36 protein-coding genes and 3 pseudogenes are annotated in these 47185 nt (G+C 61.7%); 18 read left to right on the forward strand and 21 right to left on the reverse strand.

Features of this window, described 5'->3' with window-relative positions; all coding sequences use genetic code 11:
* Positions 1 to 43: 43 nt before the first annotated feature.
* Positions 44 to 358 (reverse strand): annotated as a pseudogene (locus tag H7C86_RS31620) (C40 family peptidase); the annotation flags it as partial.
* A gap of 299 nt (positions 359 to 657) precedes the next feature.
* On the opposite strand from H7C86_RS31620, the gene H7C86_RS31625 reads away from it, so the two are divergent.
* Both H7C86_RS31625 and H7C86_RS31630 read left to right on the forward strand, forming a co-directional pair.
* A complete protein-coding gene (locus tag H7C86_RS31625; RefSeq protein ID WP_182262945.1) occupies positions 658 to 924 on the forward strand; it encodes an alpha/beta fold hydrolase in 267 nt (88 codons plus the stop codon).
* On the forward strand, positions 925 to 1551 hold the full coding sequence (locus H7C86_RS31630) for an alpha/beta fold hydrolase (protein WP_182262946.1): 627 nt from the start codon (positions 925 to 927) through the stop codon (positions 1549 to 1551).
* On the opposite strand, the gene H7C86_RS31635 is transcribed toward H7C86_RS31630, so the two are convergent.
* On the reverse strand, positions 1490 to 2956 hold the full coding sequence (locus H7C86_RS31635) for an MFS transporter (RefSeq protein WP_259349354.1): 1467 nt from the start codon (positions 2954 to 2956) through the stop codon (positions 1490 to 1492). The genes H7C86_RS31630 and H7C86_RS31635 overlap by 62 nt on opposite strands.
* Before the next feature lie 203 nt (positions 2957 to 3159).
* On the opposite strand from H7C86_RS31635, the gene H7C86_RS31640 reads away from it, so the two are divergent.
* The 4 genes from H7C86_RS31640 (at position 3160) to H7C86_RS31655 (ending at position 6393) form a co-directional block, all read left to right on the forward strand.
* Positions 3160 to 4056: a LysR family transcriptional regulator gene (locus tag H7C86_RS31640; protein ID WP_182262947.1), complete on the forward strand. Its 897-nt coding sequence runs from the start codon at positions 3160 to 3162 to the stop codon at positions 4054 to 4056.
* 34 nt (positions 4057 to 4090) lie between these two features.
* Complete coding sequence (locus H7C86_RS31645; RefSeq protein WP_259349355.1) at positions 4091 to 4396, forward strand: DUF6412 domain-containing protein; 306 nt, start codon at positions 4091 to 4093, stop codon at positions 4394 to 4396.
* A gap of 113 nt (positions 4397 to 4509) precedes the next feature.
* On the forward strand, positions 4510 to 5466 hold the full coding sequence (gene yidC / locus H7C86_RS31650; RefSeq protein WP_046379116.1) for a membrane protein insertase YidC: 957 nt from the start codon (positions 4510 to 4512) through the stop codon (positions 5464 to 5466).
* 51 nt (positions 5467 to 5517) lie between these two features.
* The gene (locus H7C86_RS31655; protein WP_020970568.1) at positions 5518 to 6393 is read left to right on the forward strand and encodes an oxidoreductase; all 876 of its coding nucleotides are present in this window, start codon (positions 5518 to 5520) and stop codon (positions 6391 to 6393) included.
* A gap of 78 nt (positions 6394 to 6471) precedes the next feature.
* Here H7C86_RS31655 and H7C86_RS31660 read toward each other — a convergent pair whose 3' ends face one another.
* From H7C86_RS31660 to H7C86_RS31685, 6 genes are all read right to left on the reverse strand, one after another.
* Complete coding sequence (locus H7C86_RS31660; protein WP_182262949.1) at positions 6472 to 7479, reverse strand: NADP-dependent oxidoreductase; 1008 nt, start codon at positions 7477 to 7479, stop codon at positions 6472 to 6474.
* Positions 7476 to 7904, reverse strand: coding sequence for an organic hydroperoxide resistance protein (locus H7C86_RS31665; protein WP_003939720.1), 429 nt, complete (start codon positions 7902 to 7904; stop codon positions 7476 to 7478). Before H7C86_RS31665 ends, H7C86_RS31660 begins: the two co-directional genes overlap by 4 nt.
* Positions 7901 to 8362 carry a MarR family winged helix-turn-helix transcriptional regulator gene (locus tag H7C86_RS31670; RefSeq protein ID WP_003940568.1) on the reverse strand — a complete coding sequence of 154 codons (462 nt, stop codon included), beginning with the start codon at positions 8360 to 8362 and terminating at the stop codon, positions 7901 to 7903. Before H7C86_RS31670 ends, H7C86_RS31665 begins: the two co-directional genes overlap by 4 nt.
* 78 nt (positions 8363 to 8440) lie before the next feature.
* On the reverse strand, positions 8441 to 9823 hold the full coding sequence (locus H7C86_RS31675) for a condensation domain-containing protein (protein WP_182262950.1): 1383 nt from the start codon (positions 9821 to 9823) through the stop codon (positions 8441 to 8443).
* Positions 9823 to 11295: a condensation domain-containing protein gene (locus tag H7C86_RS31680; RefSeq protein WP_182262951.1), complete on the reverse strand. Its 1473-nt coding sequence runs from the start codon at positions 11293 to 11295 to the stop codon at positions 9823 to 9825. The genes H7C86_RS31675 and H7C86_RS31680 overlap by 1 nt, the downstream gene beginning before the upstream one ends.
* The gene (locus H7C86_RS31685) at positions 11228 to 12742 is read right to left on the reverse strand and encodes a condensation domain-containing protein (RefSeq protein WP_182262952.1); all 1515 of its coding nucleotides are present in this window, start codon (positions 12740 to 12742) and stop codon (positions 11228 to 11230) included. The genes H7C86_RS31680 and H7C86_RS31685 overlap by 68 nt, the downstream gene beginning before the upstream one ends.
* A 471-nt stretch (positions 12743 to 13213) precedes the next feature.
* Here H7C86_RS31685 and sthA point away from each other — a divergent pair, with 471 nt between their 5' ends.
* From sthA to H7C86_RS31700, 3 genes and pseudogenes are all read left to right on the forward strand, one after another.
* Positions 13214 to 14626, forward strand: a complete 1413-nt coding sequence (gene sthA, locus H7C86_RS31690) for a Si-specific NAD(P)(+) transhydrogenase (RefSeq protein WP_182262953.1) — start codon at positions 13214 to 13216, stop codon at positions 14624 to 14626.
* 151 nt (positions 14627 to 14777) lie between these two features.
* A complete protein-coding gene (locus H7C86_RS31695) occupies positions 14778 to 15680 on the forward strand; it encodes a hypothetical protein (RefSeq protein ID WP_182262954.1) in 903 nt (300 codons plus the stop codon).
* Between the two features lie 88 nt (positions 15681 to 15768).
* Positions 15769 to 16636, forward strand: a pseudogene (locus H7C86_RS31700) (class I SAM-dependent methyltransferase).
* Positions 16637 to 17217: 581 nt separating this feature from the next.
* Here H7C86_RS31700 and H7C86_RS31705 read toward each other — a convergent pair.
* Positions 17218 to 17652: a hypothetical protein gene (locus tag H7C86_RS31705; protein WP_041815197.1), complete on the reverse strand. Its 435-nt coding sequence runs from the start codon at positions 17650 to 17652 to the stop codon at positions 17218 to 17220.
* Positions 17653 to 17702: 50 nt separating this feature from the next.
* The gene (locus H7C86_RS31710) at positions 17703 to 18704 is read right to left on the reverse strand and encodes a helix-turn-helix domain-containing protein (protein ID WP_259349357.1); all 1002 of its coding nucleotides are present in this window, start codon (positions 18702 to 18704) and stop codon (positions 17703 to 17705) included.
* A 364-nt stretch (positions 18705 to 19068) separates the two neighbouring features.
* Between H7C86_RS31710 and H7C86_RS31715 the strand changes: the two genes are divergently transcribed.
* On the forward strand, positions 19069 to 21588 hold the full coding sequence (locus H7C86_RS31715; RefSeq protein WP_182262956.1) for a LuxR C-terminal-related transcriptional regulator: 2520 nt from the start codon (positions 19069 to 19071) through the stop codon (positions 21586 to 21588).
* A gap of 6 nt (positions 21589 to 21594) precedes the next feature.
* Here H7C86_RS31715 and H7C86_RS31720 read toward each other — a convergent pair whose 3' ends face one another.
* Positions 21595 to 22350: a MerR family transcriptional regulator gene (locus H7C86_RS31720; RefSeq protein ID WP_182262957.1), complete on the reverse strand. Its 756-nt coding sequence runs from the start codon at positions 22348 to 22350 to the stop codon at positions 21595 to 21597.
* Between the two features lie 321 nt (positions 22351 to 22671).
* On the opposite strand from H7C86_RS31720, the gene H7C86_RS31725 reads away from it, so the two are divergent.
* Positions 22672 to 26127 (forward strand): indolepyruvate ferredoxin oxidoreductase family protein, encoded by a 3456-nt coding sequence (locus H7C86_RS31725; RefSeq protein ID WP_042921773.1) that lies wholly within the window; start codon positions 22672 to 22674, stop codon positions 26125 to 26127.
* 94 nt (positions 26128 to 26221) lie between these two features.
* Here the strand turns inward: H7C86_RS31725 and H7C86_RS31730 are convergent, their stop codons facing one another.
* The 3 genes from H7C86_RS31730 to H7C86_RS31740 form a co-directional block, all read right to left on the reverse strand.
* Positions 26222 to 26881, reverse strand: coding sequence for an LppP/LprE family lipoprotein (locus tag H7C86_RS31730; protein ID WP_041815192.1), 660 nt, complete (start codon positions 26879 to 26881; stop codon positions 26222 to 26224).
* Positions 26882 to 26978: 97 nt separating this feature from the next.
* Positions 26979 to 28643, reverse strand: a complete 1665-nt coding sequence (locus H7C86_RS31735) for an amidohydrolase (protein WP_182262958.1) — start codon at positions 28641 to 28643, stop codon at positions 26979 to 26981.
* A 16-nt stretch (positions 28644 to 28659) separates the two neighbouring features.
* Entirely contained in the window at positions 28660 to 29910 is a 1251-nt protein-coding gene (locus H7C86_RS31740; RefSeq protein WP_182262959.1) for an MFS transporter, read from the reverse strand.
* A 216-nt stretch (positions 29911 to 30126) separates the two neighbouring features.
* Between H7C86_RS31740 and H7C86_RS31745 the strand changes: the two genes are divergently transcribed.
* Entirely contained in the window at positions 30127 to 30756 is a 630-nt protein-coding gene (locus H7C86_RS31745) for a TMEM175 family protein (RefSeq protein WP_019745022.1), read from the forward strand.
* On the opposite strand, the gene H7C86_RS31750 is transcribed toward H7C86_RS31745, so the two are convergent.
* Positions 30753 to 31337, reverse strand: a complete 585-nt coding sequence (locus H7C86_RS31750; RefSeq protein WP_021332152.1) for an ABATE domain-containing protein — start codon at positions 31335 to 31337, stop codon at positions 30753 to 30755. The two genes, H7C86_RS31745 and H7C86_RS31750, sit on opposite strands and share 4 nt — an antisense overlap.
* 102 nt (positions 31338 to 31439) lie before the next feature.
* On the opposite strand from H7C86_RS31750, the gene H7C86_RS31755 reads away from it, so the two are divergent.
* The 4 genes from H7C86_RS31755 to H7C86_RS31770 all read left to right on the forward strand — a co-directional run bounded on the left by H7C86_RS31755 (position 31440) and on the right by H7C86_RS31770 (position 36604).
* Positions 31440 to 32342, forward strand: a complete 903-nt coding sequence (locus H7C86_RS31755) for an NAD(P)-dependent oxidoreductase (protein WP_046379105.1) — start codon at positions 31440 to 31442, stop codon at positions 32340 to 32342.
* Entirely contained in the window at positions 32339 to 33538 is a 1200-nt protein-coding gene (locus tag H7C86_RS31760; protein WP_080945711.1) for an MFS transporter, read from the forward strand. The genes H7C86_RS31755 and H7C86_RS31760 overlap by 4 nt, the downstream gene beginning before the upstream one ends.
* Before the next feature lie 12 nt (positions 33539 to 33550).
* Positions 33551 to 34066 carry a hypothetical protein gene (locus H7C86_RS31765; RefSeq protein ID WP_019745018.1) on the forward strand — a complete coding sequence of 172 codons (516 nt, stop codon included), beginning with the start codon at positions 33551 to 33553 and terminating at the stop codon, positions 34064 to 34066.
* Positions 34067 to 34180: 114 nt separating this feature from the next.
* Complete coding sequence (locus H7C86_RS31770) at positions 34181 to 36604, forward strand: ATP-dependent Clp protease ATP-binding subunit (protein ID WP_029256076.1); 2424 nt, start codon at positions 34181 to 34183, stop codon at positions 36602 to 36604.
* A 52-nt stretch (positions 36605 to 36656) separates the two neighbouring features.
* Here H7C86_RS31770 and H7C86_RS31775 read toward each other — a convergent pair whose 3' ends face one another.
* From H7C86_RS31775 to H7C86_RS31795, 5 genes are all read right to left on the reverse strand, one after another.
* A complete protein-coding gene (locus H7C86_RS31775; protein ID WP_182262963.1) occupies positions 36657 to 38522 on the reverse strand; it encodes an FAD/NAD(P)-binding domain-containing protein in 1866 nt (621 codons plus the stop codon).
* Between the two features lie 203 nt (positions 38523 to 38725).
* The gene (gene fahA / locus H7C86_RS31780) at positions 38726 to 39916 is read right to left on the reverse strand and encodes a fumarylacetoacetase (RefSeq protein ID WP_182262960.1); all 1191 of its coding nucleotides are present in this window, start codon (positions 39914 to 39916) and stop codon (positions 38726 to 38728) included.
* On the reverse strand, positions 39913 to 40782 hold the full coding sequence (locus tag H7C86_RS31785) for a hypothetical protein (protein WP_019745014.1): 870 nt from the start codon (positions 40780 to 40782) through the stop codon (positions 39913 to 39915). The genes fahA and H7C86_RS31785 overlap by 4 nt, the downstream gene beginning before the upstream one ends.
* Positions 40779 to 41978 carry a homogentisate 1,2-dioxygenase gene (locus H7C86_RS31790; protein WP_070795795.1) on the reverse strand — a complete coding sequence of 400 codons (1200 nt, stop codon included), beginning with the start codon at positions 41976 to 41978 and terminating at the stop codon, positions 40779 to 40781. The genes H7C86_RS31785 and H7C86_RS31790 overlap by 4 nt, the downstream gene beginning before the upstream one ends.
* Before the next feature lie 109 nt (positions 41979 to 42087).
* On the reverse strand, positions 42088 to 42639 hold the full coding sequence (locus H7C86_RS31795) for a MarR family winged helix-turn-helix transcriptional regulator (RefSeq protein WP_019745012.1): 552 nt from the start codon (positions 42637 to 42639) through the stop codon (positions 42088 to 42090).
* A 104-nt stretch (positions 42640 to 42743) separates the two neighbouring features.
* Here H7C86_RS31795 and H7C86_RS31800 point away from each other — a divergent pair, with 104 nt between their 5' ends.
* Together H7C86_RS31800 and H7C86_RS31805 are read left to right on the forward strand one after the other, a co-directional pair.
* Positions 42744 to 43358 carry a TetR/AcrR family transcriptional regulator gene (locus H7C86_RS31800; protein WP_024487276.1) on the forward strand — a complete coding sequence of 205 codons (615 nt, stop codon included), beginning with the start codon at positions 42744 to 42746 and terminating at the stop codon, positions 43356 to 43358.
* 174 nt (positions 43359 to 43532) lie between these two features.
* Complete coding sequence (locus H7C86_RS31805) at positions 43533 to 45131, forward strand: ABC transporter substrate-binding protein (protein WP_182262961.1); 1599 nt, start codon at positions 43533 to 43535, stop codon at positions 45129 to 45131.
* A 59-nt stretch (positions 45132 to 45190) separates the two neighbouring features.
* Here the strand turns inward: H7C86_RS31805 and metE are convergent.
* A pseudogene (gene metE / locus H7C86_RS31810) lies at positions 45191 to 47131 on the reverse strand (5-methyltetrahydropteroyltriglutamate--homocysteine S-methyltransferase); the annotation flags it as partial.
* Positions 47132 to 47185 lie beyond the last annotated feature (54 nt).

A 47185-nucleotide genomic window follows, 5' to 3' on the forward strand; every position in this document is an offset into this window, starting at 1 on the left:
TCGGGGCCACGAGCCCCATCAACTACCGGGCACCCCGCTCAAGCGCGAAGAGCCATTGAACGAGGCCGGAGCAGTCGAACGAGTCCGGTCCGGTCGCGCCCCAGACGTACGGTGCGCCGATCTTGGACTCTGCGGCTGCCAATGCGCGGCCTCCATCCGAGGAAGCGAAAGCTGACACTTTCGCCGGATTCGTGACGACGGAAACTCCGGCGGTGTTCCAGTCCGGAAGCAAGGGGGCCTGAGCGTTCGCGGTGTCGATACTGACGGCAAGGGTTGTCAGTGAAAGAGCGCCGATGACAAGCGCCCTTCCGAGTGCGTTCTTCGTCGTGCTGGGGCTGGTGAATCGGTGGTGCGACATTTCTCGTGTTGCCTTCGCGTCGGTGCGTCCCGAAGCAGGTATCCGGCTGGGCGTGATCGGGCTTCGGCTTGTGACACACAGCCTGGTTTCGCCTCGACGTGTTCGCGCCGGTCAGTTGGACGGGATGCATACCTGTTTTCGAGTGGCGTGTCGGCAATCGTGACGTCTCGCGAAGTGGCAGAAGAAAGAAGTAGGTACCGATGCAGGTACTACGGTCGTCGCCGCGCCGGTGCGTGCGCGGCAACATCGAGTTCGATACTTCACCCGGAGAAAAACCTCACCTGAACTGGGATTTGATCATGATTGTCTCCGCAAGTCGAACCGATGCATTCATCGAGTGGCGCACCGCCGTGGTCGATTCTCGACCTGTCGACTTCGGCGTCGGTGGGCACGGCGAGACAGTGCTGTTTCTGCACGGTTGGGGGTTGTCCCCTCGCGCCTATGGATCTGCGCTTGCTGCCGTCGTTCACCGGGGATCCAGGGTGATTGCGCCTGCGCTTCCGGGACTTGGCGGTACGGCTGAACTAGACCGAGCCGATCGCAACTTCGAAGGTTATGCGGCGTGAGTGACGCGGTTTCTCGACGCGGCCGGAGTTACCGGTCCGGTGACCGTCGTCGGGCATTCGTTCGGCGGCGGTGTAGCGACAGCAGTGGCGCGGGACTTCCCCACGCGAGTCTCGCGCTTGGTTCTGGTGAACTCGGTTGGTGGTGGCGTGTGGTCGAGTGCTGGTGGTCAGGAGCGCCCGATTCGTGAACGTCCGTGGTGGAACTGGTGTGGGTCGGCGATGGTCGAGGCTGCCGAGTCGGTACACGCTCGCAGAATCCCGCAGTTTCGACTCGACGAGTTCGCGTTCAACGCGCTTCGCAACGCCCGTGGAGTGTGGCAAACGGGCAACCTCGCGCGGACTGCGGATCTCATCGATGCACTCGAAGAGATCGCAGTCCGCGCGATGCCTGTTGTCGTGTTGTGGGGAGCTGATGATCATGTGATTCCGCGAACGAGTTTTCATGCTGTCTGCGCCGCCTTGGGTGATCCCGAGGTTCGCGAGGTTCCTGGCAATCACAATTGGCTTATCGACGATGCGGAATTGTTCGGCCAGGTGCTGACGGAATCACTGGCCGGACGCGCTGTCAGTGCGCCTGTTCTGTCTCCTTCGTTCGCGTTCTGTTCGACCACGCGGATTGCGCAGTGACCAGGCAGCCGGCGATCAGGGTGATGACCGCGATGACGCGCACGGCGCTGTCCGCGCCGGTGGTGAAGGCACTCAGGACGGCGTCGTGAGCGAGGGGAGTGTCGGCCATCTCGAGTCCGTCTGCGACCGTGCGTGGCGCGGCGCCGTCTCCATCGCGCATCGAGTCGGGCAATGCGCTGATGAAACGGCTGGTCAAGATGGTGCCGATGACGGCGACGCCCAAGGCGCTGCCGAATTCTCGTGCCGTCGCCTGCAGTCCTGAACCGACGCCTGCCTGTTCGAGGGGCAGCGAGTCCGCGATGTCGTGAGTCAATACGGGGAGCGCGGCTGCCGCGCCGATGCCGATGACGACGAGCCACAACGCGTAGGCGAAATAGGGAGTGTGGGCTGTGCTGGTCGACAGCCCGAACATGCCGACCCCGATGAACGCGAACGCTGCCGCCACGGTGATGGTGGAACCCAGACGAGCCGAGATCAGCGGCACGAAGCGAGCACCGAACAGCAGTGGAATGGTCAGCGGTATCACCGCCAGGCCGGTGGTGAGAACGCTGAAACCCTTGGCATACTGCAGAAATGAAGCGTTGACGTAGAACAGTGCGAACAGACCGAAGAACGCGACGGTCATTCCCAGGCATCCCGCGCGAAGCAGAGGAAGGCGGAACAACCGCGGATCCAGCAAGGGTTGCTCGACGCGGAGCTCGACGATGATCCATGCCGCATAAAGCGCCGCCGACGCGACGAATGCTGAGATCACCGTGATGCTGCCCCAACCACTTTCGGGTCCTTCGATGACACCGACCAGCAACCCGAACGTCGCCGCCGTCAGCAAGACGGTTCCGACAGGGTCGAGACCGCGGTGATTTCGAGGGGTGCGAGGAGCGAGATAGGCGACTGCGGCAGCACCTGCCAACGCGATGGGTACGACGGCGACGAACAACCAGCGCCAGGACCCGGTCTGCAGAAGCGCGCCACCACCGACATTCCCTGCCACGCCGCCGAATCCGGTCGACGATGCCCAAATGGCAATTGCGCGAGGACGCTTCTGTGGGGGAGTCGCGTGCATGAGGATTGCGAGGCTGTTCGACAGAACACAGGCGGCTCCGACTCCGGTGACGCAGCGGCCGATCAGCATCACCGCCACTGTGGGGGAACTCGCGGACACGGCGGCGCCTGCTGCGAAGAGGATCAACCCGATGGTCAGCACCCCTTTGCGTCCGAAGCGATCACCGAGTGCCCCGCAGGGGATCACCAGACAGGCGAAGACCGTGACGTAGGAATCGACGATCCATAGAAGCTGCGTCGAGGAAGGATGCAGAGACCCGGACGTCAGGAGCGGAACTGCCAGGTTGATGGCAGCGACGAACGCAATAACGAGGACGGTGACCGCGCACAACGTTGCGAGCACCAATCCTTGTCGCGCGTCCGAGTTCGCCCGACTCTCCGTCGGTATCGAAGTATTTGTGGACAAGACGCACCTCTTTGCGGAAATTTGTTCTATTGCGGGAGTTGTTGATCGACAGCCAATTCGGCTACTGAAACGACAGTAGGGATCTCGGTAACGTGCGTCTACTGCAAAGATTGCAGTGTATAGTTGCGTATGGTGCAACTATGGCGATGGATATGGACCTCAATCTTTTGAGAGTGTTCGACGCTCTGGTGGCGGAGGGCAGTGTCACCGGCGCGGCCGAGCGATTGAACTTGTCGATACCGGCAACCAGTAGGGCTTTGGGGCGTCTCCGGCGTGCGATGGATGACCCGATCTTTGTTCGTGCCGGGCGTGGGTTGGTACCGACGCCCTTTGCGTTGCGTGCAGCACCTCAGGTCCGATCGCTCCTGGAAGGGGCGCAAGGCCTGTTGATCGACCGCAAGAACTTCGAACCAGCAGAGCTCGAGCGGACTTTCGTGATCCGAATCAACGAGGGCACGGCGGCCAGCCTCACCCCGGCTCTGGTCAGGCGTTTCGCGGCGGAAGCGCCGAACGCTGTAATCCGTTGTGTCGGAGAGGGAAACGAGGACGTCGACTCGCTGCGGAACGGTTCGATCGATCTCGATATCGGCGCTGATCCGTTGCCGTCCTCTGATGTGTGCAGTGAGATTCTCTACCGAGAGGGTCATGTGGGCTTGGTATCGAAGTCGTCGCCGTTGGCCCGCACGGCTCAGCCGACATTCGCGCAGTTGTGTGAGCATCCACATGTCTCGACATCCAGACGTGGCCGGACACACGGACCGATCGACGACGCGTTGTCCGCAGTCGGAATGCGCCGGCGGGTGATCGCGGTGGTTGCCTCGCCCGTTGCGGCGGCGCTCATGGCGGCCGACAGCGATCTCGTTGCACTGGTGCCGGAAAGGCTTGCCCGATACTTTGCCGCTCGCCTCGATGTCGCCTGGTTTGCGGTGCCGACCGAACTACCGGCCGTCACCATCCACCAACAGTGGCACGGTCGGCTGGACCACGATCCAGCACACAAATGGCTGCGCGAACAAGTACGTGAGGCAAGCGTCTAGCTGGACTCGGCAGATGTTCTGTACTCTCGCAGTCATGCAACAGCGGAGCACGGGAACGGTGACACGGTCACTGTTGCTGATTCTGCTGCCGTTCATCGCTCTTCTCGCCGTGCCTCCGCTTGGATCGTCGGGTAGCGCCGCGGTGCTGGGAACTGCGATTGCCGTCTTCGTGGTCGCAGCCCTCGCAACGTCGTCGAAGTACGAACTTCTGCAGCTGTGCGCGGTTTCGGCCACTGGCCCCTCTGATGACGAACGCTGCCTGCGTGGCGCTTTCCGCAGGCAGAGCAGCCCGGACGCGCCCGGCCGTCCACAGCCTCGAGCTCCGGGAATCGGTCTGTAGATCGGCCGTCGGCGGGAGTGAACTCGTCGTAGGTCGGTCAGACGTCTTGCGTCCACGACCATTCCCGCGCTCTCATCTCCGGTGAGCGTGCCTCTCGGTGAGGTTCATTCGTCATGCTCGATTTTGTCTACTACCCCGTGTCCGGAATCCTCTGGTTCTGGCACAAGGTCTTTTCACTGATCTCCGGATCACCCGACAACGGCGTCGTATGGGCGTTGTCGGTCGTATTTCTGGTCTTCACGCTCAAGGCTTTGCTGTTCAAACCCTTCGTCAAGCAGGTCCGCACCCAACTGGTGATGCAGAAGCTGCAACCTCAGATCAAGGCGTTGCAGAAGAAGTATTCGGGTGATCGGCAGAAACTCACTGTCGAGATGGCCAAGCTGCAGAAGGAACACAACTACAGTCCGTTGCTCGGCTGTCTGCCGATGCTCGTTCAGGCACCGGTGTTCATCGGCCTTTATCACGTCCTGCGATCGTTCAATCGGACTGGAGCGGCATCGCACGTCCCGTTTCTGAGCCCGACCGAACCGATGTCGGTGGCGGACAACGCGAATACGGCCAACTACTTCTTCAGTGCCTCGGACGTGCAGTCGTTTCTCGACGCCAAACTGTTCGGCGCGCCGTTGTCCGCCATGATTTCGAGTCCGGCAGCGCAACTGGAAGCGTTCGGCGACGTCAGCCGTATCTCCATCATTCTGGTTGCCGTACCGCTGATGATCTTCGCCGCCGTCGCTACACATTTCACGTCGCGGGCGTCCATCGCGCGCCAAGTGGACACCGGAACCGTCAACCCTCAAACAGCGATCATGAACAAGCTCGCATTGTGGGTGTTTCCGGTGGGTGTGATCGCTTTCGGTGCTTTCGCGCCCGTGGCGATCCTGCTGTATTTCGTGAGTAACAACTGCTGGACGCTGGGACAACAGCATTTGGTCTACGGCCGGATCGCGGCGGAGCAGAAGGAAGATGAATCGTCGCCGACACCCGGAGTGACTGCGCCCCCGTCGCCCAGGGTGGCTGCAGCACCGCCGCTGCCGGGTGCAAAGCCGATCCGCGCCAAACGCAAGCGATGACAGAAAAGCGACCCCTCCCTACCGGCGGGTAAGGCACGTACGCTGGAATGCATGACCAAATGGACCGCAGAAGACGTAGTCGATCAGACCGGCCGCACATTTGTCGTCACGGGGGCGAACAGCGGACTGGGTGAGGTAGTCGCACGGGCGCTTGGCAAAGCCGGGGCCGACGTCGTCCTCGCCTGTCGTGACACCACGAAGGCCGACGCCGTAGCCGCCGAGATCGGACCCAACGCGGTTGTCCGTAAATTGGACCTCTCGGATCTGTCGTCGGTACGAGCCTTTGCCGACGCAACGGAGAAGGTCGACGTCCTGGTGAACAACGCCGGCGTGATGGCGGTTCCGTTTCGCCGGACTGTCGACGGATTCGAAATGCAGATCGGCACAAACCATCTCGGGCACTTCGCGTTGACCGGATTGCTGAAGGACAAGCTCACCGACCGTGTCGTGACGATGTCCAGTGCCCTGCATCAGCTCGGAACTGTCGATCTGGACGATCTCAATTTCGAGCGTCGGAAGTACAACCGCTGGTTGGCCTACGGGCAGTCCAAGCTTGCCAATTTGTTGTTCACGTACGAACTTCAACGCAGGCTTGCGGCCTCGGGATCTTCGCTCAAAGCGCTTGCTTCGCATCCGGGATACGCGTCGACGAACCTGCAGGGTCACACCGAGTCGATCCAGGACAAGCTGATGGGAATCGGCAATTCGATCTTCGCGCAGTCCGCGGAGATGGGTGCGCTTCCCGAACTGTGGGCGGCCACTGCGCCGGATGCTTTCGGCGGCAGTTACATCGGACCGGACGGTCCGTTCGAGCAGCGAGGTTATCCGAAGGTCGTGGGGTCGAACAAGAAGTCACACGATTCGAAGACAGCCTCGGGCTTGTGGACGCTGTCGGAGAAGTTGACCGGAGTCTCGTTCGGGATCTGATTCAGATATGAAGGTGGCCGCGAACTTCGAGAAGTTCGCGGCCACCTTGATATTCGTTCGAGCCAGATGTTGTTCGGGTTACAGCGTGACAACCATCTTGCCGGTGTTCGCGCCGCGCATCAGGTCGATGAACGCTTGCGGTGCATTCTCCAGGCCTTCGACGATGGTCTCGTCCCACTCAATCTTGTTGTCGGCGAGCCACCCTGCCATGTGGGTGCGGAATTCGCCACCGAGGTGACGGTAGCCGCCCACAAGGAATCCGCGCAGTGTGAGCTGCTTGCCGATCACCAGTGCCAGGTTGTGGGGAGCGGTGGGCTTCTCGGTGGTGTTGTACTGAGCGATGGCTCCGCACAGGGCAATCCGGCCACCCTGGTTCATGGCATCGATGGCGGCTTCGAGATGCTCGCCACCGACGTTGTCGAAGTACACGTCGATGCCGTCAGGGGCGGCAGCGGCGAGCAGTTCGGTGATCGGGCCGTCGTGGTAGTCGAATGCCGCATCGAATCCGAGTTCGAGAAGTCGGGCAACCTTCGCCGGTGAACCGGCGCTACCGATTACTCGCTTCGCTCCGAGCAACTTGGCGATCTGACCGACGAGCGATCCGACGGCACCGGCTGCGCCGGAGACGAATACGGTATCGCCTTCCTTGAACTCCGCAACCGCAGTGAGGCCGGCATACGCGGTGAGGCCAGTCATGCCGAGGGCACCCAGGTAGGCCGTCGCCGGCGCGATGGACGTGTCGGCCGGAGTCACTGCGGATCCGTCGAGGATGGCGTATTCACGCCATCCGAGGCCGTGGACGACAACGTCGCCCACAGCGCGATCAGCCGACTTGGATTCGACGACCTCGCCGACAGCACCACCGTCGAGCGGCGCACCGACCTGGAACGGCGGAAGGTAGGACTTCACGTCGTTCATTCGGCCGCGCATGTACGGGTCGACGGAGATGGCGATGTTGCGGACCAGGATCTGGCCGTCTTCGAGTTCGGGGAGTTCTACTTCGGCGGTGGCGAAGTTCTCCGAGGTGGGCCAACCGTTCGGGCGTGAAGCGAGACGGATTTCCCGGCTGACAGTGGTGGTGCTCATTCGTCGTCCTTACTTACTTCGAGGGTGACCTCGATGTTGCCGCGAGTTGCATTGGAGTACGGGCACACCTGGTGCGCCTTCTCCGTCAACTCGACGGCCTGATCATGGGGCAGATGGGGGAGTGAAACCTCCAGCGTCACAGCGAGTCCGAAGCCTCCTGCACCGTTTGGGCCGATGCCGACCCGCGCGCCGACTGCGGAATCAGCCACGTTGGCCTTCTCGGCGCGGGCGACCATCTGCAGAGCGGAGTGGAAGCATGCTGCGTATCCGGCGGCAAAGAGCTGCTCGGGGTTGGTGCCTTCGCCACTGCCACCCATTTCCTTGGGAATGGCGAGGCCGAGATCGAGGCGTCCGTCCGAAGTGCGAGCGTGACCGTTGCGGCCTTCGCCGGTGGCAAGTGCTTCTGCGGTGTAGACGATGTTCATGACTTCTTCTTTCCGTCGGAGTGGGCATTGGATGCTTGAAGTGACTCACCGAGACGAGTGAGAACGTCTCGAAGTTCTGTGAGTTCGTCGTTACTCAGACCAGTGGCGCCTGCGAGCTTGGCCGGGATGTCCTCGGCCTTGCTGCGCAAGGTGGAACCCGCCTCGGTCAGGTGAATCTCGACGCGACGCTCGTCCGTGGTGAGGCGTCGGCGTTCGATGAATCCCAGACCCTCCAGCCTCTTGAGCAGCGGCGACAGGGTTCCGGTATCGAGATCGAGTGCCTCACAGATCTCACGCACGCCCCGGCCGTCTCGTTCCCAGAGTGTCAACAGGACGAGGTACTGGGGATACGTGATTCCCAGGTCGTCGAGCATTGCCCGGTACGCGGCCGTAGTGGCCCGCGACGCCGAATAGAGGGCGAAGCAGACCTGGCGTTCGAGAGCGAGTGGGTTGGTCACGAGAACAACTGTAGCGCACAGTTAAGTTGTGCACAACAAAGAAGTGTCAAATAGATCTGCGGATGCACAGCCGTCTGGCTACGGCGTCGACAGAATCTCGGATACGCACTCGAGGAAGGTAAGCACTGCCTGGGCCGCGGGTGCCGGAAATCGGGTGCGCACTGCCAGCCCGTCGTTGGTGCGCGAAAACCAGAACTGAACGTCGTCGGCGCTCGACACGCGACTGAGTTGCTGCGGATTGATCGGCGCAGGTTGTGAGTCGCCGGGCCGTGATTCGCGGGGGCGAGATCCACCGGGCATGGTCCGGTAGTCGGCGTAGGACACCGAGAAGATGTCTCGGCGAGTGGGCGAAACCTCGGGCCCCAAGCTCCTCAACACTTGTCTCGACGACACGGACGACAGTGAAAGTGCCTCGTGGAAAGCGAGATTGACTGCCCGAGCAGTGCTGTGAAGATCATCCATGCTCGTCACGGTGATGGGTGCATTGGCCACCAGCCAGCCGAAGGTGTGGTTGTGCCGCGGTTCCCGACGCGTGTGAACAGGGAACAGAAGGCGTGTGTCTCTCTTGTCGGTCAATTGTGTTGTGGCCAAACCGATCGACGCAAGAATCGCACCGAACGACGAGTGTCGATGATCGGCGCAGTTCTGGTCGAACAGCTCTGCTTCGTCGGCGTCGAGGAGCATTCGGGTGTCTGTGCCCTGGGGCGACATGGTCCCGGCGGGCAGCCCCAGATCTACGGGAAAATGGGGAGTGTCACCCCCGCAAGATCGAAGGAAAGACCGCCACCCCGAAATGCGGTGGTCGCCGGGCTCTGGATCCGCGGTTGCCGATTCACGGAAGCAGTAGTTGAGGAAACTCCCGGGCTCGGGCAAGAGATCTGACGCGATCGGATTACGGTCCGCCCGCGTGTATTCACGATACAGAGTGCTGATCTCGGTAATTGCGATGCTCATGGACCAGCCGTCGCAGATGGCATGGTCGAATCCGCAGATCACTGTCGACTGGTCCTCGCGGGTGATGGCCCCGAGAAAGTAGGCGGGAAACGCAAAAGGATTGCACCATCGATCCAAGCGCTCGCCCAAGAGTTCTCGCACCTGTTCCGGCGTTCGCGCGTCCGCCACTGTTTCCTCACGGAGGCGCAGATCGACGACATCGGCGACGTCGACGGACAGCGCCGAGGATTCATCCGCTTCTTCGGCCTGGGAGAACGAGCACGACAGGGCGTCGTGACGGGACGTCCATTCCTCGAAGCTGGCTCGGAGTGCGTCCGTGTCGATCGGGCCGGGAACGTCGAAAGTGGCAGCGAGCCAAGTCGTATCGCCGCGGCTCCCGGCAAGATGCAGCTGCTGATTCGAGGTCGGAGGAACCGGATATGTCGATCCGGTGGAGATTTCGCTCGGCGTCCACTGCAGGATGCGGCCCGGCCGTGCCTCGAACCTGTCGAGAAAGGTGATGTGCATCAGGCGGTCTCCACTTCCTGACGTGCATCCGCCTGACGAACGACACGGTAGTCGCCGGTATCGGCGACCGTTCTCAGGACGTTGCGGAGGTGTCGAAGGTACCGATCCACCGATGTGTGCGCTTGCTCGGTATCGGGAAAACTGACCATCACGTACGTACGGTCTTCCTTCCGGTTGATCCACATCGACAGATCACCCGTCGTTCCTGGCCCACCGAGTGCGCGCGCTTCGAGTTCGTCGTGGTGCTCGGCACCTGGAATCAGGCGCATGTCGATGTACGACACCATCGGCGGGACCGAGGTTCCGCCGATGTCGGATCCGGTCAACTTCGACACCTGGGCGATCACCGAGTGAATGGACACGTCCGCGAGTCCCTTCACGGCTGCGCGAGCAGCGTGAGCAAGGGGGAGTGCATCGGTGAAGGTGGTGACACCACTCAGCGTGAACGAGACCGGGACGAGATTGATGAACCAGCCTTGAGAAAACAGGTATCTCGGATCGGAACGAGTACCGACTGCGTTGAGCGCGAAGTAGTTCGCTCTGTCAGCAACTTCGATCTCGGTGAGGGCGAGGGCTGCGAAGATCCCCGTGGAGAATCCGACGCCATTGGACTTGCACAGCGCTGCGAACGCGGCTGACTCGTCGCTGTCGAGAACGTCGATATGTGTGCGGGTCGACCGGGTCTGTTCGCCCTGCGCGACGCCGAGGTCGAGGGGGAACTTCGGGAGTTGTCCGGCGTTGGCGGCGAGAATCGAAATCCATTGCTGCACAGGTTCTGCGGCTAGGTCGAGGTTCTTCGCCGCTGCCCGTTCTTCGCCGCTGTACTCGACGTAGCTACCGGGAGAGGGAAGTTGAGCGTCGATGCCGGCGCTTTCGGCGATGTACAGCGCACGAAGTTCTTCGACGCCCAGCATCAGCGACAGGCCGTCGGTGTGCGAGTGATCGACGCCGTAGTAGATGGTGAAACCGGCGCCGGTGCCGTGCTCGACGGCGCCACTGGTGAACGAAGGCCATTGCAGTGGGCTGGTATCGCCTGCGAAACTTCGGCTGACATGCTCGCGAACCGCATCGGTCGTGTTCAGGGAACCGACGCTGTGCGGCGCGAGTTCGATCGTCGATTCATCCACCACGTGACGGTCGATGGCCCCGCTACCGCCAGGATCTTCGGATGGTCTCACCTCGAACCAACTGTGAAGAGTGTTGTGCCGCAAGACAAACGCCTGGACCGCCCGACGCAGTGCCTCCCGATCGAGATCACCGGGCAGAGTGAACGTGAATCCGATCCACGGTGACCAGTCGACGCCTTGTGCGCGCTTGTGATCGGCGGTACGAATGTGTCCCTCTTGTAGGAACGAGAGAGGTTGGTCGCTCAGTGGTGCTCGAGATGCTGCCGTCAGGGACTGCTCAGTAGGCCTGAACTCGGTGAGCGTCCCGGCTTTCGGTGCCCAGAGATCGATGGGTGTCATTTCCATGAGAGTTCTCCTCGATCGGTGCAGCGGTATTGATCGGTACAGCGGTGTTGGTCGGAGGTGTGCATGTGTCGGTCGAGAAGGCAAAGTCCTCCATTTCGCGGCGTAGGAGTCCCGCGAACTGATGGATGTGGCGGCTTGTGCGCGCGTTGCCTGGGTGGCGTATGGCCAGATTGAGCCCTTCGGGAGTCCGTGTGAGCCAGATGTAGACGTCGGTTCCCGAATGATCGCGACTACGAAGGCCTCTGGTCTGCCAGCTCGTCCATTGCTCGGCACCAGGAACGTGACGAACGTCCATGTACGAGAGCACGAACGGCAGGTGCTGCGGGGAGTCGATCAGCTCGCACACTTTCGAATACGGCAGGGCCGCTGCGGGACGGACGCGTCGCATCTCCGTGCCGGCAACCTTGGCCAGATCGCTCACGGTTGCTGCGGGGGCAATCGGAATCCTCACCGGCACAACACCGATGAACCATCCCAGCGACGCGGCCCATCGAAGCTCCGAACGGGTGTGTTGCGGCACCACGACGCGGAATTCGTCTGCACCGGTGAGATCGCCGGTCACCTTGGCCGCGCACGCGAGTATCGCGGCCAGGAATCCTTGGTTGCTGCGCTTGCTCGCTTCTGCCAGGCGTTCGGCTCCCCGGGCGCTCAGAAGCCAGGCGGACAGGCTCTGCTGAGGGACTCGGCGTCCGGCGACCGGTTCGGGCAGCGCTGGAAAGAGCGGAGCCTCGCCCTGCGCGTAGAACTCGCGCCACGTCTGCACAGCCGGGTGAGAGCAGTCCGCGTGTCCCACGAGATCTCGTTCCCTGGTGCCGAAGTCGATGTAGCTTCCGGTCTCCGGCGGCGAGGGAGGGCTTCCCTCGCTCGCCGAACGGTAGATCGTCTGCAGTTCGTGCGCGGTCAACGCCACCGAATATCCGTCCAGCAGAGCGTGATCAGCGGCAAAAACCACGGTGAAATGGTTGGGACCTTCAATTGTCGCGAACTGGTACGCAGGCCAGACAAGTGGATCGGTCGACCGGTCGAGCAGTTGCTGTAGATGCGTGAAGACGGACATCGAGGACGCAAGATGTCCGACTTCGTTGCCCAGAATTCGGACGTCTCCGGGACCCGCGGTGCGTCGGACTATCGCTTCGCCCTCCATGGCGACTCGTGTCCGGAGCACTTCGTGGCGATCGATCCAGTGATCGAGAGTGGCCGCCCAGATCCTTCGGTCGAGTCGGTCGTGGATGCGAAACGAGGTACCCAGCCACGACGGAGTGCATCCGTCGTTGTGATGGTGCGCCTGCCGTTTCGCCTGCTCGGCATGTTTCAAGTGTGCTTCGTGTATGTAGCTGGCGGGACGCTGGTCGACAGGCCACAGCTCGGACGGATTCACTGCGGCAGGAGTCCACTCGGTGACGGTCCCAGGAGGTAGGGGATAGTCGGCAAGTTCCGTGAATTCCATTGGGAAACCTGATCTCTCGAGATGGCGAAAGGTGGGGATCGTGAACGGGGCGGATGTTTGTAACCGAGAGTGACAGATGATTAGTCAAGGCAAGTAGAACGCGACCTGAGGCTCCGCGCAACTGCTTCGGTCCGGGATGTGACGAGGAACATTCTGCTCGTTATTTCGGACAATTCGAATACTGGACATCCGGTTTACTGCCCTGGTCACCTGTCAGTTGATCGATCAATCACTCTGGGGTGAAACAAATTTCAACAGACCGTTGTGAACTCCGTCGGACGGCGAAGAATGTGCGCATGCGAATGTCGGAATATGTTTGTGTGTAGCAATTTTCGTAAGGGTTTGACTGTATCTCTTTTAATTGCAACAGGGTTCGTGTACAGCCGTCGTGCCCGTTCGGCGCGCGGATTGTTCACCGAGTATTGACATGCTCGGCATCCGCCGGTCGTATGCAGACGGTATTTGTAAGCGATGACTGATCCGATGGAATACGACCTGGTTGTGATCGGCTCCGGCCCGGGTGGTCAGAAGGCTGCCATCGCGGCGGCCAAGCTGGGTAAACGGGTAGCGATGGTCGAGAAGGGCAACATGCTCGGGGGAGTGTGCGTCAACACCGGCACCATTCCGTCGAAGACGTTGCGCGAGGCGGTTCTCTACCTCACCGGGATGAACCAACGCGAACTGTACGGCGCGAGTTACCGCGTCAAGGAGAACATCACTCCGGCCGACCTGCTGGCGCGAACCCAGCATGTCATCACCAAAGAAATCGAAGTCGTGCGATCTCAGCTCCTGCGTAACCGCGTCGAATTGCTGGTAGGGGTCGGCTCGTTCGTCGACGAGCACACCATCCTCGTCGAGGACGCCTCGCGCGGAGACAAGATGACAATCACGGCAAAATTCGTTGTGATCGCGACCGGAACGTTGCCTGCCCGCCCGGCGGGGGTGTCCTTCGACAGTCACCGGGTGCTCGACTCCGACGGAATCCTCGATCTGACCTCCATCCCGACCACCATGGTCGTGGTGGGCGCGGGAGTGATCGGTATCGAGTACGCGTCGATGTTCGCGGCACTCGGCACCAAGGTCACCGTCGTCGAGAAGAGAACGTCGATGCTGGACTTCTGTGACCCCGAGGTCATCGAATCGCCTCGGTTCCATTTACGCGATCTGGCGGTCACTTTCCGATTCGGTGAAGAAGTGACGGCCGTCGACGTCGGGGCGAACGGAACGCTGACGACGCTGCGCAGCGGCAAGCAGATTCCCGCCGAGACCGTGATGTACTCGGCGGGACGGCAAGGCCTCACAGTGCCACTCGCGCTGGAGAACGCCGGGCTCGAAGCCGACGAACGTGGCCGTATCTACGTCGACGACAATTTCCGCACCAAGGTCGAACACATCTACGCCGTCGGTGACGTCATCGGCTTCCCGGCGTTGGCGGCGACGTCGATGGATCAAGGTCGACTCGCGGCCTACCACGCCTTCGACGAACCAGGCGCGAAGCTGATGGATCTGCAGCCGATCGGCATCTACTCGATTCCCGAGGTGTCGTACGTAGGCGCCACCGAGGTCGATCTGACCAAGGAATCGGTGCCGTACGAGGTCGGGGTTTCCCGATACCGTGAACTCGCGCGCGGGCAGATCGCCGGCGACACCTACGGGATGCTCAAGATCCTGGTGTCGACGGATGACCTGAAGCTGCTCGGCGTTCATATCTTCGGCTCGGGTGCAACGGATCTCGTGCATATCGGCCAAGCGGTGATGGGGTGCGGCGGGACCGTCGAATACCTTGTCGACGCCGTCTTCAACTATCCGACACTGTCCGAGGCGTACAAGGTGGCGGCGCTCGACGTCATGAACAAGATCAGGGCTCTCAAGCAATTCCACTAGGGGTCGGGGTGTCCCCAGGTACCGGTCAGGGTCGGTCGGTGTACTTCTCGGGTAGCACTTGTTCGAATACCTGAGGGTGATGTCAGGCCTGGGCAAATAGGGCAGGGTCTACCTCTATGACCATTGCCCATGAACTTCGTGTGGAATTTCGATGCTGATCGGACTGCTTGCCGCGATCGTGGCGTGCGTCGGATACGGCGTTGCGTCGGTGTTGCAGGCGTACGGCGCGCGCAAGTCGGCAGCGGCCGCCGAGCAGCGAGGCGAGGCCGGACACGTGACGGCGACGGGTGGCCCGACCTTGCGTTCGACGTTCGCCGCCGCGCTGACGGCGTCGTTCATCTTGGGCACCGTGCTCGATGCGGTCGGATTCGCCGGTAGTGCCATCTCCGCGCGGCTCATTCCACTGTTCTTGTCGCAGACAGTGGTCAGTGCCAATCTCGTCATCACGGCAGTGCTGGGGACCGTGGTCCTGGGCATCCAGTTGCATCGTCGCGACTGGTTCGCGATCGCCGCGGTGATCGGATCGCTCCTGCTGCTCGGTTTGTCTTCGGGTCACGCGGGCGGCGGGAGTTCCAACGACGTCGTCCACTGGGGTGTCCTGGTGGGCTCGGCGTTGATCTTGTCGATCGGTATCGGTTTGATCCGATGGTTGGGCTCACGCGCAGCAGTTGTCGCCGGGTTGATCTCGGGTGTGCTGTTCGGCTTTCTGGCCATTGCCGTACGCGTGGTCTACGGGATCGATCCGTTCGAAATCGGCACGATGCTCCGCGATCCGGCCGGCTGGGCAATCCTCGTCTCGGGCCTGGGTGGTTTCTATCTGCACACGGTGGCGTTGCAACTGGGATCCGTCAACGGAGCGACAGCGGCACTGGTTGTCGGCGAGACGGTCGTTCCGGGAATCGTCGGCGTCGTGGTGCTCGGCGATGCGTCGCGACCGGGCCTGGAATGGCTTGCCATCGTCGGATTCGTCGGAGCGATCGCGGGCGCCGTCGCCGTAGCCGTCTTCGGCGCGGCGAGCCACGAGGGGAAACCTGCCGAAGAAGTGACCGTCTGATTCGAAAACCACAGCCCTTCGAAAACTGGAACGCGAACACGAACACAGACGTGTTAAAAAGACACTTCAAGTCGATGGCGGAGGGTCAATGGTGCACGAGGGCCAAGCGAAGCACGTGGCAGAAGCCATCGCCGGCAACCGGTCGAATTGGGACGATCGCGCCGAGGTGCATGTGCGCTCCGAAATGTATGACGTCGGAGGGTTTCTCGCCGACAGAGCGGCCATTTCCAGAGTCGTGCAGAACGATCTGTCGAGTCTGTCTACGCATCTGCCGGCGTCGGGAGTGCGGGATCGCTCGCTCCTGCACTTGCAGTGTCACATTGGTATCGACACCATTTCCTGGGCGCGCCTTGGTGCGGTGGAGGTGCACGGGCTCGATCTTTCGCCCAACTCTCTGCGCCACGCAGCGCGTATCGCGAAGGCCGACGACCGCGAGATCACCTGGGTGGAAGGTGATGCGCGATTCGCCTCGACGCTGATCGACCGACGTTTCGACACGATCGTCACCAGCGCCGGGACAATCGTCTGGTTGCCGGAACTCGCCACCTGGGCCCAGTCGATCCACGACCTCCTCGAGCCGGGTGGGGTGTTTCAGATCCGGGACGATCATCCGATCCCCGGCGCAATGGCATTCGAGCCGTGGATGATCACCGACGACTACCTCTCCGGAGGCGGCATGCGATCGTACGAAGACTCGGCGACCTATACCGGGAACTCCGACGGACAGATAGCGCACACCGCCAACCACGAATGGCGCCACGACTTAGGCGAGGGTCATTGGTTCCTTGCTGGATGTGGGTCTTCATATCGAATCAGTTTCGGAACTTCCCTACATGGACTGGCCGGCCTTCCCCGAACTCGTTCCATGCGCCAACGGATGGACTCTGCCGAGCCACTCTCCGCGGATCCCTTTGAACTTCGCCATCGTCGCCAGGCGAAATCAGCGAAGTGAGTGAGCAGAGCCGATCCCTTGGGAGACTTCGAATAATTCCTGGAGTGGCGTGGCCGTATTTCGTGCATGATCGTCGGATGGCTTTGTCCCGGTTGTTGCCTGCCAACTCGCCCCTATCGCAAGTCGCCGCGTCGAGTGTCGTGTGTCCAGGGATCGAGTGAATCGTAGTTCTTTCAAGCTAATACTTTTGGTGGATAGTGCTTTTCGCTCGAACTCTCCTCGGCGTTGTTGCAACCGTTCGACGAATTTGCAATATCAGGTTCGAGTGAACCTGCGTCGCTGTTCGGTCGGTCCAGCGGTAACGGAAACCGCATTTTCGCAGATAGTTCTAATGCACGACCGATGCCTCGCATACGTTGTGCGGTCACAGGCACCGGGTCGTAGACCGGAGGAAAGTAATGAGCAGCTTGGATATTCAACGTTGGTCGAACGACTTCACTGCGCTGACCAAAGTCATTTCGGAAGGCATCGAGCAGTTTGTTCTCCGGTTCATTTCCAGCTGAAGTGATCTGAGCTCGCTGCCTGGCAAGGAGTTATTGATCTCCACCGCGGTTCGGAGGCCGAATCGTGATGAAGCAGAGGTTCTTACGGGGTCTGGGAGGCCTGGGCGGGGGCGAGCAGGTAGGAGAACACGTACGTAACTGCGGCGATGACCGCCAGTACGATCAAGGACGTCGGGAACCCTGCGGCATCTCGCACCGGGGCACCTGAAGCGGTGACGGCCGCCATGAACACTCCGATTACCAACAATGTCACCGCCAAGGCCGAGCACGCAGCGAACCGATGCTTCCAGCAGCAGACTGTGCGCGCCGGCCATGTGTGGCTTGTTCTCAGGGCGCAGCGCCCGCCTGCAACAGCGCTCGAGCCAACAATCAGCCCGACCAGCGCTCCGATGAAAGCGGGTATGAACAGTCCTACCCAGGACCAGGCTCCATCGCCGACTATCGGGATCATCAAGGCAACACCTGTGACCGCGCCTGTGAGCGCAGCCAGACTCAGTTCCTTGTCGACCCAGCTCATGGAACAACTAGAACACAGGCGCGATCCCGAGGCTGTGGAGTATTTCGGATTCAGGGGCTGAAGAACGCGAGTCGACGGTGCAGCCGTGCGATCGACGGGTCCCCGATCGTGCGCCTGCCGTCGGTACGGGCTTGGCTCGGTGTCATCCCGTAGAAGTTTTTGAACGCGCGCGCCAATTGGGATTTCGAGGTGAAGCCACATCGCAGGGCCAACGCGTCGATCGTTTCGTTCGGCATCTCGGCTCTGGTCAACTCGCGGTAGACGAGTTCGAGACGCTTGCGCCGTATGACAAGAGCGATTCCGCCGTCGGATGCGAATGCGCGGTAGAGCTGTGCTCGGGAGACCGACAATGCTGCGCACATGCTCGTCGGTCCGAGCCAGGTCTCCGAGAGATGCTCGGCGATGTAGGCGTACGCACGATCGCGGAGCGAGTGATCGGGTCGCGGCGACAGATCAGGTTCGGCGATACCCAAACTGACACGCAGGAGGGAAGCGACGACGTCCTCGTAGCCGGCCGCAGCATCGGGATCGAGATGCGGTAGCGCGAGTACGACCGATTGCATGCACTGAGCGAGCACGACGGCAGGAACTCCGCGCAGTACCGTCCCGTGTAGAGAACGACCCTTCGACTCCGCTTCGACGAGGGAGCTCGGCGCCAGGAGTGTGATGGTGCGTCCGGTCGCCTCGGTTTCGACGTCAGCAGTCCAGGTTCGCCCGAGGTCGAAGAACGCGATGTCCCCAGGGCGGGCGACAAAATCCACTCCGTCGGCGTCACCACTGACCTGTCCGCCGAGGACGACCTGGATCATGTACTGATCGTCGAGTCCGCTCTCGGCGATCACAACTTTGCTGCGGTGGTACTTCTGCGCGTTGAAGGTCGTTTCACCGATCAGCGAGGTCCCGATAGGCAGGGCGGAGATCGAGCCTTGGAGGGGCGTGTCGGCGCCTATCGGCTCGGTGACGAAGAACGGACGCGTGACGACACGCCAGAAGTCGTTGGCGTCCGCAGGGTCCACCGATCGAGTCGACGCGCGAATGCGGGCGGAATTCATCGGCACGCGGGCATGATATGTCAGATCCCACAGGTCGCAGTCACTCTCCCGCAAATAAACGTCAATAGTGACCGAGCCCACATAATGAGACAAATCGGGCGTATTTGTGAGACGGCCAGTGCTCGCGTGTCGCGGTGATTCTGTCTATGTTGTTCGTTATGGGTGGACAGGTTGGGAGTTCGATGCTCGAACGAAATCTCGAGTTCGGCGGGGATCGACTGCTCGTTTGTCGGCCATCATGACATCCACTTCGAATCGGTCGCAGCTATCTCGAGCAAAGCGAAATCCTCGAGGAAGGGGCACGCTGCAAAGACGGCTCGCCGGGCGTGGAGCCACGGCGATTCGTCCTCGTCTGCTCGGGTTGATGGAACGCTCGGCGGGCTTGACGGTCATCGATTCGCCGCGGGGGTTCGGGAAGACGGACCTCGCCGCGTTGTGGCTCACGACTCTCGGGCACATGCCCATCAGACCAGTTGTCTGGGTGCCGGCGCCATCGAATCGGATGACCCCCCTCGAGTACTGGAACACTGCGCTCGCAGTGATTCAAGATTCTCTGGAATCACTCGAGGCCCCGCCACGAATGCGCGAGGATCCGGTGGGGGCAATCGAATCACTTCTCGACTCGTCGCCCACTCCATTCGTGTTGGTGTTCAACCGCATCGACCTGGTTGAGGGTGACGAGGTGGGACGCCGAATCGTGGATCTGATCGTGCGGCTTCCCGGATTGAAAGTAATCGTCACGCTGCAGGATCGGTCTGCGACGGACTTACTCGAGGACGTCCGCGTGGACGAGTACCTGTGCGCGAACGACCTCAGGTACACGCTCGACGAGTCCACAGTTCTGTTCGCGGAGGCAGGGATCCACCTTCCCTCGGGCATCGTCCATTCGATCTGCGAGCGTGTTGCCGGCGTTCCTGTGCTGATGAAGGTTGCTCTGAGTGCGGTTGCGGGGCTGAGTGAACCGAGTCGTGGTCGCGAACGCGTTCAGCAGCGAGTGGACCAGGCGATCCACGCGTACGTCAGTCGGACCGCTCCTCGATCGGGCAAGTCGCTCGAGTTGTTCGACTTCGCGACTACGATCGCCGCCGCCCGCACCGTCACACCAGAGATCGCTCGTGTCTTGTCCGACGATCTTGACGTGGAGGGCAAACTGGACTTGCTCGAGTCTTTCGGTCTGATCTTTCGGGACGGTCCCGAGGGAGAAGCATCCTGGTACTTTGCGCCGTCAGTTCGACTGGCATTCATGCAGATACGGACCGAACAAGGGGATGGATTCGACGATCCCTTCCAGGTTCTCGTCGATCACGCTCTCGGGACTTCGGATATAGCCGGTGCCGTTCACTACGCCTTGGACGGACGCCATTGGACCAGGGTGCTCGACATACTCGAGCGTCACTGGGCCGATCTTCTGGTCGATCACACCGGATTGGTCCGGACTGCGTTGCAATCCATACCCGGCGACGTACTCAGTTCGAACTCTTCGATTCTGGTGGGCCGTGACCTGCTCGAATCACGCCTACGGCCGCAGTTGGTCAACGGCGATTCGTTGCCGACGGAACCGGCGGAATTGCGTGCGATAGGTGGTAGTTCGCATGCGCACAGCTTGTTGAACGTCGGGACGGTCCAATCGGTTGTGCTGAGAACATCCGGTAAGTACCAACGCTCTACCGAGATCACGCGCAAGTTGGCTCACGTCGTGTACGGACTCGGTGACGAGTCGTTGGGCGCGTTGGGGTCTCAACTGCCCGCCCTGCGCCTGATCTGGGGTGTTTCGCATCAACTGACCGGTGACCTCGGTGATGCCGCGGTGGAATTGCGACTCGCCTATCAGGGTGCGATGGAACACGGTCCGGAGTTCGTCCTGCGGCACGCCGCTGGCAATGCCGCGCTCAACTCCGCGCTGATCGGGGACGTCGCGCACGCGACAGACTGGCTTCACCTCGAAAGCACACACCCGGACGTTTCGGGATGGTTGGGACCGCCCTCGCATATGGGGGGAGCGATCGCGCGGGCACTGGTGGCGTGCGATCGCGTGGACCTGAATGCCGGCGCTGCCGCGATGGACGCGCTCGCCGAGATCACACCGCCGGGCGACCTGTGGGCGTTCGCGGCCTACACTTACACCAGATTCGCACTGCTGCAATCGGATCCGTTCTCGGGGCTGATTTCGCTCCAGCGCGCAGTGGCAACGCACGGGCACGTGAATCCGTGTGAACGATCACTCGGTGACGCACTTCTCGCCGCGGCGCGTATCGATCTTCTGTTGGCGTCCGGGGAGGGTACCAAGGCGCTGGAGGAATCAGTCGCTGCGTCACATACGTTTGCTGTTGTCACGGTTTCTGTCGCTCGTGCGCATCTCCTGACGGGGGCTCCGTCACAGGCATTGGAATTGTGTCGCGAAATCGACTGGAGCGAGCAGTATCTCACGAGGTTTCGGCTCGAGTCCCTGCTGATCGAATGCGCTGCGCTGTGCGAACTGGGGAGAATCCCCGCTGCCGCCAGTCCGTGGGAGGAGGCTCGCGGACTGCTCGAAACCTCAGGTGTCCTGTCGGCGCTGGCGACCATACCGCGTGATCTGATCAGGCAACTGGAAGAGCGGGCCGAGGGCCCGAGCAGTGCCGTCGCAACCTTTCTCGAATCCGAAGTGCCGCAGATGTATCCGGCGGCTATCGTTCAAGTCCACTTGACGAAGCGGGAGATGGACGTTCTCGTGGAACTGGGTCTCGGCATTCCGATCGGCGAGATAGCGCGAAAGTTGTTCGTATCCAACAACACATTGAAGAGTCACCTGCGAGCCCTGTATCGCAAACTCGGTGCGCATTCCCGCGAAGAGGCCGTCGCGGCAGCGCACCGACACAACCTCCTCGGCAGTGGGCAGGACTGATCGGCGTCAGTGCAAATTGCGCTCGGAGTAGATCTTCATCGCGTCACGGACCAGCGAAGCGGTGCCTTCTCCGTACTTGTCGTAGTTTGCAGTGAAGCGGGGATCGTCGACGTACATCTGGCCGAGTCCGGTGAAGGCGTCGGCGCTGGGAGTCCTTCCCTGCCAACCGATTTTTATCCACTCGAACTGTCTCTGGGTAATCGTCTGGACGTCGTCGCTTTCCGCGGGTAGGCCCGCTGTCCGTGCTTTTCCGAATGCCGCTGCGATGTCAGCTTGAGCTTGCAGATGTGCTTTCCGGTCCTGCTCGGACATCGACCGCCACCAGTTGTCGCCGCTGGTATAGGCGTCCTTGCCCCAACGCTCGATGACCTCGTCCTTGTATCGGGTGTGGTCGAACCCGTCGAAAACATCTTCCGGCATGAGTGATTCACCTTTCTTCGTCTTGTTCAACGTCCTGTTGACCGATTCGATCTGTCTCGAGATCCGCGTGCGCTCTTGCTCGAGGAGTTCGAGGTGCGTACGCAGCGCGGTGGCCGTGTCGCGTTCACCGGTGAGGACTTCGGCGATGGCCGGCAATCCGAGTCCGAGTTCCCGAAGCAGCAGGATGCGTTGCAGTCGCACCAGGGCGTCTTCGTCGTAGAAGCGGTAGCCGTTGGCGCCGATGCGGCTTGGTTCCAGGAGTCCGAGATCGCCGTAATGGCGCAGCGTTCTGCTGGTGGTACCGGCGGATTTGGCGAGTTCTTGGATGGACCATTCGCTCACGTGGAGTTCCTACTCTCGGATCGGTTGTGCTCATTCAGCATGCAAGTTGACGTTGCGTCAATGTCAAGAAAGTTCTCGGTGTGCATTGTCGGGAACGTTTTATGTCCGTTTCGCCGTATCGCCACGAACGGGTCTCCAACTGATTGATTCGATGACCTAGGTCACGTGATTTGGCTCACAAATTGCCAATTTGAATAGTTGAACAAGCCTCTGTTGACGCTTTCACATACCTCGACCACGATCATCTGAACAGATCGAGTTACGCGGTTGTTGAAAATGCACGGTAGTTGAAATGCACTGCAGACGGAACGGTGGTCCACGATGACTGAACTGGTGTCGGGCGTAGCCCAGGCCAAGCCCTATGACCTCGATGATCGGTACCGGTCGGGATCGGGACCGGTGTTGCTGACCGGTGTTCAGGCAATCGCACGCGGTTTCGTCGAGCAGCACGTTCGCGACATCCGGGCGGGTAAGCGTATTGCCACTTTTGTCTCCGGTTACCAGGGCAGCCCCCTCGGCGGCGTCGACAAGATGCTCCACGGCATGCCCAAGGTTCTCGCGGAACACGACATCACCTTCATCCCCGGCTTCAACGAGGAGCTCGCTGCCACCGCGGTATGGGGAAGCCAGACGGATCTCCCCGCCGGAACCGCGACCCACGACGGCGTGACCGGCGTCTGGTACGGCAAGGGCCCCGGCGTCGACCGCGCTACCGACACCATTCGCCACGCCAACATGTACGGCGTGAACCCCAAGGGCGGCGTCGTCCTGCTGGTGGGCGACGACCCGGCGTCGAAGTCCTCCACGGTTCCGGCCGTCAGCGAGCGCTCGCTTGCCGCGATGGGTGTGCCGGTTCTCTTTCCGCGCAATGCCGAAGAGATCATCACGATGGGTATGCACGCCGTTGCACTCTCGCGGGTGTCCGGTTGCGTCGTAGCGCTGAAGATCGTCGCCGACGTCGCCGACGGTGCCTGGACGATCGACGGCAGCATCGCGGACTTCGACATCGTGGTTCCGGAAGTGCAGTTCGAGGGCAAGCCCTTCGTCTACAAGCAGCGTCAGATGGCTGCGCCGCCGGACAGTGTCATCGCCGAGGCCGATCTGTACGGCCCGCGATGGGATCTTGTTCACGCGTACGGAACTGCCAACAACCTCGATGTGATCGAGGTCAACCCCTCCGGTGCGAAGATCGGTATCGCCGCCACCGGTACAACTTTCGACTCCGTCCGCCAAGCTCTGGCAGACCTCGGCGTCGATGATGCGGCGCTGCACCGCGCCGGGATCCGTCTCCTTCGCATCGGAATGTGCTACCCCGTCGTTGGCGAGAAGATCAAGGAGTTCGCCGAAGGTCTCGAGCAGATCGTCGTGGTCGAGGACAAGACCGCGTTCATCGAAGCTCAGATCCGGGAAGTCCTGTACGGCACCGACGATGCTCCTCGCATCATCGGCAAGCGTGACGGCCAGGGCCGTCTGCTCATGCCTGCCAGTGGTGAACTGACCGCAGGCCGGCTGCTCGCCCCGTTGCGGCGCGTACTGAAGCCGCACGTCGAGCTCAAGCGCACCCTCCCGGCACCGCTGTCACTGAACGTGCTCTCCGCCAAGCGAACCGCGTACTTCTGCAGTGGGTGCCCCCACAACCGTTCCACCGCTATCCCCGAGGGTTCAATCGGCGGCGGCGGAATCGGTTGCCACACACTCGTCACCATGTCCGGCCGTGAGGACAGCGCTGTCACCGGCCTGACGCAGATGGGCGGCGAGGGCAGCCAGTGGATCGGGCAGGCACCGTTCACCGACGTGCCTCACCTGTTCCAGAACATCGGCGACGGCACCTTCTTCCACTCCGGTCAGTTGGCTGTCCAGGCATGCATCGCCGCAGGCGTGAACATCACCTACAAGTTGCTCTACAACGAAGTAGTGGCGATGACCGGTGCACAGGACGCAGAAGGTGCCCTCTCCGTTGCTCAACTCAGCCACAAGCTGACCACCGAGGGCGTCAAGCAGATCATCATCTGCGCCGACGAGCCTTCGCGCCACAACAAGCGCGCCCTGGCCAAGGGCACCAAGCTCTGGCACCGCGATCGCCTCGACGAGGCTCAGAAGGAGCTTCGCGAGATCAAGGGCGTCACCGTACTGATCTACGACCAGCACTGTGCGGCCGACGCTCGTCGCCAGCGCAAGCGTGGCACGCTGCCCACTCGCAACACTCGCGTCGTCATCAACGAGGCAGTGTGCGAGGGCTGCGGTGACTGCGGTGTGAAGTCGAACTGCCTCTCGGTCCAGCCCGTGGACACCGAGTACGGTCGCAAGACGAAGATCGACCAGACGTCCTGCAACACGGACTACACCTGCATGGACGGCGATTGCCCCTCATTCGTGACCGTCGAACTGGTGCCGGGCAAGAAGGCTCCCAAGGCCGCACGTCCCGTCCCGCCCGTCGTCGCAGATCCCGATTTCGGACCGCTCACCAGCACGCAGAACGTGTTCCTCGCGGGCATCGGCGGCACCGGTATCGTGACCGTCAACCAGGTGCTCGCAACGGCGGCACTGCGCGCCGGCCTCGAGGTGGAGAGCCTTGACCAGATCGGCCTGAGCCAGAAGGCCGGACCGGTTGTCTCGCACCTGCGTTTCAGCTCCAGCGCGCTCGAGCCGTCCAACCGCCTCACCCCGGGCAGCGCGGATTGCATCGTCGCCTTCGACCTGCTGACCGCGACGGACAACAAGAACCTCGACTACGGCAACGCCGAGAAGACGGTCTCCATCGCATCGACGTCGCAGACGCCGACTGGAGACATGGTCTACGACAAGGCTGTTCGCTACCCCGAGGAAACGTCACTCCTCGCCCGTCTCGACAAGGTGTCGCGCACCCTGCGTTCGTTCGACGCACTCGCCGCGGCACAGGAGTTGTTCGGTAACACCGCAGCCGCCAACTTCCTGCTGATCGGTGCTGCCTACCAGAGCGGTGGACTTCGTCTGCCGGCCGAGGCCATCGAAGAAGCGATCGGCATCAACGGCGTTGCCGTGGACGCGAACATCGCGGCATTCCGTTGGGGCCGTGCAGCAATTGCCGACACTGCAGCGTTCTCGGCCGTCACCACGCCGGCCAAGTCCGTCCGCGAACCCGTTGTCGCACCGGCTCACATGTTCGCCGGAACCACCTTCACCGGTGAAACCCTGCGCCTGGTCGAACTGCGTGCGGCACAGCTCATCGAGTTCCAGTCCGTCAAGATCGCCCAGCGCTACATCGATCAGGTTCAGGCAGTCTGGACTGCTGAACGTGCCGCAACCGAGCGGACCGATTTCAGTGAAGCGGTCGCCCGCGGCCTGTTCAAGTTCACCGCGTACAAGGACGAGTACGAAGTTGCTCGCATGCTGGTCGATCCTGCCTTCATCGAAGACGTCAAGTCGCAGGTGCCGGCCGGGGAGAACCTGACCTACAAGCTCCACCCCCCGATCCTCCGAGTGATGGGCCGCAAGAAGAAGATCGGCCTCGGGCCCAAGTCGCATGTTGCACTGAAGGTTCTGGCCAAGGGCAAGAAGCTGCGCGGTACCAAGCTCGATCCCTTCGGCTACATGCACGTCCGCAAGGTCGAGCGTGAACTGCTCGCCGAGTACGAGGCCATGATCGCTGATCTCTCTCGTACGCTCGCAACCGACGGCTACGATCGCGCCGTCGAGATCGCGGCGCTGCCGGACGTGGTTCGCGGCTACGAGGACATCAAGCTCGGCAACATCGAGCTGTACAAGACTCGCCTGCGCGAACTCGGTGTAGGTGAGTAGGAGCGTCAGCGAGTAGATCGAAGAAGACTGTGCCCCAGCGACCGTTGTCGCTGGGGCACAGTTGTATTCAGAGCTGTATCGGACGGAAACGGGTTCAGGAGGGCGGGAACTGGCCGTCGGCGACCACAGCGCTGCCGTTCCACGTGAAATTCACGATATTCGGTCCGCCTTGAGGGCAGCAGAATGCGTCGTCGTCGAGCAACCATCGGTATTGGACGGACACCGAATTCTTGTTGCTGTCGATGACGTGTGTGTACGAGTACGGCTTGCTGGTAGCCGTGCCCAGGTAAGTCCCGTCGTGGAAGAACAGGACGTGTGACTGATACGTCGCATCGCCCACGCCATCACCATCGACCGAAACCCAGAGCAGGTCAGGACAATTACCGATCTGCTCCTCGCTCGCGGATCTCGGTATCCAGCTGCCGCCGTTGACGTCGGTTCCCAAGGTACCGATTGCGTCCGTGACAACCGGGGAGTCGACGTCGAGACAGGGACCCGAAGCCGGGACTGCAGGCGTCGTCGCCGGCACGGATTCGCTTGCTGGGGTGCCCGATTGCGGCGGGGGAGAACTCGTTACCGTCGTCCCGGATTCGTTTGCCGTCGAGGTCGCCGACGCCGTTGAGCTTGACGCTGTTGAACTAGCCGCCGCCTCGGGTGTTCCTTCGGTCGACCCGCAACCGGCGACCATCAGGGCAGTGGCCGTCACCAGTGCCGAGACAGCGACGGCGGCCGAAATCGGAGCTTTCCTGCGCATGCGTCCTCCAGAGAGTGTGGGTTCACGTGTTCAAGTCCCTCCCTCGTTCTGTCGCCGGGCCGCATGCGTGCGTTATCGAACAACTGATAACGATCAGCTATCGGGCTTCGGTGTTGACGGCTTCGGCGTTTGTGGCTCGAGCGGAGTCGTATCGCACGGATCCGGCAACCACGGTCATCGCGATTTCCGTGGTCAGGAGAGAATCGACCCCTTCGGTGAACGGATCTTGTTTCAGTACGACAAAATCGGCTGCTTTTCCCCGAACCAGTTGGCCGGTCACATCTTCCCACCGGCACGAGTAGGCAGCGTCGCGGGTTGCGTGAGCCAGCGCGTCCGCGAGGGGGAGCGCGTACCCCGGCAGGTTGGGTGCCAGTGACGGATCGATTGCGGATCGACGGGTGGTGGCGATGAACATGTTCGGCAGCGGCGGGTGGGGCGCCGTCGGAGCGTCCGAACCCAACGCCAGAACCGCTCCGGCCTCGGTGAATTCGGGCCAGGGGTACGCGCGATTCACCCGGTAGTCGCCGAGCATCGCCTGCCAGTTCTCTTGGATAGCAGGGTCAGCGTGAACCGGTTGCATCGAGGCGATGATTCCCAGGCGGGCAAGCCTTTCGACGTTGTCCCGGGTGATGGACTCCAAGTGTTCCATTCGGTGCCTGCGGGGAATGTCTCCGTTGGCGGCGATCGCGTACTCGAGTGCCGTCAATCCGATCTCCGACGCCTCGTCGCCGATCGCGTGCATCGCGATCTGCAGGCCCGCGGCGTCAGCGGCTGTCACGACGGGGATCAAGGACTCGAGATCCCAGATGGGCTCGGCGTTGGTGCCGTCAGAGTACGGCTCTTTCATTGCGGCAGTGCAGCTGTCGATCACACCGTCGATGATGATCTTGATTCCGGCGATACGGAGCCACGGACCTTGGACGCGCTCGTGGAGTTCGATCACGTCGTGAACTTGTCGGACGTTGTCAGCCTCGTTGTCCTCGCGGGTCATCAGCCAGTGAGCCGCGACGCGCAGCGGCAATGTGCCGTCTCCTGCATCCAATGCTCTTTCCAGCGAAGCTAATTCGTCCGCGCCGAGAGCCATGTCGACCGCGCCGGTCACGCCGTCCTCGAGATAGTGGCGGAACGCGAGCGCGAGGGCGGCGTCCCGGTCCTCGTCGGATGCGAGCTCCGCCAGTTTCGGCCAGACGTAGAGCATCATGGCGGTCTCGTACAGCATTCCGGTGGCTTCTCCGGTGTCCGGATCCCGGCCGATACGACCGCCGATCGGATCGGGCGTGTCCGCGTCGATGCCGAGTTCTCGCAGTGCTGCAGTGTTCACCCAGACCGAATGTACGTCGTTGGCGTCGAGGTACACCGGGCGATCGGGCACGACGGCGTCGATCATCTCTCGCGTCGGGTGCCCTCCATCCAGCGCGGAGAACAACCAACTGCGACCCAGCAGGCGTGGTGCATCCGGGTTCGATTCCGCGAATTGCTTGATGCTGGACTGAATGTCGGCGAGATCGGTGGCATCACGCAGATCCAACTTCTGCAGCGCGAATCCCATCATGACCAAATGTGTATGGGCGTCGACGAAACCGGGTAGCACGACGGCGCCTTGGAGATCGATCACCTCGGCGTCGGGAGCCAGGATATCGGCATAGACGGTTTCGCCCACGAATCTGAGCTTGTGGTTCTCGACGACTATCGATTCGGCCCATCCGTCGTCGGCAGCCGTGAAGATCTTTCCGTTGCGGTAGTGAGTGAAGCTGTCATTCATGACTTCTACGTGATCCTTACGCGATGACGGTAGTAGTGATGGCGGCGCTGTGGTGACGATACGCAACCTCCGTACGTGCGGAGAGTCGGGAAACCAAGGCGAAGGGGACTAATAGAACGAAGCTGATCCCGGAGATGATGACTCCGAAGGTCGGATACCCGAGGCTGGCCGTCACCGAAGTGCCGAACAGCGGCGCGAACGCGGAGCCGATGAGGTAGGTGCCCAATAGTGGGGCCGACCATCGGCCGGCGGCGTCGAGCGCGGCCGAGATGGCAACCAAGACGATGAACGTGGCCGCGTAGACAGTGTTCCAGGCGATGACCAGTACCAGGTAGATCGTGGGATCGGTGGTGAGGCTGGCAGACAGCTTCAGGATTGCCCCGAGTATCAGTAGCACGGAGATCGATACTGTCCGACTGACCCGAGAACCCAACGCGGTCAAAGTAACAGCCGCGAGCACGCCACCCGCCGTTGATGCGCTCAGCGCGAGACTCATTTGTTGATCCGAGAGTCCGGCGTGCTCGGAACCCATGATGCCGAGTACTGCCCACAGTGAGTCTTCGCTGATCGCCCAGACTGCAAGCATCGCGAGAAATGCGGTTCCGGCAAAAGTGAGTCGTTTCGCGCTTACCCCGGCGGGGAGAGTGGTGGTCGTCTTGGCGGACTTCGCCGTCTCCGGCGACTCTTTCACCGGGGATGACGGCAACCAGGTGACCGTTGCTGCGGTAGCCAGTGCCAGGACTGCGACGATGCCGAATGCGTTGGTCATGTGTGTGCCGAGGATGGGTATGAGAGCGAGGACGGCTGTGACGACGACACGGTTCACGAGGCCGCTGATGCTTGACGCCCGGTCCGGGTTCGTGAGCGCGGCCAGTGCCGCTCCACCAACGGATGCAGATCCACCAGCGCCGATGCCGCCGACGATGATCGCGGTACACGCGATCATCGTGGACGGTGCGATGGCCGCAACGCCGAATGCGGCTGCCATTGCCATCAGGCTGACGCGGCCGAGGAGATGACGATGCCGACCCGATGCGATACGAGTGGTGGCGAGGCAGGTGAACGCGCAGACCAGCAGCGATGCGGTCAGGACGGCACCGGCGGCGGATTCGGTGACACCGAGGTCCTCGACCATTGCCACGATCATCAGGGGGATGAGGTTCGCGGTGATGAATCCCATGACACCGATGCTGAAGACGGCAATACCGCGGTTGGCGGTGAGTGGAACCCGGTCGGACTGCGTAATCGCAGAAGCGTTGATTGGCACTAGGGCAACCCCATGTCCTGAAGGGGGTGGCGGAACCGACCCCTGATGGCGTGATGCGAGTCACTTAATGAATGTGATTCGTTAAGTATGGGGATGGGCCCTGCCTCGGTCAAGGGGTATAACGAATTTGATTCGTTAATTGTATGTTTCGGGATACCGCCTCCCGCAAAGTGGCGTCGCCGGTCTGTTTCTTGTTGTGAGGCTTATGCTTCCGCAATGGCTGAGATTGCGGAACGCACCCGCTACTTCGAGCGCTACGTCACTTTCGTCGACGCGATTGTCGCCATTGCGATCACGCTGCTCGTCCTGCCGCTGGTCGAACTCACCAGTGACCACCACGGCACCACGTCGGAACTCCTGCGCGATCACGCGGCGCAGTTCTATTCGTTCGCCCTGAGCTTTCTGGTGATCTTCCGTCTCTGGTGGTCGCAGCATCGGCTGCTTCGTTTCGTGGTCGACGGAGACAAGGTGGTTGTGCGCGGGCTGGGGTTGTGGGTGATGACCATCGTGTTCTTGCCGTTCCCGACTGCGCTCGTTGCAGCGCCGTCGCAGGATCTCGGAACCAGGGCTCTCTACATCGGGACAATGGCAGCCAGTGCTGCGTGCCTGGCGGTGGTCGCGTGGGGTCTGGTTCGCAACCCTTCGTTGAGCGAAGAGAATGCGAAGCCGCATTTCACCGCTGAAATCGTCACTTTCCTGATCATGGTGGTGGCGCTGCTCGTCAGTGTGCTCGTTCCGGTGACGTCGTACTTCCCGCTGTTTCTTCTCCTGCTGTCGACGCCGATCGAGAAGCTGTGGAACCGAGTGGCGGCGAAATGGAGTCGCGGTGAAGGTGAGATGAGCTAGTCGGCGCGAGCGGTCATCGCGGATTTCTTGGCTTTGTTTCCGCAGATGTTCATCGAGCACCAGCGTCGGTTGTTGCCGCGGCTGGTGTCGACGTAGAGGCCGGTGCACCCGTCGCCCTGGCAGGCTTTGACGCGGTCGTGGTCGGGTCCACCGAGCACCGCGATCGCGTCGGCAGCCACTATCGACAAAGCGTCGCGGATCGGATTGTCTCCGGCTGATTTCCAAAGGGCCCGGCCACTCTCGAGGACGAGGTGGGCATCACCGAGTTCGGATGCGGTGTTGACGATCCCGACATCGGCGCGTGAGGCGCGGCGGTCCTCGCATACGGCGGTTCCGATGCGATGAATGGCCTCACGTAAATCCTGCGCGCCGCGGAGGTCGTCTTCTGTCGCGGTTGCTGGGGTGTCCATCAGATCGTTGGCGCGTAACCATAATTCGAGTCGCTGCGGGCTCGTGAGTCGTTCGAACCTCGAGCCGTTCCGATTGGTGAGGGTGGCGGTGAAGCGGAAGGCGAGCGTGTCGTTGTCGAGTCGAAACACGTCCCGAGCGGATTGATCAGCTCCTGCTTCGTTCACTTTCATCCTCCTTTGTAGCGAACCATCTCAACCGGTTCGACAGCAACTGTACCTGTGTGAGAGTGTTGAACCGTCTTAGATGGTTCAGCATTTTCGAGAGGGAAATCCATGACTTCTGTTTCCGTGGTCGGTTTGGGTGCGATGGGTCGTCCCATCGCTCGAAATCTGATGGGTGCAGGCTTCGACGTGACGGTGTGGAATCGCAGCCCTGAAGCGGTAGCCGAATTGGTCGCGGAAGGGGCGACCGGCGCGAAAACCGTTGCCGAGGCATTCCAGTCCGGTGTTGTGCTGTCGATGTTGGCGGATGATTCGGCCGTGTCTGCGGCCATTCTGGATCCCGCCGTACTCGCATCCGTTCCGACTGGAACCGTGCACGTCAACATGGCCACCGTCAGCGTCGGCCTTGCCAAGCGCGCCGCCGCACTGCACGCCGAGTACGGCATCGGGTACATCGCGGCGCCGGTATTCGGACGCGTTTCTGTTGCTCAGGCTGGCCAGTTGAACATCATCGCCGGCGGCGACAGTTCCCTCCTCGAGCGAGTGCAACCCTTCCTCGACGTCATCGGGGCTCGCACGTGGCCACAAGGTGAGCGTCCGGAGCAGGCCAACATCGTCAAGATCATCGGCAACTACCTCATCCTTGCCGCGATTCAATCCTTGGGTGAGGCAATCACATTGGGGGAGAGGTCAGGTGTGGACGGAAGCCAACTCGTAGAACTGCTGACCTCGACGATCTTCCCGGGGCCGGTCTACTCCAGCTACGGAAACCTCGTCGCGACGCGTCAGTACGAGCCTGCAGGATTCACCACCACTCTGGGCCTCAAGGATTTGAGGCTTGCGCTCGACGCCGCCGACAGCGTCGATCTGGATTTGCCGTTCGGCGGCGTACTTCGAGGCGTGCTCGCTCAGGCTCTGGCGAACGGTCAGGGCGAGATGGACTGGGCGTCGATTGCAGAACTGGTCCGTTCCGGCCAGTCGGGTGAAGGCAGTCCCGAACCATCGACGAGGTGAGCGCGAACTCGGACGGGACTGCGACTTCTGCACTGGCGGAGACCGATTCCGTCCGGACACTACCGCTGGCCGGGTTGTCGGCACTCGCAATGGCAGGCTTCATAGCGATCACAACCGAAACCATGCCGGCCGGACTACTGGTGCAGATCGGGTCAGGACTGTCCGTATCTGTCTCCGGTGCCGGGCAATTGGTCACTGCATACGCGTTGGGCTCTGTCGTCGGGGCGGTACCACTGATCGCATTGACCCGGGGATTGCGACGACGTGCTGTCCTGGTGTCGGCGACTGTTGGATTCGGTGTCTTCAATCTGGTGACAGCGCTGTCGTCGAATCTTGTTCTCACCTTGGGTGTTCGGTTTCTGGCGGGCATGGCAGCAGGTGTGGTGTGGGGGTTGCTTGCTGGGTACGCACGCAGGATGGCGCCCCCTCGTCTGCAGGGGCGGGCCGTTGCGGTTGCCTCCGTCGGACAGCCGATCGCGCTGGCAATCGGCGTTCCGATGGGTGCGTGGCTCGGGACCCTGGCCGATTGGCGCGTAGTCTTCGCCGTGATGTCGGTTGCTGCGCTACTTCTGGTCGTGTGGATACTCACGGTGATGCCGGACTTTCCCGGGCAACAAGCGGATCGGCAGCTGTCGGTGCGGAAAGTCCTGGTCCTGCCGGGCGTACGACCGATTCTGTTTGTCGCGTTCTTGTGGATCTTCGCGCACAACATCGTGTACACGTATCTGGCGGCGTTTCTGGATCGCATCGGTTTCGGCGATCGGTTGGGAATCGTTTTGTTCGTGTTCGGACTTTTCGCCTTCGTGGGCATCGGTGTGGTCGGGGTGTTTGTCGACCGGGCCCTTCGAAGTCTCACCGTGCTGAGCTTGGTGGTCTTTGCCGCAGCTTTGACGGCGTTGGGCGTCGGCGGTGACAGCTTCGCAGTGATCGCACTCAGCGTTGCGGTATGGGGCGTGGCATTCGGAGGCGCTCCCACTCTCCTTCAGAATGCGCTCGCCGACACGACGGGCGACGCTGTGGACACTGCGCAATCGGTTTTCGTGACGATCTTCAATGCGGCGATCGCAGCGGGCGGCGTCGTGGGCGGGCTGATCTTGGCGGACAGGGGTGCGGGAGCGTTGCCGTTGGTTTCCCTGGTGCTGATCGTCGTCGGTGTTCTTGTGGTCAGTATCCGACAATTCGGACATAGCTTGTGATTCACTTCACGCATGCGAAAGTCATTGCTGGTGGTTGCTCTCGTTGCTACGTGGTTTGTCGCCGGAGCGATGCCCGCGGGGGCTGCGGATGCGAACTGGTCCGGTGATTACTCGCTCAAGCGTTTCGCCGCGACCAAGACGGGCACAAGTCTGGCCGCCAGCCAGTGGGAGCCGGATTTCTCCGATACATACACGTTCGAGACGGATTGCTCGAGCGGAGTCTGTATCGCCACAGTGGTCGGCGGTCCGGCTCCCGCCAATCCGACGTTGCCGCAGCCTGCGCGATACACCTGGGACGGAACCAGTTGGGTGCACCCCTATGACTGGGAGTGGGATTGCTACCAGGGGGAAGGCGTGCCCAAGGTGTGGGCACCGGCGCACTCCGAGGCGTATTACACACCTCAGCCCGATGGCAGTCTGAAAGGTTCGTGGCGTACCGACATCGCGAGTGGTCCCTGCGAGGGATCGGTGATCATGCACGTCGAGGCGTACCCGGTCGGTCGATCTACCGGATCCTTCGGTAGTTGAGAACGATCTGTGGCCCGAAGGTGTTGAAACAAATCTGAGCCCGCGGGAATTGATCGAGCCCCATGCACGTTAATTGAGTCAGTAACGCTCAACTTTCTGCAAGGAGGCTTCGGAATGCCAGCATTCTTCGGGCCCGAGGGTCCCGGTCGCATCGATATTTCCCGGCTCATGAGCAGGGCCACCCAGCAACTCATGGCTGACGCTGCACGTGTAGCGGCTGCTCGCGGTGATTCGGATCTCGATGCACTGCACGTTCTCCGCGTCATGGCGGAGCAGGATCCGGTCCGCACGCTCATGCAGCGCGCCGGAGCCGACCCGAAATCCGTGGTCGACGCCGTCGACCTGCGGCTGCCACAAGGCCGTGAGCAGGGGGCCTACTCTGCTCCTGCGCTCAGCAGCGCCGTGAAAACCGCTCTACTCGAGGCTCATCAACTGGCCCGAGCCCTGGGATCGACGTACATCGATCCCGAACACCTCTTCATCGCATTGGCTGGTGACCCCGATCATGTTCCGGGTCGTCTGCTCGCTTCGGCCGGCATCACGCCGGAGAAGCTGCAGGCAGCGGTTCAGAATCCTGCAGCCGGTCCAGTCGAAGACGAGTCCACCACACCGACGCTCGACAAGTACGGCGTCGATCTCACCGATCGCGCACGCAACGGCGGCGTCGATCCGGTGATCGGCCGCGCTGACGAGATCGAACAGACCATCGAGATCCTCTCCCGCCGCACCAAGAACAACCCCGTCCTGGTGGGTGAGGCCGGCGTCGGCAAGACTGCCATCGTCGAAGGTCTCGCCCAGCGCATCGTCGACGGGGATGTCCCGGAATCGTTGGTGGGCAAGAGGATAGTCCAGCTCGAACTCTCGAGTATGGTCTCGGGTACTCGCTACCGCGGAGACTTCGAGGAACGGCTGACCAAGGTGATCGACGAGATCACCGCACACAAGGACGAGCTGATCGTCTTCATCGACGAGATGCACACCATCGCCGGTGCCGGAGGCGGCGCCGAAGGTGCGATGGATGCCGGAAACATCCTCAAGCCCAAGCTCGCTCGCGGTGAACTGCACATCGTCGGCGCCACCACGCTCGACGAATACCGCAAGAACATCGAGAAGGATCCCGCGCTCGAGCGGCGCTTCCAGCCCGTACAGGTCGGGGAGCCGTCGATCGAGGACGCGATCGCGATCTTGAGCGGACTGCGCAGTCGGTACGAGGATCACCACAAGGTGCACTACACCGACGAGGCGATCACCGCTGCGGTGGAGCTGTCGGCACGTTACATCGGCGACAGGTTCTTGCCGGACAAGGCAATCGACTTGATCGACCAGGCCGGCGCCAGGCTTCGGTTGAAGACGGCCACCGTGGACACCGCTGCACTGCAGCAACGTCTCGAGCAGCTCGAGAGCGACAAGGAGAAAGCCGTCGCCGATGAATTGTACGAGAAGGCGTCGACCCTGCGTGACGAGATCAACGGCGTCGCAAAGCGTCTCGAGAAGGCAGGATCCTCGGTTCCTTCCGAGGAAACTCCGGATGTGACTGCTGAACAGATCGCCCAGGTTGTCGCCCGTGCCACGGGTATTCCGGCCAGCCAGATGACTCAAGCAGAGAAAGATCGCCTGCGCCGTCTGGAAGAGGAACTGCACGGTCGTGTCATCGGGCAAGATGACGCCGTTCGCGCAATCGCGCGTGCGGTGCGTCGTAGCCGGACCGGTATGAGCGATCCGGATCGTCCCGTCGGTAGCTTCCTGTTCCTCGGACCCACCGGTGTCGGCAAGACGGAGCTCGCAAAAGCTCTGGCTGCCACACTCTTCGGTGACGAGAACAAGATGCTGCGCTTCGACATGAGTGAGTTCGGTGAGAGGCACACGGTAAGCCGATTGGTCGGTGCTCCTCCCGGATATGTCGGCTACGGCGAGGCCGGACAGCTCACGGAACAGGTGCGTCGTAACCCGTACTCGGTGATCCTGCTCGACGAGATCGAGAAGGCACACCCGGACGTGTTCAACACCTTGCTCCAGGTGCTCGACGACGGGCGTCTGACCGACGGCCAGGGTCGAACGGTGGACTTCAAGAACACTGTCGTGATCATGACCAGCAACCTCGGCTCGGACATCATCTCGAGCAAGTCCGGTGGACTGGGCTTCACCACAGGTGATGCAGAGTCGGCGGAGAAGCCACTGCGCGACCGCGTGATGGCCAGGTTGCGCGAATCGATGCGGCCGGAGTTCCTCAACCGCATCGACGAGATAGTGATCTTCCGCAAGCTCGACACCGAGCAACTGCACCGGATCACTGATCTGTTGCTCGACGACAGCCGGAAGCGGTTGCAGTCCAAGGGCATCGACATCGAGTTCACCGCCGACGCAGTGGACTGGATTGCCGAGCACGGGCATCAACCCGAGTTCGGGGCTCGCCCGTTGCGTCGTTCGATTCAGCGTGTGGTCGACGACAAGATCGCCGACATGCTGCTCGATGATCTCCTCGAAGAGGGCGGCAGCATCACCGTCGCGGTTGACGAGGGTGAGTTGGTGTTCAGCTAGGAGGGGCACAGCCCCCGTGAGCGGTTAGGGAGTCTCTGGACTCCCTAACCGCTCACAGGCGCGCAGCGCCCAAAATCTCCGCCGCCAGGGCGTCGTTGTGCCGGAAAAACCCCGCATTGGTACGGGGACGAGGGAAAGCCGCCGACCAGTTGTGGCCTGCAACCCACGGCCCGGCCGCGAAGCGGCGAGGATGAGCTGTGTTGTCCTGGTCGAGAATTCGTGAAGTACCGTCGACGGCGAGCTTCGCCGAACTGTCGACGGTCGCACGAAGTTCGACTGCCTCGCCCCGACCGTGAAGCGTCCGCAGGAGCGAGTCACCGCTCGCGCTGATGGACGCAACCGGCAAGCGTGCTTCGACGAGGGTGTTCGCGGCCACGATGTCGGTGTGCGACGCACTGCGAGCGACAAAGATCCCAGCCCCCGTTGCCGGGTCGATTTCGGTGGAGAACGCTGAATCCGGCCCGAGGAACTGGACGATGCCGGCCTCGTTGAGCGCGATCAACTGTTCCAGTCGCTCGGGTGGCGGACCACTGGCGATGAAGCTGAAGAACGAATGAAGCCAACCCTCGACGTCCTTGGCGACGGATTCGGCCGGGATTCTGCCGCGCCGCAGCAATTCTCCGACAGTCATGTACGTCGACAGCAGCGCTGAGAAGACAGCCGCGTCGGCGCTGAAATACGGGTCCGACCTCCGCGCGACGTCTGCCGAGATGTACTCGTTGATCCGGGATTGGACCTCGGCAAGTCCGTCGTAGCGCTCACCGCCGAGTGGGCGGTTCAGTCGCTCGAGATCGATACGGTCTTCCGGCTTCGGAACTGCGTTCTCGACCAGTTCCTGCAATCGAGACGATCCCCAAGCCAGCGAGGCGAATTCGGCGTCGAACTCCTCCCAGGTGCCCACCGTCCGATCCGGGTGCGACGCGAACAGTTCGTGATAGTGGGCGCCTGCCAATTCTTTCGACGCCAGCGGCCAGATGTCGTTTCGGAAATCCAACGGCCCGTCGCCGGGCACAAGATCAGCGGTGAAGAACCGAGGTAGCGGTGGCCGCGCGTCGGCGATCGAGTACGAAATCTTGGAGTGGTACGGCACGCCTCGACGAGATCCGGCGTACAACAGAGGTTCCCGACCCGAGGGAGTGTAAGTGAGGGTGCCGTCCTCACCGCGTTCGAAGACGCCGCCGCGGCTCTCGGCGAGGAGAACCATCCAGTCGATGAAAGCCAGCCCGAGTCCGGCGATCAGAACCGGTTCGCGTTCGGGAATGACATCGGCGTCGAGGTCGGCGGTGTATCCCGGACCTACGTAGGTCAACCCGTGCTCGGACGCGAAGCTGGTCAGCGCGGTTTCACGCGGGGCAGCCAACGCATCGGGGTGCCCTTGCGCGAGAAGGACGGCCGTCGCTTCGATGACAACTCCGTCGTTCAGATGAACCGTCTGTATCTCGCCGACGTTCACGATGTCGACCACGGATCGTCGATGAACCCGAACGTCGACGTGCGCTGGTGCAGAGTCGACCGCAGTCTGGAACACCCAGTTCAGGTATCGGCTCTGCAGTGACCTCGATGCAAACGACGACGGGCTGATCATCGGAACTTCTGCCGCGATTTCGGGGAATTCGGCAAGTTCAGCCGAGTGCTCGGCGACCCATTCCGCGAGGGTCGGACCCGGCAGAACCGGGCCGGTCACGGCGGTGGTCTCGTCGGTGAACATCGTGACGTCCGCGGTTGTCGAATTCATCCACAGAAGCGGCGCCTGGCTGCCTCGCCAAATGCGGCCGGCGCCTGCCGGATACGGGTCGACGACGTGAATGTCGATCGGTACGGGATCGGCGTTCACCGATTCGTGAGCGAGGATTCGCTCGAGTACGCCGGTCCCGCGGGGGCCACCGCCCACGATCACGACGACAGCTGCTGTCCCCACTGAGGTACGGGGTCGATCGCCTGGCACGAGTCCTCCATCGGACCTGGCAGAAAGCACCCGCACCTCAGCAGAGGGGGTTGCTGCGACGTCACGGAGCCAGGACTCTCGATCGCTCTGGATGGTTAGTCCAGCTTATCTTCGGAGAATCGTGAGGCAAGGAATTCCGGACATCAGATCAGCGTGAATCAAACAGTTGTCAATCGTTATCTTTCGGTTTGCGTTGCCGGCAGAATCCGAGCGTGAACATCCCCGAAGCCGATTCGTGATCCCCCGACGCCGGGAGCGGTGGCTGAGATGGCGATGGTGTCGCCGTCTTCGAGAAAGGTTCGAGTCTCGGAGCCCACGGTCACGGGTTCCTTGCCACCCCAGGTCAGTTCGATGAAGGCGCCGCGCTGATCTTTGTCCGGTCCGGAAATGGTTCCGGATGCAAAGAGATCGCCGGTGCTCGCTGCTGCGCCGTTGATAGTGGTGTGCGCGAGCATCTGCGCCGGCGACCAGTACATCTGGGCGTAGGGCGGCCGGGAGACGACGTGACCGTTCCATTCGACGGCCAGGTCGATGTCCAACCCCCACTTCTCCTCGCCGCGCAGGTAAGAGAGAGGTTCGGGGTCCTGCACCGGCGTATCGATTCGGGCAGCTTCGAGCGCGAGCAACGGAACAACCCACGCAGAAATGGACGTCGCGAAGCTCTTCCCGAGATTCGGGCCGAGAGGGACGTATTCCCACGCCTGGATGTCCCGGGCGGACCAGTCGTTCACGACGACGGCGCCGAAGACGTGCTCGGCAAAGTCGTCCGGGGTGATGGAATCGCCCATCTTCGAGGGAGTTCCGACGATGAAGCCCATTTCGGCCTCGATGTCGAGGCGGCGGGACGGTCCGAAATCCGGGTTCTCCTGATCGGGTGACTTGCGCTGTCCGCAGGGGCGAACGATATCGGTGCCGGAGACGACGATGGTGCTCGAGCGCCCGTGGTATCCGACCGGAAGGTGCTTCCAGTTCGGCATCAAGGGAGCAGCGTCGGGTCGGAACAGGCGTCCGAGGTTGGTCGCATGATTTTCCGACGCGTAGAAATCCACGTAGTCGGCCACCGCGATCGGCAAGTGCATTGTGACTGAGTCGACGGGAAACACTGCGTCCGAGTCTATTTCGCCGGTCACTAGATCCGTGATCCGATTACGCACCGATACCCACTGATCCCGGCCCAGCGCCATGAACGCATTCAGACTCGGTTCGGCGTAGACGGAATCTCCCAGTGTCGCTGCGAGATCGACCACCGAGTCGGCGACCCGAACACCAACACGCGGTGATCCTCCGGCGGGGGAGAAGATGCCGTATGGCAGATTGTCGATCCCGAACAACGAGTCGGCGGGAATGTCGATGGTCGTGACGGTCATACGAGTGTTCCTTCGGTTTTGTCGGAGCGGACGATCAATCCGAGACCTTCGAGTTCGGTGAGAGGGTCCGAAATGCTACAGGTCCCGAACGAGAGGAAGCGGCGACGCACCTCGCCGGCCTCGTCCGCGGTCAGTTCGGCCAGGGCTTGCGCGATCGATTCGCCATCGCGTTGCGCCAGAGCAGCAACAACTTCCGAGCGGTCGGCGCCCCGCCTCACAGCGTTGACGGCCACCATGATGTTGAGGAAGCCGTGCTGCTCGAAACCTGTCTCCGGATCGGTATTGCGCACGCCGTGATGCAGTCCCGCGGTCGCCTTGAACGGGATACCCGCTCGGACAACGGATATCACGGCATCGGCGAGCTCGTCCTCGTCCGGGTACGCTTCGGCGACAATTCCTCCGGTGCGAAACTTCGCGGAGTACCCGGCGGTTTCGAGCGCCGTCAGAAAGTCCACGCGTCGATCACCGCGGGGTACCTCGACAAAAATGTCCAGGTCGGGATGAGCGGCATGGACGGGAGCGAGTTCCTCGAAGGCGGCTTCGGCGTCCAACCCGTCAGGAATTCCCACTTCGACGGCGGCGACGCTGACACCGGGGATAGCGAGCGCGTTCGACAGTGCCGCCGCCGTATCGGCTGGACCGGCCGGCACAGTCAGACTCAGCGTCACCGGGTTGTCAGCTGAAACGTACGCGGCCAGTTCGCTCAATCGCGGCGCGGGAAAGACGAAGGGCCCGACCAGTGCGTCATAGTCCGCCTGCTGGTAGGCCGCGTGGGCCGGAACTGCCTCGGCGAGAGGAGCATTGCCGGGTGGGAAGAGTGCTGCGTCGTCGCACAGGCCGCGCAGGAGTGGGGAGATGATCGTCATTGCTGAGGCCCCCGCCCTGCCCAACTCCAGGCGTACGCTTCGTCTTCACAGGCCAACGCTCCCTCACCCAATTCGAGCGGCCGGAACGTATCGACCATCACGGCCAACTCGTCGAAGAACTCGGCGCCGATGCTTCGCTCGTACGCGCCGGGTTGTGGGCCGTGGGCGTGGCCACCGGGATGAATCGAAATCGAACCCTGCCCGATGCCGGAACCCTTGCGTGCCTCGTAGTCTCCGCCGCAGTAGAACATGATCTCGTCCGAGTCGACGTTCGAGTGGTAGTACGGCACCGGGATCGACAGGGGGTGGTAGTCGACCTTGCGAGGCACGAAGTTGCAGATCACGAAGTTGTTCCCCTCGAAGGCCTGGTGCGCCGGCGGCGGCTGGTGAACACGGCCCGTGATCGGCTCGTAGTCGGAGATGTTGAAGGTGTACGGGTACAGGCATCCGTCCCAACCGACGACATCGAAAGGGTGCGTGGGATACACCATTCGGGTGCCGACGATGCCCGCCGACGTACGGTGCTTGACCAGTACCTCGACGTCGGTTCCTTCGGCGATCATGGGCGCGGTCGGTCCGTGCAGGTCTCGTTCACAGAACGGTGCGTTCTCGAGTAGCTGGCCGAAGCGGGACAGATAGCGCTTGGGCGGGACGATGTGACTGTTCGCTTCGATGGTGTAAGCACGAAGTGGTTTGTCACCCTTGGGGATCCATCGATGCGTTGTGGACATCGGGATCAGGACGTAGTCACCTTCACGGGCCTCGAGTGTGCCGAAGACAGTTTCGACGGTCGCCTCGCCAGATTCGATGTAGACCATCTCGTCGCCGATTGCGTTGCGGTACAGGGGAGATGGCGCTGCCGCAACGACGTAGGACAGTCGTACGTCGGCATTGCCGAGGACGAGACGACGGCCCGTTACCACGTCGGTCTCGTTCCAGGCGCTTTCGGGAAACAGTGTGTGGAGTTTCAGATGGCGCGGTTTGAGGGGATGGTTGGGGGTTGTGCTCTGATCGCGCAGTTCCCAGACCGTTGCGTCGACGATGGCCGACGGGATCTCGCGGTGGTAGAGCAACGAAGAATCCGAGGAGAAACCTTCCTCTCCCATCAGCTCTTCGTAGTAGAGGTTGCCGGACTCGTCACGATGTTGGGTGTGACGCTTCGGTGGGATGTTGCCGAGTTGTCGATAGAACGCCATGACGGGGCTCCTTCTGTGCTGTTCTGCCTGGCTCACCTCCACCAGATAGTAAATACATTAACTAAAATGATGTGATGGGCGCAACCCTCCAAGGGGGTTCGGGTCTATGTCAGTTACGTCCGCGTACGTCGAACTGGCTGCGGTTGGTGATCAGTTTGTCCAGGAGCATGACAAGAATTCGCTGTTCGGCCTCGCTCAGGACGCTGACCCAGGCGTGTTCGCGTTCGTTCTGCTCGCGAAACGCTTCGACCATGGCTTCTCGGCCTTTGTCGGTCAGGTACAGCTGGACCGAACGGCCGTCGTTCTCGGTGGGCCGGCGATCGATCAATCCGTCTGCCAGCAGCGACTTGGACAGATTGGAGACCGCTGCCCTACTCATTCCGGTGAGCTCGGCGGCAGCCTTCGGCTCGATCGGACCGGCCAGCCAGGTGACGAACAACAGTCGGAAGGAGGACCATGACCAGCCTCGAGGGCGGTGGATCGACGACTCGAGATCGTACGTGACGACGTTGGAGGCTCGGTTGAGCGTCAGGAGAACCTCGGTGGCGAGCTGATCGCGAAAGCCGTGTTCGGTGGCCAGCTTTTTGTTGGCCAGTTCGATGAACGACCAGAAATTGAGTTCGCCGACGGTTGACTGGTCATCGGTTGTCCGGTCATTCATGGACTAACCCTAGCGCGATCGGCAGGTGATTAATCTATGTACTAGATTTCGGGGTTCTGATGAAACTTCGCAACCTGGCACTGCGGTCGAGGTTCTGAACTATCGTGACGCGCGTGACTGTGCGCAGCGACGAGTTTCCCCTGGATACCGACCTCATGTCGGTGGGGCAACTCGAGCGGAGACGACGATTGACCACGGCGGTGGTCGAGATGCTTGCAGAGATGCCGTCGGATCGAATCCAGATGAAAGAAGTGTCGGAGCGTTCAGGTGTGGCGCTAGGCACTCTCTATCGCTACTTTCCGACCAAACAGCAACTTCTTGCTGCGGCGATGACGGCGTGGAGCGGGCTCGAATCCGCTCGTCGTCCTGAGGAGCCGCGAACAGGCGGCGAAGAGAGCAATGCGTACGAACGGGTTCTGGCACTTCATCGCCGCGAGATGAAGGCATTCGAGCGTAGGCCTCACTTCGCTCGACTCGAGATCGAACTCCATTCGTCCTCGGATCAGTTCGTGATCGAGTCGTTGGATCAGCGCGCGGCTGCACATCGGAGAATGCTGTTCGAATTGATGGACGGTATTCCGGCCGAGACGGCGCGGGTTGCGGCCGTGGCAATGGGCGGCACGATGTTGACGGCCCTTGCACTGTGGACCAGTGGCCGGATCGGATTCGCAGAGGCCCAGCGGAACGTCGAAGACGTCATCGGACTGGTACTTCGCTGAACGGTGTCACTCTAGAATTCAGTTCTTGTTTCAGTCGCTGTGAATGCGAATCATCGCTTCAGCTTCGTGAAAATGAAGACGCAGGAAGCGTCCTTACCTAGAATTCACTTACAAAACTGCCGGGGTGTCCGATCCAAGGATCGACGTATCCGTGAACTGTGAAAGTGAGTCGCAATGAAGCGCTCGTACCGAGCTCGCTCTCGAATCTGGATGGTTGTCCTGGCGTCGGCGACACTGGTGGTGACGGGGTGCGCCGGTAGCAGCCAAGGTACGACCACGGATGCATCGGACGTGACGGTCGGAGTTGTCGGTGACCAGAACAACGGGGGAGAGCCGCGCTCGGGTGGCACCGTGTCGTTTGCCACCTACAACGGGATCAGCAGTCTCGATCCGGCTGACCGTCAGGACGGCGGCGCTACCGGTGGTAGCGAAATGGCAGCCATCTACGACCTTCTGATGCGCTTCGATACGGCGGCGGGCGAATACGTTCCCCACTTGGCGCAGTCTTTGTCGGCCAACGGCAACAACACGGTGTGGACACTGAAATTGCGCGACGGCGTCACCTTCAGCGACGGCACTCCGATGGACAGTGCGGCAGTCCTGTGGAGCATCGATCACTATCTGCAGAAGAAGGGAACTCACGCGCTGGTGTGGAAGACCGCTGTGCGCGAGATGAATTCACCGGATCCGAGTACGGTCGTCTTCACATTGGCGCAGCCGTGGGACGAGTTCCCGATCATGTTCACCACCGGTCCCGGCATGATCGTCGCGCCCTCGGCGATGGCTACCGGCACGTTCACCCCGATCGGGGCAGGTCCGTTCACCGTCGAGAAGTTCGCCTCCCAGGACGAATTGGTGCTCGCTGCCCGTCCGACGTACTGGGACGGGGCGCCGTACCTCGAGAAGTTGCGCTTTCCGGCAATCGTCAACGAGAAGAGCAAACTCGAGGGATTGCACACCGACGGAATTCAAGTCGCCTATCTGAAGTCTCCCGATTTCATACACGAGGCTTTCGAAGCCGGTGATCCAGGATTTGTGTACTCGGCCAGCATGGCCGGCGTTCTGGCAATCAATCAGCGCGACGATCGGGCAGCGAAGGACGAGCGCGTGCGTAAGGCGATTGTCGCTGCGGTGGACCCGACTACGTTCAACGAGCGAGTTCAGGGCGGCTTCGGCGAACCCAGCACCGACATGTTCGCGTCGTGGTCGCAGTGGCACGGATCGGTGGCCGGGAACGACTTCGACCCCGAGGCGGCGAAGAAGTATCTCGCCGAGGCGAAGGCCGACGGTTACGACGGAAAACTGACGTACGTCGGTATGAACGATCCGGCGACGCAGCGCAGCGCACTGACGTTTCAGTCGCTCTTGCAGGCAGTGGGTTTCACGGTCGAAATCACCTACGCAACCAGCATCAACGATCTGATTTCCATGCTGTACGCGAAGCATGACTACGACGTGTCCTACTTCGCGTTCAACGTGCTGGAAGAGTCACCGTTCGTGCGTATGTACGGCAACCTGTTCAGCGAATCGCCGTCGAACATTCTCGGCTACAAGAACGCTCGGATGGACGAGTTGCTCGGCAAGCTGCAAACAGCGTCGGGCGAGGATGAGCGGCGAGCCGTCATCGACGATATTCAAACCGTGGTCAACGAGACGGCGCCGATGGCCGTGGTCAACTCCGGCAAGGTTTTCATCCCGTGGCGCGAGAACGTGCACGGAGTGATGCCGAGTGCGGACGGGATTCTGCTCTTCGGCAACACGTGGTTGAGCTGACCCCCCGTGCGCCTTTTTGGTAGTGCCCACTACCAAAAAGGCGCACCGGGGCTTTGCCCCTAAAGCTCCGCTCGTACCACCTTCGCGGCCTCGACGAGGTTACGAAGCGACGCTTCGACCTCGATCGGCCCCCGTGTCTTCAATCCGCAGTCCGGATTGACCCACAACCGCTCGACCGGAACAGCTTTGAGTGCCTCACGCAGTGATTCGGCAATTTCGTCGACGCTCGGCACCCGCGGCGAGTGGATGTCGTAGACACCGGGGCCGACGCCGAGGTCGAACCCGACCGAACTGAGATCGTCGAGGACCTCCATGTGTGAGCGTGCTGCCTCGATGGACGTGACGTCCGCGTCGAGGCCGGCGATGGCGCCGATCACCGCTCCGAACTCGGAGTAGCACAGGTGCGTGTGGATCGCGGTGGAATCCGCGACGCCCGAGGTGGCCAACCGGAAGGCGCCGACCGACCAGTCCAGGTAGGCGCGCTGATCCTCGGCACGCAGTGGGAGTAGTTCTCGCAGAGCCGGTTCGTCGACCTGGATGATTCCGATTCCGGCGGCCTGCAGGTCGACGGTCTCGTCTCGAATGGCCAGTGCGACTTGATTTGCCGAGTCGGCGAGGGGTTGGTCGTCGCGGACGAACGACCAGGCCAGAATGGTGACTGGTCCGGTGAGCATGCCCTTGACCGGCTTGTCGGTCAGGGACTGTGCGTACGTGATCCAGTCGACGGTCATCTGCTTCGGGCGCGAGACGTCGCCGTACAGAATCGGCGGACGCACGCAGCGGGTGCCGTACGACTGGACCCAACCGTTGGCGGTGGCGAAGAATCCGTCCAACTGCTCCGCGAAGTACTGGACCATGTCGTTGCGTTCCGGCTCACCGTGCACAAGCACGTCCAGGTCCAGCTTTTCCTGGAGCGCAACAACTTCGGCAATTTCGGCGCGCATACGGTTGACGTACTCGGCTTCGTCGATCTCGCCCTTGCGCAGCGCTGCGCGAGCGATGCGGATCTTCGAGGTTTGCGGGTACGAACCGATGGTCGTCGTGGGCAGCGGCGGCAGAGAAAGCAGCTCGTCCTGGGCAGCGCGACGTTCGGCGGCGGGCGCGCGACCGGTCGCCGAGTTCAGCACCGCGTCCAGACGGCCTCGAACACTCGCATCATTGAGTCTGCGATCGTCCTTGCGGGTCGACGCGGCCGCTCGTGCCAGAGCGAACTCGTCCTCCACCGACTCTCGGCCCTGTGTGAGAGCGGTTGCGAGAGTTACTACTTCCTTGACCTTCTCGGTGCCGAACGCGAGCCACGAGCGCAGGGCCTTGTCGACATCGGACTCAGCGTCGAGTGTGTACGGAACGTGCAGCAGGGAGCACGACGTGGAGACGGCAAGCGTGTCCACGCTGCCGAGCAAGGCACCCAAAGTGCTCAGTGCCGAGTCCAGATCGGACCGCCAGATGTTTCGTCCGTCGACCACTCCGGCGACGATTAGTTTGCGGGCGAGTTCAGGTACGGAGCCGATCGAATCCTGACCGGCCACCAGGTCGACGGCAAATCCTTCGACGCCGGTGGACGCAAGCGCGGGCAACGCGTCACGCAGCGAACCGAAGTACGACGCCAACAGGATCGACGGCCGCTCGGACAGCGCTGAAAGCTGTTCGTACGCAGCGCGTGCCGCTTCGGTTTCCTCATCGGTGCGATCGCCCACGAGGGCGGGTTCGTCGAACTGAACCCAGCTCGCACCGGCCTTCGCGAGCCGACCGAGTAGATCCGCGTAGAGGGGGAGTAGTTCGTCGAGCCGCGAGAGCAGCGGCTCGTCTGTGCCGACAGCCTTCGAGAGCAGCAGGAAGGTGACCGGTCCGATGACGACCGGGCGGGCTGCAATGCCGTCGGAAAGTGCTTCTGCCAGTTCGGACAAGACTTTGGACGGGTCGAGTGCGAACGTGGTGGACGGTGAAATCTCCGGCACCAGGTAGTGGTAGTTGGTGTCGAACCACTTCGTCATTTCGAGTTATCTCTAGCGCCGCATCAGGATGAAGGCACGGTAGGCACGGCGTGTCGGTCG

The organism is Rhodococcus sp. UFZ-B548, assembly GCF_903819475.1.
GTDB lineage: Bacteria > Actinomycetota > Actinomycetes > Mycobacteriales > Mycobacteriaceae > Rhodococcus_F > Rhodococcus_F erythropolis.

Bases quoted from the DNA above. Each gene is read 5' to 3' on its own strand.
- H7C86_RS31665 (WP_003939720.1), bottom strand. From the start codon at position 7,904: ATGAACATCGTCTACACCGCAGAAGCACTTGCCACCGGCGAAGGCCGC.
- H7C86_RS31795 (WP_019745012.1), bottom strand. From the start codon at position 42,639: ATGAATGACCGGACAACCGATGACCAGTCAACCGTCGGCGAACTCAAT.
- fahA (WP_182262960.1), bottom strand. From the start codon at position 39,916: ATGACCGTCACGACCATCGACATTCCCGCCGACTCGTTGTTCGGGATC.
- H7C86_RS31735 (WP_182262958.1), bottom strand. From the start codon at position 28,643: ATGAATGACAGCTTCACTCACTACCGCAACGGAAAGATCTTCACGGCT.
- H7C86_RS31685 (WP_182262952.1), bottom strand. From the start codon at position 12,742: ATGGAATTCACGGAACTTGCCGACTATCCCCTACCTCCTGGGACCGTC.
- H7C86_RS31660 (WP_182262949.1), bottom strand. From the start codon at position 7,479: ATGAGCACCACCACTGTCAGCCGGGAAATCCGTCTCGCTTCACGCCCG.
- H7C86_RS31790 (WP_070795795.1), bottom strand. From the start codon at position 41,978: ATGGCGTTCTATCGACAACTCGGCAACATCCCACCGAAGCGTCACACC.
- H7C86_RS31675 (WP_182262950.1), bottom strand. From the start codon at position 9,823: ATGCACATCACCTTTCTCGACAGGTTCGAGGCACGGCCGGGCCGCATC.
- sthA (WP_182262953.1), top strand. From the start codon at position 13,214: ATGACTGATCCGATGGAATACGACCTGGTTGTGATCGGCTCCGGCCCG.
- H7C86_RS31805 (WP_182262961.1), top strand. From the start codon at position 43,533: ATGAAGCGCTCGTACCGAGCTCGCTCTCGAATCTGGATGGTTGTCCTG.
- H7C86_RS31715 (WP_182262956.1), top strand. From the start codon at position 19,069: ATGGAACGCTCGGCGGGCTTGACGGTCATCGATTCGCCGCGGGGGTTC.
- H7C86_RS31695 (WP_182262954.1), top strand. From the start codon at position 14,778: ATGCTGATCGGACTGCTTGCCGCGATCGTGGCGTGCGTCGGATACGGC.
- yidC (WP_046379116.1), top strand. From the start codon at position 4,510: ATGCTCGATTTTGTCTACTACCCCGTGTCCGGAATCCTCTGGTTCTGG.
- H7C86_RS31765 (WP_019745018.1), top strand. From the start codon at position 33,551: ATGCGAAAGTCATTGCTGGTGGTTGCTCTCGTTGCTACGTGGTTTGTC.
- H7C86_RS31655 (WP_020970568.1), top strand. From the start codon at position 5,518: ATGACCAAATGGACCGCAGAAGACGTAGTCGATCAGACCGGCCGCACA.
- H7C86_RS31645 (WP_259349355.1), top strand. From the start codon at position 4,091: ATGCAACAGCGGAGCACGGGAACGGTGACACGGTCACTGTTGCTGATT.
- H7C86_RS31680 (WP_182262951.1), bottom strand. From the start codon at position 11,295: ATGGAAATGACACCCATCGATCTCTGGGCACCGAAAGCCGGGACGCTC.
- H7C86_RS31710 (WP_259349357.1), bottom strand. From the start codon at position 18,704: ATGAATTCCGCCCGCATTCGCGCGTCGACTCGATCGGTGGACCCTGCG.
- H7C86_RS31770 (WP_029256076.1), top strand. From the start codon at position 34,181: ATGCCAGCATTCTTCGGGCCCGAGGGTCCCGGTCGCATCGATATTTCC.
- H7C86_RS31625 (WP_182262945.1), top strand. From the start codon at position 658: ATGATTGTCTCCGCAAGTCGAACCGATGCATTCATCGAGTGGCGCACC.
- H7C86_RS31745 (WP_019745022.1), top strand. From the start codon at position 30,127: ATGGCTGAGATTGCGGAACGCACCCGCTACTTCGAGCGCTACGTCACT.
- H7C86_RS31640 (WP_182262947.1), top strand. From the start codon at position 3,160: ATGGCGATGGATATGGACCTCAATCTTTTGAGAGTGTTCGACGCTCTG.
- H7C86_RS31755 (WP_046379105.1), top strand. From the start codon at position 31,440: ATGACTTCTGTTTCCGTGGTCGGTTTGGGTGCGATGGGTCGTCCCATC.
- H7C86_RS31705 (WP_041815197.1), bottom strand. From the start codon at position 17,652: ATGAGCTGGGTCGACAAGGAACTGAGTCTGGCTGCGCTCACAGGCGCG.
- H7C86_RS31750 (WP_021332152.1), bottom strand. From the start codon at position 31,337: ATGAAAGTGAACGAAGCAGGAGCTGATCAATCCGCTCGGGACGTGTTT.
- H7C86_RS31785 (WP_019745014.1), bottom strand. From the start codon at position 40,782: ATGACGATCATCTCCCCACTCCTGCGCGGCCTGTGCGACGACGCAGCA.
- H7C86_RS31725 (WP_042921773.1), top strand. From the start codon at position 22,672: ATGACTGAACTGGTGTCGGGCGTAGCCCAGGCCAAGCCCTATGACCTC.
- H7C86_RS31730 (WP_041815192.1), bottom strand. From the start codon at position 26,881: ATGCGCAGGAAAGCTCCGATTTCGGCCGCCGTCGCTGTCTCGGCACTG.